The sequence below is a fragment of the Bifidobacterium longum subsp. longum JCM 1217 genome (assembly GCF_000196555.1).
In the GTDB taxonomy this organism is placed as follows: Bacteria; Actinomycetota; Actinomycetes; order Actinomycetales; family Bifidobacteriaceae; genus Bifidobacterium; species Bifidobacterium longum.
Genome location: NC_015067.1, coordinates 634,386 through 691,226 on the forward strand (window position 1 = coordinate 634,386; position 56,841 = coordinate 691,226).

The 56,841-nt window shown below is 59.8% G+C and carries 52 protein-coding genes, 1 tRNA gene, 1 pseudogene and 1 riboswitch (2 of these 55 running past the window's edge); of the genes and pseudogenes, 26 read left to right on the forward strand and 28 right to left on the reverse strand.

Annotated elements, in window-relative coordinates; genetic code table 11:
* The 8 genes from purM to BLLJ_RS02540 form a co-directional block, all read right to left on the reverse strand.
* On the reverse strand, positions 1-271 hold the 5' portion of the coding sequence (gene purM / locus BLLJ_RS02505) for a phosphoribosylformylglycinamidine cyclo-ligase (RefSeq protein ID WP_010081095.1). The gene continues 767 nt to the left of window position 1, outside the view; the window shows 271 of its 1,038 coding nt (coding positions 1-271); the start codon lies at positions 269-271; its stop codon lies beyond the left edge, outside the window.
* Positions 272-390: 119 nt separating this feature from the next.
* Positions 391-1,902, reverse strand: a complete 1,512-nt coding sequence (gene purF, locus BLLJ_RS02510) for an amidophosphoribosyltransferase (protein ID WP_007051228.1) — start codon at positions 1,900-1,902, stop codon at positions 391-393.
* Positions 1,903-2,305: 403 nt separating this feature from the next.
* Positions 2,306-3,091, reverse strand: coding sequence for an amino acid ABC transporter ATP-binding protein (locus BLLJ_RS02515; RefSeq protein ID WP_007051227.1), 786 nt, complete (start codon positions 3,089-3,091; stop codon positions 2,306-2,308).
* On the reverse strand, positions 3,088-3,975 hold the full coding sequence (locus tag BLLJ_RS02520; protein WP_007053659.1) for an amino acid ABC transporter permease: 888 nt from the start codon (positions 3,973-3,975) through the stop codon (positions 3,088-3,090). Before BLLJ_RS02520 ends, BLLJ_RS02515 begins: the two co-directional genes overlap by 4 nt.
* A gap of 109 nt (positions 3,976-4,084) precedes the next feature.
* Complete coding sequence (locus tag BLLJ_RS02525; protein WP_013582444.1) at positions 4,085-4,948, reverse strand: ABC transporter substrate-binding protein; 864 nt, start codon at positions 4,946-4,948, stop codon at positions 4,085-4,087.
* Between the two features lie 201 nt (positions 4,949-5,149).
* Positions 5,150-5,620 (reverse strand): cupin domain-containing protein, encoded by a 471-nt coding sequence (locus BLLJ_RS02530; protein WP_007051224.1) that lies wholly within the window; start codon positions 5,618-5,620, stop codon positions 5,150-5,152.
* Between the two features lie 69 nt (positions 5,621-5,689).
* On the reverse strand, positions 5,690-7,063 hold the full coding sequence (locus BLLJ_RS02535) for an amidohydrolase family protein (protein ID WP_007051223.1): 1,374 nt from the start codon (positions 7,061-7,063) through the stop codon (positions 5,690-5,692).
* A 39-nt stretch (positions 7,064-7,102) separates the two neighbouring features.
* On the reverse strand, positions 7,103-8,605 hold the full coding sequence (locus tag BLLJ_RS02540; protein ID WP_008783579.1) for an adenosylhomocysteinase: 1,503 nt from the start codon (positions 8,603-8,605) through the stop codon (positions 7,103-7,105).
* Between the two features lie 164 nt (positions 8,606-8,769).
* On the opposite strand from BLLJ_RS02540, the gene BLLJ_RS02545 reads away from it, so the two are divergent.
* Positions 8,770-10,359 carry a Y-family DNA polymerase gene (locus BLLJ_RS02545; protein ID WP_007057658.1) on the forward strand — a complete coding sequence of 530 codons (1,590 nt, stop codon included), beginning with the start codon at positions 8,770-8,772 and terminating at the stop codon, positions 10,357-10,359.
* Positions 10,356-10,574, forward strand: a complete 219-nt coding sequence (locus tag BLLJ_RS02550) for a hypothetical protein (protein ID WP_007051220.1) — start codon at positions 10,356-10,358, stop codon at positions 10,572-10,574. Before BLLJ_RS02545 ends, BLLJ_RS02550 begins: the two co-directional genes overlap by 4 nt.
* Positions 10,575-10,607: 33 nt before the next feature.
* On the opposite strand, the gene BLLJ_RS02555 is transcribed toward BLLJ_RS02550, so the two are convergent.
* Both BLLJ_RS02555 and BLLJ_RS02560 read right to left on the reverse strand, forming a co-directional pair.
* Positions 10,608-11,585, reverse strand: coding sequence for an aldo/keto reductase family protein (locus tag BLLJ_RS02555; protein WP_007051219.1), 978 nt, complete (start codon positions 11,583-11,585; stop codon positions 10,608-10,610).
* 107 nt (positions 11,586-11,692) lie between these two features.
* The gene (locus tag BLLJ_RS02560; protein WP_007051218.1) at positions 11,693-12,658 is read right to left on the reverse strand and encodes a LysR family transcriptional regulator; all 966 of its coding nucleotides are present in this window, start codon (positions 12,656-12,658) and stop codon (positions 11,693-11,695) included.
* Positions 12,659-12,876: 218 nt separating this feature from the next.
* Between BLLJ_RS02560 and BLLJ_RS02565 the strand changes: the two genes are divergently transcribed.
* Entirely contained in the window at positions 12,877-14,391 is a 1,515-nt protein-coding gene (locus BLLJ_RS02565; RefSeq protein ID WP_013582445.1) for a Na+/H+ antiporter NhaC family protein, read from the forward strand.
* Positions 14,392-14,404: 13 nt separating this feature from the next.
* Here the strand turns inward: BLLJ_RS02565 and BLLJ_RS02570 are convergent, their stop codons facing one another.
* The 6 genes from BLLJ_RS02570 to purT all read right to left on the reverse strand — a co-directional run bounded on the left by BLLJ_RS02570 (position 14,405) and on the right by purT (position 24,119).
* Positions 14,405-15,064 (reverse strand): DUF6320 domain-containing protein, encoded by a 660-nt coding sequence (locus tag BLLJ_RS02570; protein WP_007056333.1) that lies wholly within the window; start codon positions 15,062-15,064, stop codon positions 14,405-14,407.
* Positions 15,061-16,431, reverse strand: coding sequence for a hypothetical protein (locus tag BLLJ_RS02575; protein ID WP_007051212.1), 1,371 nt, complete (start codon positions 16,429-16,431; stop codon positions 15,061-15,063). Before BLLJ_RS02575 ends, BLLJ_RS02570 begins: the two co-directional genes overlap by 4 nt.
* Positions 16,404-17,702: an alpha/beta hydrolase gene (locus tag BLLJ_RS02580; protein WP_007051211.1), complete on the reverse strand. Its 1,299-nt coding sequence runs from the start codon at positions 17,700-17,702 to the stop codon at positions 16,404-16,406. Before BLLJ_RS02580 ends, BLLJ_RS02575 begins: the two co-directional genes overlap by 28 nt.
* A 137-nt stretch (positions 17,703-17,839) precedes the next feature.
* Positions 17,840-21,574, reverse strand: coding sequence for a phosphoribosylformylglycinamidine synthase (locus tag BLLJ_RS02585; RefSeq protein WP_013582446.1), 3,735 nt, complete (start codon positions 21,572-21,574; stop codon positions 17,840-17,842).
* Between the two features lie 62 nt (positions 21,575-21,636).
* Positions 21,637-22,389, reverse strand: a complete 753-nt coding sequence (gene purC, locus BLLJ_RS02590; protein ID WP_007051209.1) for a phosphoribosylaminoimidazolesuccinocarboxamide synthase — start codon at positions 22,387-22,389, stop codon at positions 21,637-21,639.
* 392 nt (positions 22,390-22,781) lie between these two features.
* On the reverse strand, positions 22,782-24,119 hold the full coding sequence (purT, locus tag BLLJ_RS02595) for a formate-dependent phosphoribosylglycinamide formyltransferase (protein ID WP_007053649.1): 1,338 nt from the start codon (positions 24,117-24,119) through the stop codon (positions 22,782-22,784).
* Between the two features lie 173 nt (positions 24,120-24,292).
* Between purT and BLLJ_RS02600 the strand changes: the two genes are divergently transcribed.
* On the forward strand, positions 24,293-25,453 hold the full coding sequence (locus BLLJ_RS02600) for a glycosyltransferase (RefSeq protein ID WP_007051205.1): 1,161 nt from the start codon (positions 24,293-24,295) through the stop codon (positions 25,451-25,453).
* A 146-nt stretch (positions 25,454-25,599) separates the two neighbouring features.
* Here BLLJ_RS02600 and BLLJ_RS02605 read toward each other — a convergent pair whose 3' ends face one another.
* Both BLLJ_RS02605 and BLLJ_RS02610 read right to left on the reverse strand, forming a co-directional pair.
* On the reverse strand, positions 25,600-26,625 hold the full coding sequence (locus BLLJ_RS02605) for a threonine aldolase family protein (RefSeq protein ID WP_007056348.1): 1,026 nt from the start codon (positions 26,623-26,625) through the stop codon (positions 25,600-25,602).
* A gap of 149 nt (positions 26,626-26,774) precedes the next feature.
* A tRNA-His gene (locus tag BLLJ_RS02610) sits at positions 26,775-26,850 on the reverse strand.
* Between the two features lie 336 nt (positions 26,851-27,186).
* On the opposite strand from BLLJ_RS02610, the gene BLLJ_RS02615 reads away from it, so the two are divergent.
* The 8 genes from BLLJ_RS02615 (at position 27,187) to BLLJ_RS02650 (ending at position 36,516) form a co-directional block, all read left to right on the forward strand.
* Positions 27,187-28,248, forward strand: a complete 1,062-nt coding sequence (locus BLLJ_RS02615; RefSeq protein ID WP_007056371.1) for a bile acid:sodium symporter family protein — start codon at positions 27,187-27,189, stop codon at positions 28,246-28,248.
* 765 nt (positions 28,249-29,013) lie between these two features.
* Positions 29,014-29,385 carry a 30S ribosomal protein S12 gene (rpsL, locus tag BLLJ_RS02620; protein WP_003813881.1) on the forward strand — a complete coding sequence of 124 codons (372 nt, stop codon included), beginning with the start codon at positions 29,014-29,016 and terminating at the stop codon, positions 29,383-29,385.
* A gap of 5 nt (positions 29,386-29,390) precedes the next feature.
* The gene (gene rpsG / locus BLLJ_RS02625) at positions 29,391-29,861 is read left to right on the forward strand and encodes a 30S ribosomal protein S7 (RefSeq protein WP_003828652.1); all 471 of its coding nucleotides are present in this window, start codon (positions 29,391-29,393) and stop codon (positions 29,859-29,861) included.
* A gap of 31 nt (positions 29,862-29,892) precedes the next feature.
* Positions 29,893-32,016, forward strand: coding sequence for an elongation factor G (fusA, locus tag BLLJ_RS02630; protein WP_003832662.1), 2,124 nt, complete (start codon positions 29,893-29,895; stop codon positions 32,014-32,016).
* A 172-nt stretch (positions 32,017-32,188) separates the two neighbouring features.
* Positions 32,189-33,388, forward strand: a complete 1,200-nt coding sequence (gene tuf, locus BLLJ_RS02635) for an elongation factor Tu (RefSeq protein ID WP_007051202.1) — start codon at positions 32,189-32,191, stop codon at positions 33,386-33,388.
* A 207-nt stretch (positions 33,389-33,595) separates the two neighbouring features.
* Positions 33,596-34,327, forward strand: a complete 732-nt coding sequence (locus BLLJ_RS02640; protein ID WP_007056866.1) for a DUF4391 domain-containing protein — start codon at positions 33,596-33,598, stop codon at positions 34,325-34,327.
* Positions 34,328-34,463: 136 nt separating this feature from the next.
* Entirely contained in the window at positions 34,464-35,282 is an 819-nt protein-coding gene (locus tag BLLJ_RS02645; RefSeq protein WP_007053644.1) for a LysR family transcriptional regulator, read from the forward strand.
* Positions 35,283-35,451: 169 nt separating this feature from the next.
* A complete protein-coding gene (locus BLLJ_RS02650; protein ID WP_007051199.1) occupies positions 35,452-36,516 on the forward strand; it encodes a YeiH family protein in 1,065 nt (354 codons plus the stop codon).
* Positions 36,517-36,572: 56 nt separating this feature from the next.
* Here BLLJ_RS02650 and BLLJ_RS02655 read toward each other — a convergent pair whose 3' ends face one another.
* The 3 genes from BLLJ_RS02655 to BLLJ_RS02665 form a co-directional block, all read right to left on the reverse strand.
* Positions 36,573-37,052, reverse strand: a complete 480-nt coding sequence (locus tag BLLJ_RS02655; protein WP_013582447.1) for a GtrA family protein — start codon at positions 37,050-37,052, stop codon at positions 36,573-36,575.
* Positions 37,053-37,132: 80 nt separating this feature from the next.
* The gene (locus tag BLLJ_RS02660) at positions 37,133-37,498 is read right to left on the reverse strand and encodes a fluoride efflux transporter FluC (RefSeq protein WP_007053642.1); all 366 of its coding nucleotides are present in this window, start codon (positions 37,496-37,498) and stop codon (positions 37,133-37,135) included.
* Positions 37,498-38,034: a fluoride efflux transporter FluC gene (locus BLLJ_RS02665; protein ID WP_007051196.1), complete on the reverse strand. Its 537-nt coding sequence runs from the start codon at positions 38,032-38,034 to the stop codon at positions 37,498-37,500. Before BLLJ_RS02665 ends, BLLJ_RS02660 begins: the two co-directional genes overlap by 1 nt.
* A gap of 62 nt (positions 38,035-38,096) precedes the next feature.
* Positions 38,097-38,166: riboswitch (Fluoride riboswitch) on the reverse strand.
* A 271-nt stretch (positions 38,167-38,437) separates the two neighbouring features.
* On the opposite strand from BLLJ_RS02665, the gene BLLJ_RS02670 reads away from it, so the two are divergent.
* Both BLLJ_RS02670 and BLLJ_RS02675 read left to right on the forward strand, forming a co-directional pair.
* On the forward strand, positions 38,438-39,481 hold the full coding sequence (locus tag BLLJ_RS02670; protein WP_007051194.1) for a zinc-dependent alcohol dehydrogenase family protein: 1,044 nt from the start codon (positions 38,438-38,440) through the stop codon (positions 39,479-39,481).
* A gap of 370 nt (positions 39,482-39,851) precedes the next feature.
* On the forward strand, positions 39,852-40,043 hold the full coding sequence (locus tag BLLJ_RS02675; protein ID WP_008782756.1) for a GntR family transcriptional regulator: 192 nt from the start codon (positions 39,852-39,854) through the stop codon (positions 40,041-40,043).
* A 20-nt stretch (positions 40,044-40,063) separates the two neighbouring features.
* Here BLLJ_RS02675 and BLLJ_RS02680 read toward each other — a convergent pair whose 3' ends face one another.
* From BLLJ_RS02680 to BLLJ_RS11245, 3 genes are all read right to left on the reverse strand, one after another.
* Positions 40,064-41,443, reverse strand: coding sequence for an ATP-binding protein (locus tag BLLJ_RS02680; RefSeq protein ID WP_007051192.1), 1,380 nt, complete (start codon positions 41,441-41,443; stop codon positions 40,064-40,066).
* A 263-nt stretch (positions 41,444-41,706) separates the two neighbouring features.
* Entirely contained in the window at positions 41,707-41,877 is a 171-nt protein-coding gene (locus BLLJ_RS02685; RefSeq protein WP_007051191.1) for a hypothetical protein, read from the reverse strand.
* 23 nt (positions 41,878-41,900) lie between these two features.
* The gene (locus BLLJ_RS11245; RefSeq protein WP_007056358.1) at positions 41,901-42,041 is read right to left on the reverse strand and encodes a hypothetical protein; all 141 of its coding nucleotides are present in this window, start codon (positions 42,039-42,041) and stop codon (positions 41,901-41,903) included.
* Between the two features lie 225 nt (positions 42,042-42,266).
* Here BLLJ_RS11245 and BLLJ_RS02690 point away from each other — a divergent pair, with 225 nt between their 5' ends.
* From BLLJ_RS02690 to BLLJ_RS02705, 4 genes are read left to right on the forward strand one after another with little or no spacing between them, the layout of a single operon-like run.
* Positions 42,267-42,644, forward strand: coding sequence for an ArsR/SmtB family transcription factor (locus BLLJ_RS02690; RefSeq protein WP_007056351.1), 378 nt, complete (start codon positions 42,267-42,269; stop codon positions 42,642-42,644).
* Positions 42,641-45,145, forward strand: a complete 2,505-nt coding sequence (locus tag BLLJ_RS02695; RefSeq protein ID WP_013582448.1) for an excinuclease ABC subunit UvrA — start codon at positions 42,641-42,643, stop codon at positions 45,143-45,145. The genes BLLJ_RS02690 and BLLJ_RS02695 overlap by 4 nt, the downstream gene beginning before the upstream one ends.
* 57 nt (positions 45,146-45,202) lie before the next feature.
* Positions 45,203-46,561 (forward strand): MATE family efflux transporter, encoded by a 1,359-nt coding sequence (locus BLLJ_RS02700; protein ID WP_013582449.1) that lies wholly within the window; start codon positions 45,203-45,205, stop codon positions 46,559-46,561.
* A gap of 16 nt (positions 46,562-46,577) precedes the next feature.
* Positions 46,578-47,261, forward strand: coding sequence for an endonuclease III domain-containing protein (locus BLLJ_RS02705; RefSeq protein WP_013582450.1), 684 nt, complete (start codon positions 46,578-46,580; stop codon positions 47,259-47,261).
* A 173-nt stretch (positions 47,262-47,434) separates the two neighbouring features.
* Here the strand turns inward: BLLJ_RS02705 and BLLJ_RS11250 are convergent, their stop codons facing one another.
* Positions 47,435-47,722, reverse strand: a complete 288-nt coding sequence (locus BLLJ_RS11250; protein WP_012471944.1) for a hypothetical protein — start codon at positions 47,720-47,722, stop codon at positions 47,435-47,437.
* Between the two features lie 27 nt (positions 47,723-47,749).
* Between BLLJ_RS11250 and BLLJ_RS02715 the strand changes: the two genes are divergently transcribed.
* On the forward strand, positions 47,750-48,424 hold the full coding sequence (locus BLLJ_RS02715; RefSeq protein WP_013582451.1) for a sugar O-acetyltransferase: 675 nt from the start codon (positions 47,750-47,752) through the stop codon (positions 48,422-48,424).
* Positions 48,425-48,433: 9 nt separating this feature from the next.
* On the opposite strand, the gene BLLJ_RS02720 is transcribed toward BLLJ_RS02715, so the two are convergent.
* Positions 48,434-48,697, reverse strand: coding sequence for a DapH/DapD/GlmU-related protein (locus BLLJ_RS02720; protein ID WP_007051184.1), 264 nt, complete (start codon positions 48,695-48,697; stop codon positions 48,434-48,436).
* Positions 48,698-48,861: 164 nt separating this feature from the next.
* Between BLLJ_RS02720 and BLLJ_RS02725 the strand changes: the two genes are divergently transcribed.
* From BLLJ_RS02725 to BLLJ_RS02760, 7 genes and pseudogenes are all read left to right on the forward strand, one after another.
* Positions 48,862-49,950 carry an AEC family transporter gene (locus tag BLLJ_RS02725; protein WP_013582452.1) on the forward strand — a complete coding sequence of 363 codons (1,089 nt, stop codon included), beginning with the start codon at positions 48,862-48,864 and terminating at the stop codon, positions 49,948-49,950.
* A gap of 86 nt (positions 49,951-50,036) precedes the next feature.
* On the forward strand, positions 50,037-50,558 hold the full coding sequence (locus BLLJ_RS02730; RefSeq protein WP_010080811.1) for a glycoside hydrolase family 2 TIM barrel-domain containing protein: 522 nt from the start codon (positions 50,037-50,039) through the stop codon (positions 50,556-50,558).
* Positions 50,559-50,910: 352 nt separating this feature from the next.
* Positions 50,911-52,161, forward strand: a complete 1,251-nt coding sequence (locus tag BLLJ_RS02735) for a site-specific integrase (RefSeq protein ID WP_230473298.1) — start codon at positions 50,911-50,913, stop codon at positions 52,159-52,161.
* Between the two features lie 40 nt (positions 52,162-52,201).
* Positions 52,202-53,307: pseudogene (locus BLLJ_RS10285) on the forward strand (IS30 family transposase).
* A 60-nt stretch (positions 53,308-53,367) separates the two neighbouring features.
* Entirely contained in the window at positions 53,368-54,237 is an 870-nt protein-coding gene (locus BLLJ_RS02750; protein WP_013582455.1) for a hypothetical protein, read from the forward strand.
* Between the two features lie 100 nt (positions 54,238-54,337).
* A complete protein-coding gene (locus BLLJ_RS02755; RefSeq protein WP_117754920.1) occupies positions 54,338-54,970 on the forward strand; it encodes a restriction endonuclease subunit S in 633 nt (210 codons plus the stop codon).
* Between the two features lie 135 nt (positions 54,971-55,105).
* Entirely contained in the window at positions 55,106-55,492 is a 387-nt protein-coding gene (locus BLLJ_RS02760; RefSeq protein ID WP_050792384.1) for a type IIL restriction-modification enzyme MmeI, read from the forward strand.
* A 73-nt stretch (positions 55,493-55,565) separates the two neighbouring features.
* Here BLLJ_RS02760 and BLLJ_RS02765 read toward each other — a convergent pair whose 3' ends face one another.
* Positions 55,566-56,435 (reverse strand): GIY-YIG nuclease family protein, encoded by an 870-nt coding sequence (locus BLLJ_RS02765; protein WP_013582459.1) that lies wholly within the window; start codon positions 56,433-56,435, stop codon positions 55,566-55,568.
* An 85-nt stretch (positions 56,436-56,520) separates the two neighbouring features.
* Positions 56,521-56,841 carry the 3' portion of a hypothetical protein gene (locus BLLJ_RS02770; protein WP_013582460.1) on the reverse strand. The gene runs 213 nt beyond the window's last position, so 321 of the gene's 534 nt are visible here — the last part of the coding sequence; its start codon lies beyond the right edge, outside the window — the gene reads right to left on this strand; the stop codon is at positions 56,521-56,523.

A 56,841-nucleotide genomic window follows, 5' to 3' on the forward strand; every position in this document is an offset into this window, starting at 1 on the left:
CGTTGACGCACATGGCCACGCAGTCGATGCCGATGGTGTCGTGCTTGTTGGCCAGCTTGGCGACCATGAGCTTGGTGCCCACGCCGTCGGTGCCGGAGATGAGAACCGGCTCCTTGTAGCCCAAGGAGGCCAGATCGAACAGGCCGCCGAAGCCGCCGATGCCGCCGACCACGCCGGGGCGGTTCGTGCGGGCCACGTGCGACTTGATGCGCTTGACGACTTCGTACCCGGCTTCGACGCTCACGCCGGCGTTCTCATATGCTTTTGGCATTTGGTTGGCCTTTCTACTTATTTTGGCTCCCCTCTGGAGGGGAGCTGTCGGCAAAGCCGACTGAGGGGAGGCAAGCGCCTCTGGTTCAAAGAATTGTTATTGAGCGGATTGGTGGTGAGCTATTCGGCGTCCGGCTGCACGGTGTTGTACTCGTTGCCGATGTACTTGCTCTTGTACAGCGCGAATTCAGGCAGACGCACACGGTCCTCGGGCGTGAGGGACTTCAGGAAGTCGGCCTCGTAGTCGTCGAGCGCAGTGGGGTAGTCGCCGTTGAAGTAGGCGACGCACAGGCCACCGTATGGGGCGTCGGCGTTCAGTCCGATGGATTCGACCAGACCGTCGAGCGAAAGGTAGGCCAAGGAATCCGCGCCGATGTATTCACGGATTTCCTCCACGCTCATCTTGGCTGCGATGAGTTCCTTGGTGGTGGAGATATCGATGCCATAGAAGCAGGGGTACTTCAGCGGCGGGGAGCTGATGCGCATATGCACTTCAGCGGCGCCGGCTTCCTTGAGCAGCTGCACGATGCGCTTGGACGTGGTGCCGCGCACGATGGAATCATCGATGACGATAACGCGCTTGCCTTTAACCACGCTGCGCACAGCAGAGAGCTTCATACGCACACCCTGCTCGCGCAGTTCTTGCGTGGGCTGAATGAAGGTGCGGGCCACATACTGGTTTTTGATTAGACCCATTTCGTTGGGCAGGCCTGCTGCTTCCGCATAGCCGGATGCGGCGGACAATGAGGAGTTCGGCACGCCGATAACCATATCGGCCTCCACCGGGGATTCGGCGGCGAGACGTGCGCCCATGCGCTTGCGGGCGGAGTGCACGTTGACGCCATAGATATCGGAATCCGGGCGGGCGAAGTAGATGTACTCCATCGAGCAGATGGCCAGCTGCGTGTTGTTGGTGTACTGCACGATCTTGTAGCCGTGATCGTTGACCACCACGATTTCACCCGGGCGAATGTTGCGCACCAGCTCGGCGCCGACGACATCCAGTGCGCAGGTTTCGGAGGCGAGCACGTAGGCGCCGTTCTTCATCTTGCCGAGGGAGAGCGGGCGGAAGCCGTTCGGGTCGAGTGCGCCGATCATGGCGTCTTCGGTCATCAGCAGGTAGGCGAAACCGCCATGCACCGTGTTGAGCGCTTCCTTGAGCTTGTCCATAAAGGTGCGCTGCATCGAACGGCGAATCAAGTGCATCAGCACTTCGGTGTCGGAGTTCGAATGGAAGATGGCGCCTTCGTCTTCAAGCTTGCGGCGCAGTGACGGGCAGTTCGTCAGGTTGCCGTTATGGCACAGAGCCACGTCGCCGTCATGGAAGCGGAAGATGAACGGCTGGATGTTGTCTGTGGTGCCCGAGCCGGCCGTTGCGTAACGCACGTGGCCGATGGCGCAATTGCCCTTCAGTCGTTCGATTTCGCGCTCATCGCCGAACACCTGGGTGAGCAGGCCGAGTCCGCGATGACCGATGAGATGACCGTTATCGTTGGAGACGATGCCGGCACCTTCCTGACCGCGATGCTGCAGCGCGTGCAGGCCAAAATAGGTGAGTCGTGAGGCGTCGGGGTGGCCCCATACGCCGAAGATGCCACATTCCTCGTGAATGTCTTCGAGTTCAGCCGACAAGCCAAAGCTCCTTTTTCAAACAGGGGATTAACTATCTATCAACCCTACCAATCGGCGGCTACATCGCGTGTTGTGGGGTGGTGGAACTTGTTGGGGTTTGCGGACGCGGTTTAAGCACCAGATCAGTCAAGTATGAATAGTGGCTTAGGATTTTGGCCTTTCGCTGTTTGTGGTGGGTGGTTGTGGTGTGGGGTGATGCCGACGGGTAGGTTGGAAGCATGGATACCTCTTACCTGTTCACCGCCGCATTACCTGGTGCTCCACTTTGTGCTCAAGCGTGATACCGAATTGTCGGTGTGACGTGATCGGTTGACTTTCGTCAACGCAATTTGAAAGGCTCCGACGGTATTATCCGTCGGAGCCTTTCGTCGTATGAATCCGGTGCTTGTTTTTCGGCTTCGTCTCAGTGCCTGAAATGGCTGAAGAACTCGATGGTCTCGGGATCCTGCGACTCGTCCATCACCTCAGCGGGTGTGCCGTTCTCGGCGATGACGCCGTGACGGAGCAGTACGATGCGGTCGGCCGCTTCGTGGGCGAAGCTCATTTCGTGCGTGGCCATGAGGATTGTGGTGCCTTGGGCCTTTAACTCGGCAACCATGTTGAGCACTTCGCCGACCAGCATCGGATCAAGAGCGGATGTGATCTCGTCAAGCAGCAGCAGTTCCGGGTCGGTCATCAGTGCGCGCGCAATCGCCACGCGCTGCTGCTGGCCGCCAGAGAGCTGATCGGGGTAGGCACTGGCTTTATCGCGCATGCCGATGCGTTCAAGCAGTTCCATAGCGCGGGTTTCGGCGCGATCCTTGCTCCAGTGGTGAACCTTGATTGCGGCAAGGGTCACGTTCCTGAGCACCGACATGTGGGGGAAGAGGTTGAACTGCTGGAACACCACGCCGATACGTGCGCGAATCTTGTCCTGGTCGGCACGCGGGTCGGTGATATCGGTATTGCCCAGCCAAATCTGGCCGTCATCGACCTGTTCAAGCAGGTTGACGCATTTCATCAATGTGGATTTGCCTGAACCGGAAGGCCCCAGCAAAGCCACCACCTCATGTTGGTGAATGTCAAAGGAAATGCCACGCAGCACCTGCGTGTTTCCAAAGGATTTGCGCACGTCATCAAGACGCAGCACCGTCTTGTTGCTCACGGGGGAGTCACTCGCCTCGGTGGTGATATTGGTCATTTCGCTCATACCGTTCCTCCGCTGAGTTCGCGCTTACGCAGACGTTCCGTGTACCAGTCGTTCAGCAGGATGAACGGCACGCTCATCAGGATGAACAGCAGGCTGGCGACCACATACGGCGTGAAGTTGTAGGTGCTGGCCACGTCGATCTGTGCGGCGCGCACGGCATCCACCGCACCCAGCACGGAAATCAGGCCGACGTCCTTTTGCATGGAGATGAAGTCATTCATCAGTGCGGGCGCCACTTTGCGCAATGCCTGAGGAATGACGATCAGTCGGGTCGTCTGGCCGGAGGTCAGGCCCAACGAGCGGGCCGAGGCTCGCTGAGAAGGATGTACGTCGTTAAAACCGGCACGCAGCACCTCGGAGACGTAGGCGCTGTATCCCATTACCACTGCAATGGTGCCGAGTACCGAGGGATCGATACGGCCGAACAAGCCTAGGCCGGGAATGCCGAAACCGATTAGATACAGCACGACGATAATAGGCACGCCGCGCATCACAGTCGTGTAGATCAATGCCAGGATACGCAGCGGGAACAGAATAGGGGAGCGGCTGGTGCGTACCAGCGCGATCAGCGTGCTCAGAATCGCCACGCCGACCACTGCGACGAGCAGAACGCGGATGTTGAGCCATAGGCCGTCAAGCACATGGGGAAACGATTTGACGAAGTATTCGCCGGAGAAGAAGGTCTCCTTGACTCGTGGCCAGCCGGGGGAGAGCTTCAAGCCGATGACGATGACCACCACGAACACAATGGTGCTGATCAGACTGGTAATCGTCGATTGAATTTGCTGATGAACACGATATTGGCGTCGTTCGAGCTCGACCTGACTTACCTCGTGTCCGTCAGGGGCATTGTGCTGCCTGGTTTCGGTTGGTGCTGCGGTCATGTGATGAATGTCGCTCGCTTCCTGAATGCCGGGATGGCCGGGTGCCACAGGAAAATTCCCGCAGCGCCCGGCCAAGGTGTTGTGACCTTATGATGTAAGCCTACTTCACTTACTTCTTCAGTTCGGTCAGGTCGGTGGTGTACTCGGCCAGCCACTTGTCCTGAAGCTTCTTGATGGTGCCGTCGGCGTTCAGGTCATCCACTGCCTTGGTCACGGCTGCAGTCAGCTTGGAATCCTTCGGCAGCACGATGCCCATGCCGCTCTTGTCTTCGGAGTCAGGCAGACGGCCGAGCACCTTGGCGTCCTTGACCTGCTCGGACTGCACCATGTACACGCATTCCACGGTGCTGGTGACCAGTGCGTCGATCTGACCGGCGTCAAGTGCCTGAGCCAGTGCGGCATCATCATTGAACGTCTGGATGTCGTCCTTGATGTTCGCCTTGGCGTAGTCGTAGGCAAGGGTGCCGACCATGACGCCCACGGTCGCATCCTTCAGATCGGATACCTTGGTGGCGTTGGCGAACTTGCTGTCTTTCTTGACCACGACGGACTGGCTGTCGTTGTAGTAGCTGGACGAGAAGTCAACGGCCTTCTTGCGCTCGTCGGTGATGCCGAACTGCTGGATGTTGAAATCCCAGTCCTTGGCGCCGGGAGCGATGGCGGTGTCGAATGCGGTGCGGGTCCACACCACGTCGCTCTTCTTGAAACCGAGCTTGTCGGCCACTGCGTAGGCGACGGCCGCCTCGTAGCCCTCACCGCTTTCCGGCTTGTCGTTCATAACCCACGGCTCGTAGGCCGGCTGTCCGGTGGCGATGGTCAGCTTGCCCGGCTTGTACGTCTGCTGGGTGATGTCGTCCGAATCGGCGGAATTGGATGCGGTGGACTGGCCGGAACCGCAGGCTGCGGTGAACGACAGAGCCAGGATGCTGGCGGTGGCCGCAATGGTACGGACGATGTGTCGCTTATTGAACATGGGTTTCCTCTCCTCAAGTGTTCGTCATGCACACGGTTCAAACCGTGCTTGATGCATTCGCGCCAATTGTATGGCTATTGGGTTACAAAACATCGATATTTTCGGATGCTGGCTATCGCCATTGCTTATGGCCGACTAGAGCCGCGCAATCTGGCGCGTAAGCGGACGGATATCTCATATTGGCGCAGAGCGAAATGGCGTTCACTGTTCGAGTGTGAAGCCGTCGAATACGAATCCCGGACTGACCACACAGGAGACCAGCGCATCGCCCTGGCCTGGCACTGTGCGCTGCCAGACGCCAGCCGGTACGACCGCATGTCCCGATACGGTTACGTCGGCCTGATCGGTGGTGATGCCGGAACCCAAGGTGATTACGGTTCGCTTGGATTCGTCGGATTCCGGAGTCTCGTCGCTGCCGCCGAGCTCCAGTTTGACCGATGCCGGGCCATGCCACAGCCAGACCTCATCCGCATCGACCTTATGCCAGGCGCTGGCATCTCCCTCGGGCAGCAGGAAGTAAATCAGTGACGATAGCGGTCGGCTTGAGGCCTCATCCGTGTGCGGGGATTGCCAGTCACGCGTGTACCAGCCGCCTTCGGGGTGGGTTTCCAGTCCAAGGCGTTCCACTATGGACCGGGCGTATGGACTCATGTCTTGCAAAGCGACGCTCATAATGAGATCTCCTGTTCTTGGCGGGTTTGCTGGTTTTTGGCTTCTTGATATCAGGTCAGGTCAGCGGTGTCACCAGGCGTTGTTGTAGGCTTCGCGCCCGGATATCACCGTGGCTCGGTTCGTGCCTGCGCCGTGCCTCACCAGTGTTTCCAGCGTTTCTTCGATGCCGGCCGGAGATGATGTGTCGACGGGGATGTCGAAGAACGCGAAATCAGCCAATGCGCCCGCGTTGATTTGTCCAATGCGGTTGCGGCCCACGTGCATGCCCATGGAGGCGGCGCCGCCCAGCGTCATCATACGAATCAGGCGATGTGTCAGATCGTCGCTGGCATAGCCTTGTTCGCGGGCCAGGTCGTAAAGCATCGACACGTCATCAAGCAGATCGAGGGTCGGCGTGCTGGAGAGCGAATCGGTGCCCACGCTTACCAGATTGCCTTCCTCGAGGTATTCGCGCACCGGTGCATCTTTGCCGGTGTTGGTAATGCGATTCGATCGGGGGCACAAGGCCACGCCCACGCCGCGCTGACGTAGAATACGCCGATCCTCGCCATTGGCCCACACGCCGTGTGCAATGTGCACATCCGGTCCAAGCGAGCCAAGCTGATCGACGAACTGGATGGCGGAGGCACCTTTGCCCACTTCCTTGAGCTGCCGGTAGCTTTCCCAATCGTGGTCACTCCAGTCGGCCGCCGAATAAGTGGTGAGCACCGGCGGATAAGTGCCGGCCTCGAGCGGGGTCTCCGCCAGATGGATATGCAGTCGCATGTTCAGCTGACGAGCAATGTCTGGAAGATCAACGAACGGTTCGGACTCCAGCGTATACGGAGCATGCGGGCTGATGCCGAGGTTTGGCAGCTGCTCCTCGTTCATCCGGCGCAACTGCCGGATGAGCTCAGTGCGGCCCTTTTCCATCCATTCGGCGTTGTGCCAGCCCATTACCTCCCAATAAGCGATGCCGTGCATGCCCTGCGAAGCCAGCGCGCCGGCGGCGTCCAAATCGGTGACGATGTCTGCGGCGGCCGTCGTTCCCGATTCGACCATCTGGCGAGCGCCGTCCTCGGCCCACTGCTTCCATGGCTGGGTCTTCTGCGCCTCGGCGTACACCTCGTTGAATGCCAGTTCCCAGGCGCGGAACCGATCGTAGGTGCCTTGCCCGACCTGCACCATGCCGCTGTACTGCAGATGAGTGTGCGCGTTGATCAATCCGGGGGTGAGCACCCCATCCCAATGCCGTTCATGGATGGTGCCGTGAGCCGTCATTTCCTGCTTCAGCGCCTTCAGCACCCAGCGGCGTTTACCTACATGAACCACGCGGTCGCCATGTATGGCAACTGCGCCATCGATGATGACGGGGCCCGTCACGGGGATGATGAGTTTGGCGGAATACAGTGTCACATCATCGATAAGCTCGGTATCGACGGTCGGCCAGGTGTTGTCGGTCATATTCTCCTCGCTGCGTTGTGTTCGGTGCCGTGTCTATGGCTATCGGTCGGCGTTCTCTCGGTCGTTTTCCGCGAATCTGGTCAGTCGCCAATTGTAGCCGTTGTCCTCCACGGCATGGCTGGCTCGGTATCCGCGCGCCTTGAGCGCGCTGGCGGCGATGCGCTGGTCGGTCGCTGCGTCAAGTCTGATAAGCGTGTGATCCAGTGTGCCTCGATGTTCCAGAAGATATGCGACGGCGCTGGCCTGTACGGCGAAGCTCAGATCCATGATCTCGATTGGATTGCCGCCTCCCACCGTGTAGTTCACGCCATCGCCGTCGGCGATTAGCGTGAGCGTTGGTCCGTCGGGAACATTGAGTTGCACGGTGTCCCTGTTGACCTGTGGGGTGAAGTCGCTTACCTCGTCCAAGGCGATTTCGTTGGCGATGCCGCCGATCACTGCGAGCGCCGCGCCCTCGTGCATTGCGCGCATGTGCTCAAGTGTGACCGTATGTCTCACGCCAGTGGCGGACACCACCATATCCGCGCAAGGGAGTGCCTCGTCAATGTCTTGTGCGGCGAAGCCGTCGAACACCGCTTTGAGTGAAGCCACTGGATCGATATCGCAGATGGTGACTTCGGCGCCAAGCGCGCGAATGCGCCGTGCGAAGCCTTGGCCGACCGGGCCGTAGCCGATGACGGTGACGTTCTTACCGTCGAATGCATGCTCGCCGAGAATGCGCTGCATGGTGGTCACGCATGTCTCCCCAGTGCCGTGGGCGTTGTCGAATCCGGTTTTCAGCACACTGTCGTTAACGGCTACGACCGGGTAGGTGAGGGCTCCCGCTTCCTGCATCTGCTGGAACGCGCGTACGCCGCTGGTCGTTTCCTCGGCCACTCCAATGAGGTTCGCCGTGAGTTCGGGGCGTTCGAGCGAAGCGAGACGGGCGAAGCTGGCACCATCGTCGATGATGATGTCCGGCTGTATTTCGTCCAGCAGGTGCAGGGCCGCCTCGTGCGCCTGTTCCGCGGTCCAGTCTCGGCTGGATTCGACCGTGATTCCTTCCCGGCGCAGCTGTTCCGCCACTCGGGGATCCGTGGAATCCGGGCCGCAATATACGCCGACGATTGCGCCGGCGGCCTTAAGCTTGCGCAGCAGAATCGCGGTTTTTGGCTCCAGTATCAGACAGACGGCAATACGAATGCCTGAGAAATCGACGCGAGTGGTGAGGCTATCCATGGTGTCGCGTAATACCGGCATGTGCTGTTCCGCGTACTCCATTGCCTCCAGTCCGCTTGCCTTGCGCATATCGGTGATGGAATCGATGCTTTGTGTGCCGTCGCATAGGAATTCCTCGTTGTGCTCGTCGGTCATCGTGGCATCTTCGACGGTCATGCCCCATTGCTGGGCCTGAGACTTGATTTCGGCATGCTTCTGTGGCTCCGGAATCGCGAGTCGGGCTCCTGCCAGTGATCGATTCGTCTTCTGGGATCGGGCTGCCGCCCACGCTGCAAAATCGCTGTCTGCTGTAATGCTTTTCTTCATATTCCCCATGGTACGCATGCATGCCGCTGCTCCGCCGCTGCGCGTGTGGCGTGGGTGAAGAGCGTGCTTGGGCGCGTTGCGTGCGTCGACTTCGGCAGCTTCGAACAGGCATGTTGCATCGAACAAATGTTCGACTGTGTTGATATGCTGGTCGGGCCAGCGGTGGTAAGGAGGTGATGGCGATGGGCAGCGGAACGGTATCGACGCAACGCGAGCATACCTATATTGCCATTGATCTCAAGTCCTTCTATGCCTCGGTGGAGTGCGTGGCTCGTGGGCTCGACCCGTTGACCACGCATCTGGTGGTGGCCGATGAAACCCGCACCGATAAGACAATATGTTTGGCGGTCTCACCCTCGCTGAAGAACTATGGCATTCCTGGCCGTGCGCGGCTGTTTGAGGTAAAACAGCGCCTGAATGGAGTCAACATCGAGCGCGCGGTCCATGCTCCCGGCGGCCGATTAATCGGGGAGTCCTGCGATGCGTGCGACCTGGAACGCTCGCCGGGGCTCAAAGCCTCGATGGTCATCGCCAAGCCGCGCATGGCGCACTATCTGGAAATCAGCGGGCAAATATATGGCATCTACCTCAAATACGCCGCACCCGAGCACATCCATGTCTACTCGATTGACGAGGTGTTCATCGACGCCACGCCATATCTGCGCTCGCTGGGTATGGGGCCGCATGCGATGGCGCGAACCATCGTGCGCGAAATCCTCACCAAAACCGGCATCACCGCCACTGCCGGCATCGGCTCCAACATGTATCTGGCCAAAGTCGCCATGGATATCGTCGCCAAGCACATGCCCGCCGACAAGGACGGCGTGCGCGTGGCCGAACTGAATGAAATGTCATATCGTCGGCTGCTTTGGGATCATCGTCCGCTCACCGATTTTTGGCGGGTTGGGCGCGGCTATGCCAAGAAGCTCGAGCATGCCGGACTGATGACCATGGGCGATATCGCCCGATGCTCGGTGGGTCGTGCTTCGGATTACTACAACGAAGACCTGCTGTATCGCATGTTCGGTGTCAATGCCGAACTGCTCATCGACCATGCGTGGGGCTGGGAGCCGTGCGAAATCGCGGATATCCGATCCTATGAGCCAGGTGCGCACAGCATTAGCAGTGGGCAGGTGCTCACCGGCCCCGCCGACTATGCCACGGCCCGGCTGATCACCAAGGAGATGGCTGATGCGCTGGCCCTCGATCTGGTCGATAAAAGCGTGCTGACGAACCGACTGACGCTCGCCGTCGGCTATGACATCGGCAGTCTTGATTCGTCAAAGCTCGATTCGTGCGCTGATTATGCGATGAAACGTGCCGCTGAGCGGGCGGCGAAAAGCTATCAAGGGCCGGTGACCATCGACCGATTTGGGCGCAAGGTGCCCAAGAGCGCGGTCGGGTCGATTGGTTTGGGTGATTTCACCTCGTCGTCGGCACGTATTCGTGAGGCTATGACGATGTTGTACGAGCGCATTGTGGATTCACGCTTGCTTGTGAGGCGGTTGACCGTCATCGCCGATGATGTGGCCACTCCGGAGGAGCTGGCCGCCGGCAAACGCTATGAACAGCTCGACTTGTTCGGTGATGACGGGGCCCAATCGTATGGATCCGATTCCACCAGCGAAAAAGATGGAGAGCATGATATCCAGCGTGCGCTGCTGGATGTGAAACGTAAATTCGGCCGCAACGCCGTCATCAAAGCCATGGACATGGAAGACGGTGCCACCGGTCAGGACCGCAACCGTCAGATCGGAGGCCATCGCGCATGACCCTGCAAGAGACCCGTGCGTACGACGACATCATCAACCTGCCACACCATCAGTCGCGCAAGCATCCGCACATGTCCCGCCACCAGCGGGCCGCGCAGTTCATGCCGTTCGCGGCCCTGACCGGCTACAACCAAGTCATCGAGCAAACAGCAAAAAACGCCGAAACCGCCATCGCTCAGGCCGAAGCCCAAGGCGATACCGATTTCGGCGCTTGACAATCGCTCTCGTTGGAGGAAGTCTCAGATTCGTCAGCCTACGTGACGTTCGAAGCGGTGGAAGCCGGTGATCTTGTCGATTTCGGCCATCGCGTCAGCCGGAATCACAAAGCCCGCGGCCTTCATGTTGTTCTCCAGTTGGCTGGGCTTGGAGGCGCCGGCGATCACACAGCTGATCTCCGGGTGCTGCAGGATCCATGCCATGGAAAGCACCGGCAGGTTCGTGCCGAGCTCGTCGGCCACCTTGCGCAGCTGCTCGACCTTGTCGAGGTTCTCATCGGTCAGCAGATCGTTGATCTGGTGGTCGGACTGCCAGGTGGCGCGCGAGCCGGCCGGCAGCGGCTGGCCCTTGCGGTACTTGCCGGTCAGCAGACCCTGCGCGAGCGGGGAGAACGTGGTGATGCCGATGCCGAGCTTGCGGCAGGTGCCCATGATCTCATGCTCGATGTAACGGTCGTTTAGGTTGTACTGCGGCTGAACCACGGTGATCGGGTACAGGTTGTAGCGGTCGATGATGCGCTGGGCCTCTTCAAGGCGAGCCGAACCCCACTCCTCGGAAACGCCATAGTACAGCACCTTGCCTTGGGCGACCAGGTCGCTCATCGCGCGCAAGGTCTCGGTAAGGTCGGTGGTCTCGTCAAAACGGTGGCAGAAGTACATGTCCAGATAATCGGTCTGCATGTTCTTCAGCGTCTGGTCGATGCTCTCGAAAATGTGCTTGCGGGACAGGCCGCGGTCGTTCACGCCTTCGCCGGTGGGGAAGTAGACCTTGCTGGAAATGACCAGTTCCTTACGCGGGTACTGCTTCAGCGTCTTGCCGAGGAAGCGTTCGGCCGCGCCGCCAGAATAGGCGTCCGCGCAGTCGAAGAAGTTGACGCCGGAATCGTAGGCGAGCTTCACGGTCTCCTTGGCCACGTCCTCAGCCGCCGTGCCCTTGAGATCCGTGACCCAGCTGCCCAGTGCGACCTCGCTGATCTTCAGTCCCGACTTGCCAACGCTGCGATACTTCATGTGTGCTCCTTGATAATCAATCGTCACCGTCGTCTCTTCATGGCCGGCCGTGAACGCTAACAATTCTTATTGAAACAGTTCAACCCCACTTGAACGCAAGTTGGCGGCTATTGCGACACGCCGGTGGTGACTTCGCGGGCGCAACGAATGAAATCATCAATGACGCTCCACCGATACGATGTGGCCGGAACGCCGAACTGAATGGCATATGCGGTATCCGGGCCGCAATCCAGCACGCGCAAAGTACGCAACCGTTCGCCGTCAAGCAGCGCTGGCAGGAACCGCTCCGGGCATAGGCAGGCACCCATGCCGTAATGGCACAGTTCCAGCAGAGTCAGTACGTTATCCGAACGGGCTGTGACTTTCGGCTCAAAACCGGCACGGCGGAACAGCAGATCGGCAATGCGTCCGTCAATATCTTGTGGGCTGCCTAGGAGAAACGGGCAATGCTCCAGTGAGGAAAGGTCACCTGCGGCAATGGCGCGCTCGTCCGGCGCGGTTCTGACGGCATCGACTTGGCCATTCGCCGCGCCACCGGTAGCGGCCAAATCCATCCACAGTGATTGTGCGAGGACCAGCACCATGCGCTCGTTATAGAAATCCATAAGTTCGATGCCGGCCGGTTTCCCGGCGAAGTCCGCCACCGCCAGATCAAGATCGCCGTTCGCCAGCCATTGTTGAATCTGATCGTTGCGGCCCTCAATGAGTTCAACGATGATATTCGGGCAGTCACGTTGCATCGCCTTCACAATCGGCGGCATGATCGCCCGGCTACGCGTGTAGGCAACACCCACGCGCAGCACGCCGGCCTGATCGCCGGCGATGTCGCGCATTTCTTGGCCAAGTGCATCGCGATCGCGGCGGAATCGCTGCGCATATCGCGCGAACACCGTGCCGGCATAGGTCAATTCGAGCGGCACATGGCGTACGAAAAGCGTGCATCCGAGCTCCCGCTCTAGGGCGGCGATGTTCGCACTCAGCGTCTGCTGCGTGATCCCCAACCGTTTCGCCGCCTTGCTGAAGCTATGTTCCGAGGCCACGGCGGCGAAGTATTCGATGCTGAGAAAGTTCATGGCGATACTCCCGTGTGTATGGCGTTTGCGTGGTGTGTGTATGACGTGTCGTGGCGCGAATCAATGCCACAGTATTAAACCTGTAATAGATATCAGTTTAGTCTGTATTTCTCCTGTTATCTTAGGTCATGGCTCGTGCGAATAGCGTTGATGTTTGCGACTGCGGGTCATGAGATGGAATCTGAGATGAGGCTGTAGCCGGAAGAGGAGAGGATCGCATGCTGGAAGCGGGCACGATGTTGCTGTTCTGTGCGGTGCTGTTTGCCAGCGTCGCCCTCGGCTGGTCGATTATTCCCGCGCTGTTCGTTGGTGTGCTGCTGTTCATGGGGTATGGGCTGGTTCGCCGGTGCTCGTTGCGCGCGATGGCGAGCCGTGCGGCCGGCAGCGTACGGTCCGCGGGGACCGTGGTGGTGGCCTTCGTGCTCATCGGCGTACTGACCTCGCTGTGGCGGGCCAGCGGGACCATCGCCTTCATCGTGGCCCATTCGACCGCGGTGATTCACGCCGCCACGGTGATTCCGCTGTCGTTTCTACTGTGCTCGGCGATGTCGGTGCTGGTCGGGTCGTCGTTCGCCAGTGCGGCGACTATGGGCACCATCTGCATGTCGTTGGGATTGTCGATGCAGGCGAACCCGGTGATGCTCGGTGGCGCGATTCTTGCGGGCGTCTATGTGGGCGATCGTTGTTCGCCGGTTTCCACCAGTGCCTTGCTGGTCAAACAGCTTACGCATACGAACCTGTTCAATACTATTGTCCGCATGCTGCGCACGGGTGCGGTGCCGTTTGTGCTGAGTTGTGTGGTATACGTTGCGGCTGCGGTGGTGGAGTGGCTGTGCGCGAGCGGTGGTTCCGGATTTGGTGCGGCTAGTGCGGCTGCTACGGCTGGCTCGGCTGGCTCGGCTAGAGCGGCTGTTTCAACCAACGCAAGCAGCATAACCGATATCGGCGGATTGTTCTCATCGGCCTTCGATTTGCATTGGCTTACCCTAGTTCCAGCATTACTGGTCATCGTGTTGGCGTTGCTGCGTGTGGATGTTCGGCTGCTTATGCTCGCCAGCATTGCCGCCTCGGTCGCGGTATGCGTGGGCGTGCAGCACATGGAATGGGCAGAACTGTTGCGGCTGCTTATTTTCGGTTACCATGCGCAAAATCCGCAGGTGGCCGCACTCCTGGACGGCGGCGGCATCCTCTCCATGCTCACTGTGATGGCCACTGTCTGTATCTCCTCCGCCTACGCCGGCATTTTTGCCGAGACGCGGATGCTTGCTCGGCTGCAGCAGGTCATCGAGATGCTCGGTCATCGCATCGGCGCATGTGGTGCCACCATGATTACCGCGACTTGCGCGGCGGCGCTCGCCTGCAACCAGACCCTCACCATCATGCTCACTCACCAGTTGTGCGGTGGGCTGTACGGCGACGACGAATCCGAACGCTCCGCACAAGCTATCGATTTGGAAGACAGTGCCGTGGTGATCGCTCCGCTGATTCCTTGGTCGATCGCCGGTGCCGTGCCGCTTGCCACCATCAACGCGCCCACACTCAGCCTGGCCGCCGCGACCTTCCTCTACCTGCTGCCGCTCTCGCGGATGCTCGCCTCGGCTGTACGCCGCCGCTCGGGATTTCGGACTCGGCATCGATCCCAAAATCAAAACCCGGGACTCGCCATCCCACACCGGCCCAAACCCATGCTCCACATGTTCGCTCATGGTTTCCATCCTAAGTCGGGCGATTGAGCGCACGAGGCAATCAGGCCGAGAACTGTTTGCCGAATTCCGAGAAGAGCTGACGGCGGGCGAAGACGAGCAGGCCGAGCAGCACCAGCAGGGAGACCAGCCCGCTGACCATCACCAGTACATCCCACGGAGCCCAGCCGAGCGGAATGAACGTCAGAGGCATCAGACCAGCGACGATGTCGAACGCCAGATACTTGGCGTACTCGTCAATGGCCTTGGCCCGCAGCACGATAAGCAGCACCACGTCAAAGACCAGCGAAACCAGACACGTGATCGGTATGACGAACATGGTGACGACATGATTCATCGTCGCCACAAACCAGACCAGCGCAATCGCCAGCATGATATAGAAATATCGAAACATGAGGCGAAGCGGCCGCGGCACGTGCAGAATCGCACTATTGATGAACAGCACGCTGATGATCAGCGCGGCCGCCGATGCACTGGCAATCGGTATCGGCCACGAAAACAGATAGCTGAAGAAGCCATGCAGCAGCAAAATCGCGCCGGTTACAAACGTGATGATTTCCACCGCCAAACGCCTCGGACGCAGATAGATCTGCTGCGCGGGGAATGCGGCGGGGGAGGCCTCGCCGCGCAATTCGTTCTGGCAGAGCGGGCAACGGGCCATATCGCCGGTGAAATCGACGGTGCAGGCATCGCAATGCTTCATGCCGACGCTCCTTTCTCCACATGCACGCCAGCGATGTTCATACGGCCGCTGATGCCCTGCGCGGCGAGAATCCGACACAGGTTCTTGATGACGTTCAGATCATGGTAGATGGTGGAGATGCCGATGCTCAGGTCGTCGCCGAACGAGCAGACCGTGAAATTCAGGCTGGCCGGTGTGGTGAGGAAGCTCACCGAACGTACATGGCGCGCGAGTCGTTCGTCCAAGGTGACTCGGCCAAGGTTCGAGACGGTGGTCGTGGTCTCGCGGTCGGCGATGAACCGGGCCAGCTCCAGCACCCAGTCCTTGGCAGGGGAGGGCGCAAGACGCAGCACCGGATTCTTTTCCAGCGCAATCATGCGGTTCATATGCGATTCGACGCGCTCGCGACTGGTGGCATGGCCGAGCTGCTCCTGCACATGGCGGGCGATGTCGGCCAACGGCTCATCGGTCAGCAATCCACCCATACCGTTGCCGTGCGCGGTGCGGGCGGCGGACTGCTGGCCGTCGCCGGCTGCGTCTGGGCTTGTTGCGGAAGTTTTCGCGGAGTCCTCATCGGCTTCGATTTCGGCCGGCGTGTACGCCACGTAAGTCATGCCGTAGAAGTTGCGCACGGTCTCCGACCTGAAGAAGGCGCGCAAGTCGACCGGAATATCCACGCGAATCGCGCGATTGCGGGCGCGCGAGGGCATGACGTCGCGAATCGCGCACAGTATCGCGGCGATGAGGTAGGAGGTGAGACTCACTCCGCACTGATGCGCTGCACCAAGCACCTTGCTGGCGCTGACGTGGTATTCCATGAACGTAGGCGCGGCCCGGTCGATGGGGCCGGCCAGCCGGTAGATCTTCGTGCCTGGCGCAGCGCCGGCCTTGTCTTTCTCGTAGTATTTGTCGAAGCTGTTTTCGGCTTTGTCGCTATCCGAACCGTCGTAATCCGAAGGCACGCCCGGCACGTCGTATCGCTCGGCGATGTAGGCGTGCAGCAGCGACTTGAACAGGTTGATGGCGCCGCGACCGTCCGAAATGATGTGCGAGACCTCGAGATTGACACGATTGCGGAAATAGCTTACGCGGAACAGCATGCTTTTGGGCCCGTAATGCAGTCGCGAGCATATCGGCAGATGTTCCGGCTCCACCAGCGGCCGGCCGTCTGACTGTTCGAGGTAATGCCAGAACATGCCGTTGAGCAGGTGCACGTTGAAGCTCGGGAACTGGGCGATGGCATGGTCGAGCGCGTGCTGCAGGATGTCCGGATCGATGCCGTCCGCCAGCTCGGCCGAATAGCGGAACACGGTCTGCGAGGAGCGGCCAGCCTGGGAGGAGTAGAACTTGCCGATGTTGTCTAGTCGGTACCAAGTACGTCTTGCCACGCGTCGCCTCCCTCCGGTGCGTTGGCGGTGGTGCCGGTGCCGGGAGCTGGTTCCAGCGGTGTGCCGTCGAGGAAATGCTCGATGATTCGGTAGGTGGTGGCCACCAGTCCCACGGCCGACGTATTGAGCAGGTAGCCGTGGATGCCATCGTGAATTCGGTAACAGGAGACGTTGTCGTTCACCAATTGCAGGCGACGGGCGTACGCTTCGTCCTCGTCTCTGAGCGGGCAGTATTCGGCGGACAACACCAGCGTGCGCGGCTGATTGCTCAGGTCGTGCGCGGTGAGCGGCGCGAAATACGGATTGGTCAGATCGGCCACGGACGAACGGTACATGTCGATGTAGTCGGCCATGTCCTGTGCGGTGAGGATGTAGTCGGTGCCGTTGGTCCGCACCGATTCGAACGGGCTGGTCTCGGGATTGTAATCGTTGCCGACTACCGGGTAAAGCAGCATCTGCGTGCGCGGCATGAACTCGCCGCGGTCGCGGGCCATGAGTGAGACGGCGGCCGCAAGATTGCCGCCCGCGCTGTCGCCAAACAGCACGATGCTGTCGGGATCCGGTGCTGGGATTGTCGCAGATATATCGCCCCCGCCGGCGGGGGCTGTCGGCGCAGCCGACTGGGGGTGATCAACATCAACAGAACCACCCACCCCAGAAATCGGCAATTCCCCAGCAAACAGCTGCCGGGCTACCTCATAGCAATCCTCAACAGCAGTAGGGAAGCGGTATTCAGGAGCCAGCCGGTACTCGACTGAGATCACACGGCGTTGCAGACGTACGGCCATATGCGCGCAAGCCTGCGTGTACAGGTTGATGCCGCCTGTGGTCCAACCGCCACCGTGGAAAAACAGGATCGTGCCACGCGGCGTGACTGAGGGAAGTTCCGTGTTGGCATTGCCGGAAATACCGTCGGCGTTGCCGCTCGACGTGCTTTCCTTGATGAGTATTTTGGGTAGGACTTTGGGTAATACGGCGGGCAGAATCGCGGATATTGCCGAGGCCACGGGCGTGCCATTGGCGGAAGATTCCTCCAGGGCTTCGGGCAGGGGCGCTCCATAGGCGACCAGCGGCGTGAACACTCGCAATGGTACGGCATATCCATCCGCCATAGGCGCGAAGGCGTCCTCGACACGGCATTTCGGATTGTCGGGTGCCTGCTTGGCGATAAGCTCTTCCGCCACGCGCTGCAATTTGTACGACTTGCCCGCGTTGGGCTTGATGTAGCTGGCGGCCTTCATCGCGGCGAACAATGCCTCGTTGATCGGCATGACGACAGGTCCTTTCAGCGGCGGATTCGGTAGTGCGAACACCCCAACCTTAGCCCATGACCGGCATGAACAAAAAAGGGAAGGAACCCGAGAGTTCCTTCCCTGTGTGCCGTATCAGACGCGATACGCGCCGATTATCAGGCGGTGAAGTATTCCACGCCGGCCTCGAAGATCGGCTGGTACTTGTTGCCGGGCACGTTGACGTACAGGCCGTTGCCGGAACGCTCCGAGTGACCCATCTTGCCAAACACGCGGCCGTCCGGGCTGGTGATGCCCTCGATGGCGAGCAGCGAGCCGTTCGGGTTCACATCCAGGTCCATGCCGGGGGTGCCGGTCTCGTCCACGTACTGCGTGGCGATCTGGCCGTTGGCCCTGAGCTGGGCGAGCACCTCGTCGGAGGCCACGAAGCGGCCCTCGCCGTGGGAGATGGCCACGGTGTGAATGTCGCCGACCGAAGTCTTGGACAGCCACGGGGAGAGGTCGGAGGCCACGCGCGTGCGGACCAGTCGGCTCTGGTGGCGGCCGATGGTGTTGAAGGTCAGCGTCGGGCAGGCGTCGGTCATCGGCACGATGTCGCCGTACGGCACCAGACCCAGCTTGACGAGCGCCTGGAAGCCGTTGCAGATGCCGAGCATCAGACCATCGCGGTTCTTCAGCAGGTCACGCACGGCCTCGGTGACGGCCGGCGCACGGAAGAACGCGGTGATGAACTTGGCGGAACCGTCCGGCTCGTCGCCGCCGGAGAAGCCGCCTGGGATCATCACGATCTGGCTCTTGTTGATCTCGTCGACCAACGCCTGCGTGGATTCGGCGACGGCGGCCGGCGTCAGGTTGTTGACGATCAGTGTGGTCACATCGGCGCCGGCACGCTCGAAGGCGGCGGCGGAATCGTACTCGCAGTTGTTGCCCGGGAACACCGGGATCACCACATGCGGCTTGGCCACGGAAGAGCCGACGTACACGGTCTTCTTCGGCGCGTGGAAGTCGATGGTCTCGACGGTCGCGCCCTTGTCCTCGCCCTTGGAACGGTACGGGAACACGGATTCGATGCCGGACTCCCAAGCTTCCTGCACAGCGTCCAGGTCCAGCGTCTCGCCGGCGGCCTTGAACACGTACTCGGAGGTGGTGGTGCCGATTTCGCCGATCTCGACCAAATTGGAGACGGCCGGAAGCTTGGCATCGTCCGCCAGCTCGACGATGAACGAACCGTATGCCGGGGTGAACAGGTCGTCCACGGCGATGCTGTTGTTCAGGGTCACGCCGATGCGGTTGCCGAGCGTCATCTTGAACAGGGCTTCGGCGGTGGCGCCATAGCCCGGCGTAGAGACGGCCAGGGCATCGTGGAAGTCGGTGAGCTCCTCGATCACGGAGAACACCTCAAGCAGCGCATCCTTGTCCGGGGTCAGACCGTCGGCCAGGTAGCGCGGCGCGATGCGTACGATACGGTGATCGGCGTCCTTGAATTCAGGGGAGGTGGCGCGCTTCATGTTGCCCACGGCCACGGCGAAGGAGATCAGCGTCGGCGGCACGTCGAGATCCTCGAACGAACCGGACATGGAGTCCTTGCCGCCGATGGCGCCGGCGCCCAGGTCCACCTGGGCCATCAGCGCGCCGAGTACGGCGGCCGCCGGCTTGCCCCAGCGTTCCGGCTCGTCGCGCAGCTTCTCGAAGTACTCCTGGAAGCTCAGGTAGGCCTTCTCATGCTCGAAGCCGGCCGCGACCAGCTTGGCCAGCGACTCGACCACGGACAGGTAGGCGCCGGTGAACTGGTTCTTGGACATGATGTACGGGTTGAAGCCCCACGCCATCGCCGAAGCGGTGGTGGTCTCGCCGAACACCGGCAGCTTGGCGACCATGGCCATGTTCGGGGTGAGCTGACGCTTGCCGCCGAACGGCATGAGCACGGTGCCCGCGCCGATGGTGGAGTCGAAGCGCTCCGAAAGGCCCTTGTTGGAGGCCACGTTGATGTCGGTGACCAGCTTGTTCATGCGTTCGGCCAGCGTGCCCTCGCCCCACGGGGTCTCGTAGGACTGCTGTTCCTCGACATGCACGGTCTGGTGCTTGGAAGCGCCGTTGGAGGCCAGGAACTCACGGGACAGATTCACGATCTTGTCGCCGTTCCAGGTCATCACCATGCGCGGGTCCTCGGTCACGGTGGCAATCACCGTGGCTTCGAGGTTCTCTTCGCGGGCGTAGGCCAGGAACTCGTCCACGTCCTCGGCGGCCACGTCCACGGCCATGCGCTCCTGGGATTCGGAGATGGCCAGCTCGGTGCCGTCCAGGCCCTCGTATTTCTTGGGCACGGTGTTGAGGTCCACGAACAGGCCGTCGGCCAACTCGCCGACCGCCACGGACACGCCACCCGCGCCGAAGTCGTTGCAGCGCTTGATCAGACGGCAGGCATCGCCGCGGCGGAACAGACGCTGCAGCTTGCGCTCCACCGGAGCGTTACCCTTCTGCACTTCGGCGCCGTCGAGTTCGAGCGATTCCACGTTATGCGCCTTGGACGAACCGGTGGCACCGCCGATGCCGTCACGGCCGGTGCGGCCGCCCAGCAGGATGATTTTGTCGCCAGGGGCCGGGGTTTCGCGGCGCACATGGTCGGCCGGGGTGGCGGCCACGACCGCACCCACCTCCATGCGCTTGGCCACGTAGCCGGGGTGGTAGATCTCGTCGACCTGACCGGTGGCCAGACCGATCTGGTTGCCGTAGGAGCTGTAGCCGGCGGCGGCGGTGGTCACGAGCTTGCGCTGGGGGAGCTTGCCTTCCAGCGTCTCGGAGACCGGCACGGTCGGGTCCGCGGCGCCGGTGACGCGCATCGCCTGATACACGTAGGAGCGGCCGGACAGAGGATCGCGGATGCAGCCGCCGATGCAGGTGGCCGCGCCACCGAACGGTTCGATTTCGGTGGGGTGGTTGTGGGTCTCGTTCTTGAACAGGAACAGCCAGTCCTCGTCGTGGCCGTTCACGTCAACCTTGACCTTGACGGTGCAGGCGTTGATTTCCTCGGACTCGTCAAGGCCGGTCAGGACACCGTTCTTCTTGAGCCACTTGGCGCCGATGGTGCCCATGTCCATGAGGCAGACGGGCTTGGCGTCACGGCCGAGCTCGTGGCGCATCGCCAGGTAACGCTCGAAGGCGGCCTTGACGGTGGCGTCATCGATGGTCACTTCGTCCAGCTCGGTGCCGAACGTGGTGTGACGGCAGTGGTCGGACCAGTAGGTGTCGATCACCTTGATTTCGGTGATGGTGGGCTCGCGGCTCTCCTCGCTGAAGTACTTCTGGCAGAATTCGAGGTCGGCCAGATCCATGGCCAGACCGCGCTCGTCGATGAACTTCTGGCCGGCTTCGGCGTCCATCTCGTTGAAACCGGCGATGGTCTCGACCTTGCCGGGCACCGGCACCTGGGTCTTCAGGGTTTCCTTGGTCTCCAGGCTGGCCTCGCGGGCCTCGACCGGGTTGATCGCGTAATGCTTGATGGTGTCCACGTCGGCGTCGGTCAGGTCGCCTTCCAGCGCGTACAGCTTGGCGGAGCGGACGGTCGGGCGCTCGCCCTGGGAGATGAGCTGGATGCATTCGGCGGCGGAGTCGGCGCGCTGGTCGAACTGGCCGGGCAGGAACTCGGTGGCGAAGACCTTGGCGCCGGCGAAGTCGGGCAGGTCGTAGGCCACATTGTCCACCTGAGGCTCGCTGAACACGGTGGGCACGGTCTGGTCGAACAGCTCCTGGGAGATGCCTTCGACGTCATAGCGGTTCACGATGCGCAGGGCCTTGAGGCCGGTCAGTCCGAGGATCGTGCGCAGTTCGCCCGCAAGCTGCTGGGCTTCGACATCAAAGCCGGGCTTCTTTTCCACGTACACGCGAAAAACCATGGAAATCCTTTCTTGAAATTAAAGACAATTGGCTCCCCTCGAGAGGGGAGCCAGATAATGCATTACTCGGCGACTTCGATGCCTTCGGACTTGGCGAGTTCGGCGAGGCGCTCCTCGATCTCTTCGTAGGCCGGGATGATGCTGCCGAGACCACGGCGGAACAGGTCCTTGTCAAGGTGCTCGACCTTGCCGGAGTGGTCCTTCTGGTCCCACAGACGGCAGGAATCCGGGGTGATCTCGTCGGCCAACAGCAGCGTGCCGTCGGTGGCGCGGCCCATTTCGATCTTGAAGTCGACCAGCTTGACGTCGATCTTGGCGAAGATCTCGATCAGGGCCTCGTTAATCTTGCGGGCCAGCGGGGCGATCTCGGCGAGATCCTCGCGAGTGCATACGCCGAGGGCCACCAGGTCATCGTCGTTGACGAACGGATCGTGCAGATCATCGTTCTTCAGGAAGTACTCAAGTACCGGCTCCTTGAGCGGCAGGCCTTCCTCCACGCCCAGACGGGAGCAGAAGTGGCCGGCGGCCACGTTGCGCAGCACGATCTCCAACGGGAACATGTTCACCTTGCGCACCAGCTGGCCGGTGTCGTCCACTCGCTTGATAAGGTGGCTGTCGATGCCGCGCTTCTTGAGCAGGTCGAAGATGATGGTGGTGATGAGGTTGTTCAGACGGCCCTTGCCGGTGAAGTCTTCCTTCTTTTCACCATCGCCAGCGGTGGCGGTGTTCTTGTATTCGACCCACAGAACCTCGGGATCGTCGGTTGCGTACAGTTGCTTGGCCTTGCCCTCGTAGAGCTTTTCCAGCTTCTCCATGACTCACCTTTCAGGAGTGGAATTTCTGGGTGAACTAACGGTAAAAGGGTACCAATCGAGGGCTACAACAACACTCAGCATGACGCTACGATGCGGCCGGCGCATCATACGTCGCTGCATCGAACGGCCATACGCTGTTGGGATGGCGGAGGCGGCCGTCATTGGCCAGTACGATCAGCTCGTCTCCGGTCGTGTAGCCTTCCGGCATGAAGGTATCTGCAGAAGCGCGTGTGAATACTCAGATGTTCGTCAATAGACGAAACATGACTCTTCGGCCATATACACACGATAATGGGAGTGACGAAATGGTACAAGGAGGTTCGTCATGATCGTTCATCCACGACCCGGACGGCAATAATATTGAGGCCATGCTGAGCTGATCAGGCCGTGGACTACTCCACGGTAATCGTCAACGCATCGGCCACGAGGCCGGCCTTGGCACGGGCGTCGGCTTCGGACTCGCCGACGGCCAGTGCCACGGCCATGCGGCGGTGGCCATGCACTTCGGGCTTGGCAAAAATGCGCAGGTCCGTGCCGGGTTCGGCCAGAGCAGCGGCCACATCGGTGAACTCGACCTCACCGTCGCCGGCCACCACAATCGCATGGCTTGCCGCCACCGAGCCGGCCGGAATCGTGAGCGACACATGCTCGGGGGTGATCGGCAGGCCGAGAATCGCGCGGGCGTGCAGCGCGAACTCGCTCAGACGCTGGGAGGCCATTGTCACCATACCGGTATCGTGCGGACGGGGGGAGACCTCGTTGAACAGAATCGAGCCGTCGGTGAGCACGAACAGTTCCACGCCGAATACGCCCCAACCGGTTTCGCCGGCCGCCTGAGCCTTGGCCACCAAGCCTTCAACGGCGGTACGTGCGATGTCGCGCGCCCGCTCGGCCTCACCATCGGGTTCGGTAGCCGGCTGCCAGGACTCGCGGTAATCGCCGGACTCCTGACGTTGGCCGATCGGCGCGCACGTCACAATGCCGGCGGACGAAGAAACAGTCAGTACCGTCAGCTCACGCTCCAGCGGAGCAAGCGCCTCAACGATCACGCGCGACACATCGCCCTCATCGGCGGCGCGGCGGCCCTCCTGCGCTTCGGTCCAAGCGGCATCGATGGCGTCGGCGGAACGCACCACCGACTGGCCGTGACCAGACGAGCTCATCACCGGCTTGACCACGCACGGATAGCCGACTTCCGAAGCTCCGGCGCGCAGCTCTTCCAGCGAGCCGGCAAAACGATACGGTGTAGTCGGCAAGCCCAATTCTTCGTGGGCCAGTACGCGCAGGCGCTCGCGGTCCATGCAAATCGCGGCGATTTCGGCGCTCGGCACCACCTGGGCGCCCGCGGCCGCAGTACCGGCCAGCACATCGGTGGCGATGGCCTCTACCTCGGGCACGATGATGTCCGGCTTGATTTCATCGAACAATGCCTGCAATTCGGCGGCATTCGCCATATCCAACGCGCGATATTCATGCGCCACCTGCTGGGCCGGAGCGCCGGCATACGAGTCAGCGGCGCACACCCACGCGCCCAGTCGCATGAGCTCGATGGCCACTTCCTTGCCCAGCTCACCAGCGCCCAAAAACAGCACGCGGGTGGGGTGCTTGCCCAGCGGTGTGCCCAGCGGGCGGTTGGCTGCGCGAGTTGCGGGGGAGACGGCGGAAGTCTCGGCGGGAATTGCGGGAGAGGAGGTGGAAGTCACGGCAGTATTTACGGCGTTCTCAGTCATACCCACATTCTGCCATGCCGCGATGATTTCGCCTATGCGGGGCTCGGATTCGGCGACGTGCGCTGCGGAGCGCGTGATTCAATATTGGGCAAAATGCGGCAGCCCATACCATTTCATACGCGTTCAGGCAGCGCGGCCGACGCCATTGCAGCGCGGTGGTTTAGGATGAGGCAATGCGCGAAAACGGGATTGAAGAGAGCATTGATCGTCCGCTGACTATCGCTCTTGTGGTCGATACGGTGGGCAATCAGGGCAACGGCACCTCCAATTCGGCCTTGCAATGGGCTGCAGAATTGGAGCGGCAAGGCCATCATGTGAGGCTTGTCGGTATAGGGGCGCCCGAATATCCGGCGCGCGTGAATAGGGTGCCGCTCGTCTCGTGGGTGGCCGCCAAGCAGCTCATGCAATTCGCCGAACCCAGCGACACGTTGTTCCGCACCGCCTTTCAAGGCGTGGATGTGGTGCATATCTATATGCCGTTCAAATTCGGCCGTCGTGCCGCTAAAGTCGCCCACCAAATGGGCATTCCCGTGACTGCCGGATTCCACCTGCAGCCGGAGAACGTGCTGTATTCGGCCGGCCCTCTACGTCGCATTCCCGGTATTTCCAGCTTCCTGTACTGGCTGTTCAAGCACTGGCTGTACAAGCACATTGACCACATCCATGTGCCCACCGAAATGACCGCGAGCCTGTTGCGCGCGCACGGGTATAAAGCCAAGTTGCACGTGATTTCCAATGGTTATTCACCGGTGTATTCGCCGAAGAAGCCGGCCGATCCGGATGCCTCGGCTCCCGTGCCGTTCCGCGTCATCGCTTCCGGCCGACTGGCTAGCGAGAAAGATCAGATTACGCTGATCAAGGCGGTGTCGATGTCCCGGCACGCCGGCGATATTCAGCTGGTGATCGCCGGTACTGGGCCGCTCAAGCAGTATCTCAAGTTCCGCGCCGGGCGTTTGCTGGCGCGCAAGGCCGATATCGGATTCCACAAGCACGCCGATATGCCCGATTTGTTGCGTTCGGGCGATTTGTTCGTGCATTGTTCGATTGCCGACATCGAATCGGTGAGCGTGATCGAGGCGATGGCGTGCGGATTGGTGCCGGTGATCGCCGCGTCCGAACTGTCGGCGGCCAGCCAGTTCGCGCTGATCGACGAGTCGTTGTTCCCCGTGCGGGACGCGGCCCTGCTGGCCCGACGCATCGATTGGTGGATCGCACATCAGGCCGAGCGCGCCGAATGGGGCGAAAAATACGCCGAATACACCAAGGCGCATTATTCCGTGGAAGCCTCGGTCCACAAGTTCGTGGATATGGAACGCAAGGCGATAGGGGAGTAGGAGCCTTCTCGTTTGCGGAGAGGTCTTTCCCTCAGTCCGCCTGCGGCGGCCAGCTCCCTCATCAGAGGGATCTACGAAAAAACCTCCCTCTGATGAGGGAGGTGGCATCGCGAAGCGATGACGGAGGGAGAGATTAGCGAAGGGTTTTACAACAACTCAATAAGTTGATCGACCTCTTCAGGCGTGGTGGCCCAGCTGGTGCAGATGCGCATCACGGTGTGCGTGTCGTCGGCCTTTTCGGTAAAGCCGAGCTTGATCTCGCGCTCCAGACGGTCGATGGTCGGCTGATCCATCGTCACGAAAATCTGGTTGGTGGGCGCTTCGAAAGTGAGCGTGTAGCCCTTGGCGCGCAGGGCCTCGCGAATACGATCGGCCGCCTCATTGGCGTTGCGGGCGATCTTGAAATACAGGTTGTCGGTGAACAAAGCGTCAAACTGCGCGCCCAGCACAAAGCCCTTGGCCAGCAAGGCACCGTGCTGCTTGATGAGGGTCAAGAAGTGCTTCGGCGTGTTGTGCTTGGTAAACACCACGGCCTCGCCGAACAGGGCACCCACCTTGGTACCGCCGATGTAGAACACGTCGGCGATGGTCGCCAGATCCGCGAGCGTCATGTCTGAACCGGTGGCGGTCAGCGCGTAGCCGAGTCGCGCGCCATCCACGAACAGCGGCATGTCGTACTTGTGCGCCACATCGGCGATGGCCTGCAACTCGGCCTTGGAGTAGATGGTGCCATATTCGGTGCTTTGCGAGACGTACACGGAGCCCGGGAACACCATGTGCTCGTAGTTGCCGTCCGCATAGAAGGTCTTGCAGAACTCGTCCAGTTCGGTCGGGTCCATTTTGCCGTTGTGCTGGGGAATCGTGAGCACCTTGTGCCCGGAGAACTCGATGGCGCCGGCCTCGTGCACGTTCGGATGGCCGGAGGCGACCGCGACCACGCCTGCATACGCCGGGGTGATGGTGTCGATGACGACCTGGTTGGTCTGCGTGCCGCCGACGAGGAACCACACATCCGCGTCCGGCTGGCCGCAGGCCTCGCGGATCTTGGCCTTGGCCTGATCGCTCAGTTCGTCGGACCCGTAGCCCGAATACAGATGGTTGTTGGCTTCAGCCACGGCTTCAAGCACCGCGGGATGGGCGGCGCGGGAGTAATCGTTCTCAAAAGACAGCATGACGGACCTTTTGTCCTTATGTTCGGTGAATTGGATATGCCCTGAGTGTACAACGCGGTGGTTCCCGGCATGCCTATTTGGCCTATAACCCAGGAGCGGGGAATTCAGGGAGAAAAAACAAAACCCTTCCGCGAACGGAAGGGTTTTACTGGGGTGGCCAACGCGGCTCGAACGCGCGACCTTCTGAACCACAATCAGATGCTCTACCAACTGAGCTATGGCCACCATAGTGCCGTATTCAGCAAGCTGAATTCGCGCAACAGGTGAATACTATACACAACTTTGCGGATGTGTGCTCATCGGTGTGTCGCGATGGAATCAAGTGGTCGGTTTCATTCTTGGGGCCAGGCTGCGGGCTGTCTCAGATGGCGGGATGTGGATGAGTGGGTCTTGTGCGGCGATTGATGAAAAGTCAAGGCACACGACGGTGTGATGGTACGACCGGGGATTGCAGAAATGATTACGTGAGTGTTCGCAATGTGAGCATTATGTTTCATATCAACCGCGACCCGCCTAGTTTCATGCGATGTTACCTACACCAAACAAGGGAAGAGAAACACCATGGAAAAGGTTAAAGCCTTTGCAGATTGGCTGACCAAGTGGTTTACGGTCATCGTCATCGTCTGGGCCGTCTTCAACTACTTCGTGCCGGCCGCCAGCTTGTGGGGCAAGGCGTACACCGGCTACATGCTGGGCATCGTGCTGTTCGGCATGGGCCTGACCCTGACGCTGGACGACTTCAAGCGCATCCTGACCCAGCCGCTGATGGTCATCGTCGGCACCGTAGCTCACTTCATCATCATGCCGCTCATCGCCGTGGCCCTGTGCGCGATCTTCCACCTGTCCGGCCCGCTGGCCGTGGGCGTGATTCTCGTCGGCTGCTGCCCGTCTGGCACCTCCTCCAACGTGATGAGCTACCTGTCCCGTGGTGACGTGGCCCTCGATGTCTCCATCGGCATCCTCTCCACCCTGTGCGCCCCGTTCATGATTCCGCTGCTGATGCAGCTGCTCGCTTCTCAGTACGTGTCCGTGCCGACTCAGTCCCTGTTCCTCAACGCCGTCAAGGTGGTGCTCTTCCCGATCGCCCTCGGTGTGATCTGCCACATGATCTTCGGCAAGAAGATCGAGAAGGTTACGGTCGCCCTGCCTATCGTTTCTCAGGTGGCTATTCTGCTTATCATCGGCGTGGTCGTTGCCGCCAACGGTCCGAAGCTGTTCGTGGCCAGCTCCCTGGTGGCCATCCCGGTGGTCATCCTGCACAACCTGTGCGGCTACTCGCTGGGCTTCGGCTTCTCCAAGCTGATGTACAAGATCTACCCGAAGGGCTTCCGCTACGCACAGCAGAAGGCCATCACCTTCGAAGTCGGCATGCAGGACTCCGCTCTGGGCGCAACCCTGGCCCTGACCTCCTTCGCAACCAACCCACTCGCTGCCGTGCCGTCCACCTTCTTCTCCGTGTGGCACAACATCTCCGGCTCTATCCTGTCCAGCTGGTGGCGCAACCACGATGACAAGCACGAGATCCACTGGGATTCCGACAATGGCGAGAAGGGCTCTGCCAAGAGCACCGTTTCAGCGGCCCACCCGTTCGACGCCGATAAGGCCGCCAAGGTCGCTGCCTGAAATCCTGAAATGGTGAGAAAGGTCGGGTAAGGCACGACTCCAGTCAGTCGGTCATCCACCTTTCCTACCTCGCATAACATAGCCGCTCCCGCTTACTCCCGATTGAGGTATCGGGCGTTTCGCGAGGGCGGTTTTGCTATAATTGGTAATGCAGAAAGCGGCAAGGTAATACGGCAAAGAGGCCGGGTCGCTAGAGGTTCCCATCGGATATGGAAGAGCACGAGGATGTGCTGGAAACAGATAACACAGAAGCGGATGTGGTGAAAAGAAACATAATGTAACCTCCTTGGCGGTGCCCCCGTGTGACATAGTCTCCGCGGGGGCACCTGCTGTGTGGCGTTCCCTTTTTGCGACGCATTCCCGGGAATATTGCGTTGGGAGAATAGTTGGGTGTGTGTTTTGCGACGCATTGGAATATTGCGTTGGGAGGAGAGGAAAAGTACGGGGGCGCAGGAGGTCCCCAAACCAGTGAGTTGTGGCTCGGCGCGTCGTTGTCCGGAGGAATCGTAATATAGATATTCGTGTGTGCCAACAGCACGCCTTATGTAACAGGCGAGCATGCTGGGATATCCTTCAAACCGCTGATCGCACGCAGTAATGCGCCGACGGGAGGGGCGAAGGCCATCGGGCCGGTGGACTGGGCTATCTTTTCCGATTCGTCGGGTGCCGCCAACAGGCGGATACCAAGCGAGTGTGCTGAAAAGTGTGGGTGCAGTGCGGCGGTCACACAAAAGCAAGAGAAACCACTGAATCGGAGAATTCAAGTTGCCTACTATTGAACAGCTCGTCCGTAAGGGACGTCAGGCAAAGCCGAAGAAGTCCAAGACTTTGGCCCTGAAGGGCAGCCCGCTGCGTCGCGGCGTGTGCACCCGTGTCTACACCACCACCCCGAAGAAGCCGAACTCGGCTCTGCGTAAGGTCGCTCGTGTGCGCCTGTCCTCGGGCATCGAAGTCACCGCCTACATTCCGGGCGAAGGCCACAATCTGCAGGAGCACTCCATCGTGCTCGTGCGCGGCGGCCGTGTGAAGGATCTCCCGGGTGTGCGTTACCACATCGTGCGTGGCGCGCTCGATACCCAGGGTGTCAAGGACCGTAAGCAGGGTCGTTCCCTGTATGGAGCAAAGAAGGCGAAGTAAGAGATATGTCACGTAAGGGACCTTCCAAGAAGCACGTCGTGCTGCCCGATCCGATCTACGGTTCCACCGTGGTGGCGCAGCTCATCAACAAGATTCTGCTTGACGGCAAGAAGTCGATCGCCGAAGACATCGTCTACTCCGCGCTCGATATGGTCAAGGAGAAGTCCGACCAGGAGCCGGTGGCTGTGCTCAAGCGCGCCCTGGACAACATCCGTCCGTCCCTCGAGGTTCGCTCCCGCCGTGTCGGTGGCGCCACCTACCAGGTGCCGGTCGAGGTCAAGCCGAACCGCGCCAACACCCTGTCGCTGCGCTGGCTGACCGACTTCTCCCGCGCCCGTCGTGAGAAGACCATGGCTGAGCGTCTCGCCAATGAGATCCTGGATGCCTCCAACGGCCTCGGTGCTTCTGTCAAGCGCCGCGAGGATACTCATAAGATGGCAGAGGCTAACAAGGCCTTCGCTCATTACCGCTGGTAATCACTCGCCCTGAGTAAAACTAAGGAAAAAGATGGCTGAAGAGATTTCGGACCTCCACGACGTCCGCAATATCGGCATCATGGCCCACATTGATGCCGGCAAGACCACCACTACCGAGCGTATTCTGTTCTACACCGGTAAGAACTACAAGATCGGCGAGACCCACGACGGCGCCTCCACCATGGACTTCATGGCGCAGGAGCAGGAACGTGGTATCACCATCCAGTCCGCTGCTACCACCTGCTTCTGGAGCCGTCAGTCCCACGACACCAAGGACAAGTTCCAGATCAACATCATCGATACCCCTGGCCACGTGGACTTCACGGCCGAGGTGGAGCGCTCCCTGCGTGTGCTCGATGGTGCCGTTGCCGTGTTCGACGGCAAGGAAGGCGTGGAGCCTCAGTCCGAGACCGTGTGGCGTCAGGCTGACAAGTACGGCGTTCCGCGTATCTGCTTCATCAACAAGATGGACAAGCTGGGCGCGAACTTCTACTACTCCGTCGACACCATCAAGGAGAAGCTGGGCGCTACTCCGATCGTGATGCAGTTGCCGATCGGTTCCGAGAACGACTTCACTGGCGTTGTCGACCTGGTTGAGATGCAGGCTTACGTGTGGAACGGCACCGAGGAGCTCGGCGCCAAGTACGACACCACTGAGATCCCGGACGACCTCAAGGACAAGGCTCAGGAGTACCACGAGAAGCTCGTGGAAGCCGCTGCCGAAGCCGACGACGACCTCATGAACAAGTTCTTCGAGGACGGCGACCTGTCCAAGGAAGACATCCGCGCTGGCGTGCGTAAGCTCACCATCGCCAAGGAAGCCTTCCCGATCTTCTGCGGTTCCGCCTTCAAGGACAAGGGCGTTCAGCCGATGCTGGACGGCGTTGTCGATTACCTGCCGTCTCCTGAAGACGTGCCGGCCATCAAGGGCTACAAGCCTGGCGATGAGTCCGTCGAGATCGACCGTCACCCGGTCAAGTCCGATCCGTTCGCGGCTCTGGTCTTCAAGATCTCCACCCACCCGTTCTACGGCAAGCTCGTGTTCGTGCGCGTCTACTCCGGCTCCGTTGTGCCGGGCGACTCCGTGCTCGACTCCACCCGCGAGAAGAAGGAACGTATCGGCAAGATCTTCCAGATGCACGCCGATAAGGAAAACCCGATGGACCGCGCTGACGCCGGTAACATCTACACCTTCGTGGGCCTGAAGAACGTGACCACCGGTGACACCCTGTGCGCCATCGACGATCCGATCACCCTCGACTCCATGACCTTCCCGGATCCTGTGATCCAGGTGGCCGTCGAACCGAAGACCAAGGCCGACCAGGAGAAGATGGGCATCGCCCTGTCCAAGCTGGCCGAAGAGGATCCGACCTTCCAGGTCACGACCGACGAAGAGTCCGGCCAGACCCTGATCGCCGGCATGGGCGAGCTCCAGCTCGACATCATCGTCGACCGTATGCGCCGCGAGTTCAAGGTTGAGTGCAACCAGGGCAAGCCGCAGGTCGCCTACCGCGAGACCATCCGCAAGGCCGTCATGGACCAGGGCTACACCCACAAGAAGCAGACCGGTGGTTCCGGCCAGTTCGCAAAGGTCCTGATGAACTTCGAGCCGCTCGACACCACCGAGGGCAAGACCTTCGAGTTCGAGAATAAGGTCACCGGCGGCCACATCTCCGCCGAATTCATCGGCCCCATCGAGGCCGGTGTCAAGGAGGCCATGGAGTCCGGTGTTCTCGCCGGCTTCCCGGTCGTGGGCGTCAAGGCCACCGTCACTGACGGCCAGATGCACCCGGTCGATTCCTCCGAAATGGCCTTCAAGCTCGCAGGTTCCATGTGCTTCAAGGAAGCTGCCCCGAAGGCCAAGCCGGTCATTCTCGAACCGATCATGAAGGTCGAAGTCCGTACGCCGGAAGAGTACATGGGCGAAGTCATCGGCGATCTGAACCAGCGCCGTGGCAACATCCAGTCCATGACCGACGGTGTCGGCGTCAAGGTCATCGACGCCAAGGTCCCGCTGTCCGAGATGTTCGGCTACATCGGCGACCTGCGTTCCAAGACCCAGGGTCGTGCCATGTTCACCATGGAGATGGACTCCTACGACGAGGTGCCGAAGAGCGTCTCCGAGGAGATCATCAAGGCCCAGCGCGGCGAGTGACACGCGCCACTGCATGAAGTAGCCAGTGTCTTCAGTCAGCGGTAATATCGTATACCGCTGACTGGGTTCTGGCTCTTCAAAGTGGCACATAACCCAGAAACCCAGTAGAATAAGCGAGTTCCTGTGCGAAAGGGTGCAGGAAACTCACGAGACGTCCAGGAGGACAAAAGTAATGGCAAAGGAAAAGTACGAGCGTACTAAGCCGCACGTTAACATCGGTACCATCGGCCACGTCGACCACGGTAAGACTACCCTGACTGCCGCCATCTCCAAGGTGCTGCACGAGGAGTTCCCGGATGTCAACCCGGAGTACGACTTCAACCAGATCGATTCCGCTCCGGAAGAGGCCGCCCGCGGTATCACCATCAACATCGCCCACATCGAGTACCAGACCGAGAAGCGTCACTACGCTCACGTCGACTGCCCGGGCCACGCCGACTTCGTGAAGAACATGATTACCGGTGCTGCCCAGATGGATGGCGCTATCCTCGTTGTGGCCGCCACCGACGGCCCGATGGCCCAGACTCGCGAGCACGTGCTGCTCGCCCGTCAGGTTGGCGTTCCGAAGATCCTCGTCGCCCTGAACAAGTGCGACATGGTCGACGATGAAGAGCTCATCGAGCTCGTCGAAGAAGAGGTCCGCGACCTCCTCGACGAGAACGGCTTCGACCGTGACTGCCCGGTCATCCACACCTCCGCTTACGGTGCTCTGCACGACGACGCTCCGGACCACGAGAAGTGGGTCCAGTCCGTTAAGGACCTCATGGACGCTGTCGACGACTACATCCCGACCCCGGTTCACGACCTGGACAAGCCGTTCCTGATGCCGATCGAGGACGTCTTCACCATCTCCGGCCGTGGTACCGTTGTCACCGGTCGTGTCGAGCGTGGCCAGCTGGCCGTCAACACCCCGGTCGAGATCGTTGGTATCCGTCCGACCCAGCAGACCACCGTCACCTCCATCGAGACCTTCCACAAGACCATGGACGCCTGCGAGGCTGGCGACAACACCGGTCTGCTTCTGCGTGGTCTCGGCCGTGACGATGTCGAGCGTGGCCAGGTTGTGGCCAAGCCGGGCTCCGTCACCCCGCACACCAAGTTCGAGGGCGAAGTCTACGTGCTGACCAAGGACGAAGGCGGCCGTCACTCGCCGTTCTTCTCCAACTACCGTCCGCAGTTCTACTTCCGCACCACCGACGTCACCGGCGTCATCGAGCTGCCGGAAGGCGTCGAGATGGTTCAGCCGGGCGACCACGCTACCTTCACCGTTGAGCTGATTCAGCCCATCGCTATGGAGGAAGGCCTGACCTTCGCTGTGCGTGAAGGTGGCCACACCGTCGGCTCCGGTCGTGTGACCAAGATCCTCGCCTGATTTTCATCAGACAAGAATCTTCGCTTGAACTAGCGTTATAGGAAATCCCCTTCGAGGAAACTCGGAGGGGATTTTCTATAACCGCAGCAGGATATGGATATGTACCACGACTTCCGGCCTGGATGCGCTAGTGTTGCTTTTCAATAGATAAACGGACTGCTGCACTGCGAGGATATGACACTGATGGCAGGCCGGGAAAGAAGGTCGATGATGACTGGTGCACAGGCCGCTCACTGTGGTTCTGTATCCGCAATTTCGCTGGGACTGCCCGTTTCCACGGCGATTCCCGAAGCCAAAGGCACACTGCCGAAAGCCTTGTTCGTAGGCAAAGCGCCGATTTCCGGCAAACTCAAGCAGCGATTGGTGAACGAGATCGAATCCATCACCATGCTGGCGTTGGCCCGGTCGGCCAACACGGGGCTTGCGGACGGCAAACTGATCCCGGAAGTGCTGGTCATCGGACTGAAGCTTACGGCCAAAGCCACCGGCATACCGAACGAAGTCATCGACCTGATCGCCGGACAGCGCAAATCGGGCATCGTGTTCGTGTGCGTACGCGACGTGCCGTTCGAGGGCAGCACGCGTGAGGAATGCGCGTTCGCCGTGCGCCGCGCCATACCGGGGCGTGCCGGGCACACGCCGATCTATCAGGTATATGCCGGCGACTGGCAGCCGGCGGGGGAGGCCCAGCTGGAGCTGGCCGGCTCTACTATTGATGAGCTGTGGGCATCGCTGTGCTCACAGACCATTTTGGGTACGCCGGAGGTCGAGAATCTGGATGCGCGCATCATTCGCCATACTGAAATTGCTCGGCTCGAATCCGAAGTGGACAAGCTCACTCGTGACCATCAGCGCGTCAAGAACCCGGCCCAGCGCAACGAGATCTATGCCAAACTCCACAAGGCCAAGGCGCAGCTCGCAAAACTGCGCGAGGCATAGTGATGTGAAAGCCATTGGGCTTCCGCTGGCGGGAGCTGGCTCGCGAAGCGAGACTGAGGGTGGTCCAGGTCCGTGGCCTAGGGCTACGCCCAAGCTAATTGAAATATTCGTGCATCATACAGCGTACAGTTAAACCATGTTCCCTCTGCTCGAAACCCTGGTCGCCGTATACGAGGTGGGTCAGTTCACGCTGGCCGCCGATGAGCTGAAGGTATCGCAGTCGACGGTGTCGTCGCGTATCGCCCAATTGGAGCAGATGGTCGGCGCGCCGCTGTTCGTGCGCAATGCGAAAAGTGACGTGACGCCCACACAGGCCGGGCGGATGCTGTACCAGACTGCCATCGGCATCGACGGATTATGGCGGGATACGCGTGAGCAGATCGCCCGCGTGCAGGAGGCGCGTGAGCCGCTGGCCGTGTCGTTCTCGCACACGACCGCGGCGATTCTGCTGCCGAAGGCGTTGCCGGTGATGGCTCGGGACATGGACGGTTTCGACTTCGCTGTACACGTGATGAACTCGGATGCGATTCTCGAACAGGCCAGCATGAAGGCCGTGCAGCTCGGCGTGGTGGAAAAGCCGATCGTGAACGATTCGGTGGACCGCGTCACCCTGTGCGAGGACCGGCTGGTGTTGGCGGGGGAGCCTGACGGCGTGTGGATGGTGCGCGAACACGGTTCCGGCGTGCGGTATTACACGGATCTGTATTTCAAGACCGCTCAGGTTGTGCCTGCACGCACGATGGAAGTGTCCAGTAATGCGGCGATTGTGGCGGCGCTGTCCGCCGGGTTCGGGCAGTCGTTGATTTCGGAAGCCGCCGTGCCGGCGGGCGTGCCGGTGCAGCGGGAGCTTGGCGATGAGTTTGTGCGGCGGTTCTATGCGCTGGTGCCGAGATCCGGTCTGACGCACGATCAGCGGGAGTTGGCGGAGACGATTATTGCTGCGCTGCGCGGGTAGTCAGATAGTCGACTGAGGGGAGGTTGCGAACGTTGTTTCTCTCCCTCCGTCCGCCTGCGGCGGCCACCTCTCTCATCAGAGGGAGATCAATTAGGTATCGACAAAATCGATGATATGTATTGGTTGCAATGATTTGACCGATGTAAACGCTTGAGCTTCAATAGACATCATGAGAGAGTTCTGTACAAAATGGTGGAAGCGCATTGCCACCGTTGACATGCTGTTCATTGGTGTTCTGACTCTGCTGGCCTCGCTGTTCGCCTCCTGGCTCAAGCAGTTCCCCGGATTCAGCCTGTTCGGCGCGCTCATCATCGCGCTGCTCATCGGTATGATCATCCAGTTCCCGATCCGCAGTGCCTACGTCGGTTCCAATGATGGCCGCAAGGCAGGCGTCAAGGACGCCGCTGGCCTGATTTCCAACAAGCTGCTGCGCCTCGGCATCATCCTGCTCGGTTTCAAGCTCAACCTCGCCGTGCTGTTCACGCAGGGCATCAAGTGTCTGCCGATCGCCGCTGTGGTCGTTACGCTGACCATCATCGTGTGCTATGCCATCGCCCGCAAACTCGGTGTCGACCCGATGCTCGCCATCCTGACCGCCGGTGGCACCGGCATCTGCGGTGCGGCCGCCGTCATGGGCCTGGCCGGTTCCATCAAGGTGCCTGAGGACAAGCAGGACGAGAAGGACAACGACGTGACCATGGCCGTGGCCATCGTAGCCATTATGGGTACTGTGTTCGCGTTGCTGGAGATCGCGCTCGGCCCGCTGACCGGCATGACCAAGGACCAGCTGGGCATCACCGCCGGTGCTTCCCTGCACGAAATCGCCCACGCGGTCGCGGGCGGCGACGCGTTCGGCGCGGTGGACATCGCCACCATCATGAAGCTTTCCCGCGTGCTCATGCTTGTGTTCGCGGCCATCATCATCGCCATCTGGTGGGAGAAGAAGCATTCCGAGGTTCAGAGCACCGGCAAGAAGACCGTGGCCTTCCCGTGGTTCATGCTCGGCTTCATCGGCGCTTCGATTATCGGCACCTTCGTACCGTTCGTCACCTCCATCACCCCGCAGCTCGTGGACTTTGCGTACATCGTGCTCGGCATGGCCATGGCCGCGCTCGGCATCAACGTGAACTTCAAGGCCATCGCTTCCAAGGGCAAGAAGCCGATGCTCGCCAGCTTCCTGACATCGATTCTGCTCATGTGCTTCGCTGCAGGTGTTGCGATGCTGTTCTTCTGATAAGCGCTCCAAATACAAATAGGCGAAGGCGAACGACAGTGAGCAATTGGAATGTGTCACCTAAAAATCACGTACTTGCACAACGGATAACCCCAGCCGAACTGGCAGGCCATCGCAATGAACTTCACCACATATGGACTCAGCCCGGTCGCACCCGGCATCCAGCCGATCAGCAGCGTGCTGAACGTGAAGTTCCAGATCCACAGCAGCACGAACAGCGCCACGGAACGGGTGAAGTTGCTGGACGATTTGAATGTCACGTTGCGGTTCATCACGAAGTTGTAGGTCGCCGAACACACCACGGCGATGCCGTTGGCGATCTGTGAGGGTACGCCGATCAAGTGCAGAATGGCGAACGTCGCATACTCCACAATGGTCTGCGTGGCGGAAACACCCACATACTTGCCCAGCACGGCGAGTCCATTTTGCTTCGGGGTTGCCGTGCCCACGGTATTTTCCGCAGTATTCGTTGTGGTCGAGGTATTTGCGGCGCCCACACCTTGATTCGGCTTCACATCCGCTCCATTGTTCGCCATGCCCATATACCTCCCGGATGTACCTGTGACGTTCGACCTCGCAATGATACCGCTGACCGCGTCGGGAATCGGCGTGGCGGTCAGACGAGAAAACCGCAGGCCGCAGCAACGACCGGCACACCCAGCGACAGCACCAGATAGGCCGCTGCGGTGGGGTAGCGGTGTTTGCGGAAGAGCGTCACCATTTCGTTGATTGCGGTCGAGAACGTGGAGAAGCCGCCGAGGAAACCGGTGGCCAGCACTAGCCGCCATGGTTCATCAAGTGTCCCGCCGAGTGCCAGCGCCGCGACCAAACCGGCTAGGAATCCGGCGATGAGATTGATGGTGAACGTGGAAAGTGGGAATGCGCGCTGCCAGTACGTTTTGATGGTCACGTCAAGCAGATAGCGGCAGGAGGCGCCTACGCCGCCGCACAGGCAGACCAAGATTGGTAGGAATACGGTCATCACGCCTTACCTCCCTTGCTGGTCGTAGCGGCATTCGTATCAGCGGACGCTTCGGCGGATACGTTCGAGGAGCCGGCCAGATGCGTTCCTGCCCACACGCCGGCAGACGCACAAACCAGACCCAGCGCGAACGTCACCAGTAGATAGGCAATGCCGGCCGCCACCTGACCGTCGCGGATTGCGGTAAAACCTTCCAGCGCGAGTGTCGACATCGTAGACAAACCACCGCATACGCCCATGCCGAGTCCGCGACTGGCAAGTTCTTTGGAACGTGCGCCGAACCGGGAAGCGCCGGCCAAGTAAGCGGTCAACCCTGCATAGCAGAAGCAAGCCAGCATGTTGGCCACAAACGTGCCGGTATGGAAGCTGCCAGCCGCGGGAATCTGTGCGAACGCATAGCGGATAGCGGTGCCGATCGCACCGCCGCAGAAGACGACCAACACAATATCAAGATGAATATCGGGGAGCTTGCGCGCCGGGGGAGTGGTCGTGTGCGTAATCGGCCGGGCACCTGCGGATGGGGATTGCGAATCCATAATAGCCTTTCCTGAAACCGCTGAATCCTGCTGAAGACACAACGATTTCATGCAATATCAAATCGTGTGTAGGAACTATCAGCAGTGTGCGGTTCGAAACGAGTTCAGGCGGGTTCCATCGCCGGTTCCTTAGCCTACTCGTGGCGGCGACAACAAACGGCAGCAGTATCTCGGATATTGGCCTATCGCGGTGGATTTCGGCAAGAGACTTCTGCAATGCCGATGAACTTGGTTGCCGTGAGGCGATAAAGCACGTAGATGAATTGCTTGGTTGCTTCCATACCTCGTGGGTATGGCTCAACATGGTTTATGGCTATTGGCTAATACAGATCGATTGTCGTTTAATGGAACATGAGGATAACGGGCCCTAATCGCTCGGTGCCGGAAACAAGGAGTTGTGAATATGTCTGAAACCATGAAAGCCGCGATTTTCGTTGAGCCTGGCAAGATGACCGTGGAAGAAGTGCCAAAGGCGGCACTTCAGCAGGATGATGACATCGTGATTCGCATGGTGCGCACCTGTGTATGCGGCTCTGATTTGTGGTTCTTCCGTGGGCTGAGCGGACAGGCCGCACACAGTCAGGTGGGCCACGAAGCCATTGGCGTGGTCGAGGAGACTGGCGCGGCGGTCGAATCCGTTAAGCCAGGTGATTTCGTGGTCGTGCCATTCCCGTACAGCTGCGGCAAGTGCCCGGTATGCAAGGCCGGCTTCGAATCCGTGTGCCCGCACGGGGGCTACTTCTCCGCTTGTCAGGCCGAATACCTGCGTGTGCCCGAGGCGGACGGCACCGTGGTCAAGGTGCCCGGTTCACCGGAAGATTATTCCGATGAACAGCTCGCATCGCTGCTGACCATTTCCGATGTGATGTCCACCGGTTATCACGCGGCGGTTTCTGCCGAGGTCAAGCCCGGTGACACAGCCGTGGTCATGGGCGATGGTGCAGTCGGCCTGTGCGGTGTGATTGCCGCCAAGATGCGTGGTGCCACGCGCATTATTGCCATGAGCCGTCACGAGGATCGCGCGGCGCTCGCCCGCGAATTCGGTGCGACTGATATCGTGCCCGAGCGTGGCCAAGAGGCTATTGACAAGGTGCTGGAGATGACCGGTGGCTATGGTGCGGACGCGGTGCTCGAATGCGTGGGCTCCAAGCAGTCCTTCGACACGGCGATTGGCCTGATTCGCCGCGGTGGCGTGATTGGTCGTGTGGGTCTGCCGCACGACGTGGAGATCAGCGCCGAAGGCACGTTCTACGGCAACATCGGCATCAAGGGCGGCCCGGCTCCCGTGCGCCACTACGATATTGACGGTGGTCTGCTGGATGCGGTGCTTAAAGGCGAGATTAACCCTGGCCGCGTGTTCACCGCCGAATATGACCTCGACCATATTCAGGACGCTTATGAGGCCATGGACCAGCGCAAAGTTATTAAGGCGTTGATCCGGTTCTAATCGCGTGGTGTGACGGGGTTTACCGCAGTGGTATTTAACGCCCGTATGTATGCGTCCCCTTTGTAGGGCCGCATACATACGGACGTTGTGATGTGTCTGACGCGGTTTACGCTGAACGATTGTGGTGACGCAAACCGGTCACCTGTTACTCGGCGAGCAGTGCCTTGTACTGTGCAGCGGACTGGGCGAGGGCCTCGTCGGTGATGCCGAAAGCGCCGCACGTGGCGAACGGCTTGAGTCAGGTCGCGCCGATGTATAAGCCGTGCCCTCGATCGGAATAAGCAGCTGCTCGATGGGGTAGTGGCCGGGGTGCCGGTCTGGTAGGCCGATTCCGGCGAACCGGTGGACACTGCGCATCGCGTCGGGAACCGTGGCCAAGGCGTACACCGAACTCGCCGACTGCGGCATCATCGACACCGGTGCCGGCCGCGCGGCGCGTGTAAAACGGGTCAAGCCGATTCCCGAACCGCTGGTGCGCGCGGCCAAGACCTATGCCGACGAGGCCCGCCGGCTTGGCGCGAGCCTCGATGACGCCTTCAACGCCCTGTGCGCGCAGTGGTAAAGCGCGCACCGATGCGAAGCCTACACGGGGTGCACCGTCAGCGAAAAGTCGCCGATGGTGCTGACGGTCGAGGGTGAGGCCAGATTGCAGACATCTCGCAAGCAGTACGTGGCATACAGCGGAAGATAGGTTGTTCCGCCGTCCTGCGCAATATTGGAGCGGGACAGCACCACGCCCTGCGAGATGCGATATTCGGCATTGGCCAATACGGCGTCGATGGCGGCGTGCGTGCGGTAGCTGCGCCCCGACTTGACCTCGAACGGCATCACAGAATCGGCGTTCGTGTCAGCGATGAAATCGACTTCACCATGTTTCTTTGCCATGTAGTAATACAGCGGAATGCCTTGCGCCGTCAGCTCCTGAGCAATCACGTTCTCGTAGATGGCACCCAGATTCGGTGAGGAATCATCAAGGTATGCGGCTTGCGCGGTCGGTTGCGGGTATCGTGCCATGAGCATACCGGTATCAGACTGGTACAGTTTGAACTTCGGTGATTGCGCCGTGCGTTTCAATGGTGTTTTCGGCTCGGTGACGCAGTTGGTTTTCAATGCCACACCCGCATCGACAAGCCAAAGAAAATCCTTCTGATTGCGGTCGTACCGAGCACCGGGGCTGATGGAGGAGACGGCGAATCTGCCGTTACCGTCAATCAGCTGAGTGGGGAGCTGGTCGAAGATCTCCTGCACCTGCAATGCGCGATTGCCTGCGTACTGCGAAATATCGTGGCGATATTGCCGGTTCAACTCGTTCTGTACCGCGCGCACAGCCGCCAAATCACCCTTGGTGTCCAGAAAACGTTGCACGACTTCCGGCATGCCGCCGACTACCAGATAGGTGCGGAAGTTCGTCATCATTGCATCGTGAATGTACCGGTCGATTGGCGTGACCGACCGGCAGGATTCTCGGATGTTTTCAAGTGTCGACTTCTGTACGCCGATGGCCCAACAGAATTCCTCAAAATCCATGGGACGCATGGTTTTTTCGATGACCGAGCCAACGGGGTAGGAGCGTACGCCCTTGAACTCAGTGCCGAGCATGGAACCGGAGAACACATAATCGAAACGGCCATCGGCCACCAGAAACTTGACCATGGTCATCACATCCGGTGCCTCTTGCACCTCGTCGATGAAAATCAACGTATCACCGGGAATGAGCGTTGAAGGTGAGAACAAGGTAAGGCGGCTGATGAACTCCTGCACGTCGTTCGCCGATGCGAGCGCTCGGGCCGCCTGCTTGTTCTCGTACAGGTTGATTTCAAGGTAATGGGCGTATTCGTGCTTGGCGAACTCGCGTACCGCGTAGCTCTTGCCGATCTGGCGAGCGCCGGTCAGCAGCAGTGCTTTGCCGGTACCGCTCCGCTTCCATTCCAGCAGATCGTCCGAGATTTTGCGCTCAAGCATGGCAGCTCCTTTCCGAATCCCTTATGAGGGTAGCATTTTCTGCCTTGTATGTGCAAAATGCCGCATTTCAAAATGGGGCTTTGGTGCAAAATGCCGCATTTTAAAGTAGGGTTTTGGTGCAAAATGCCGTGTAAATGGTGAATTGGACGTGCTTGTAAGGGGAGCTGGATGATCGTGCGGCTGGATGACCTTGTAACTAAATGATTGAACGATTGCGCGGCCGTCGTTTGCGTGGCCGCAAAGTTGTGTGGGCTGTTCGCGAATTATGCGCGGTCGGCCGTCATGTGCCTGCGCTTGGGGTGCTCGATAAGTAGCGCTCGCTTCTTGGCGTCCTCGGCGGTCGAAGCCGGTACGCCGTCGGAGGAGGCGTCGATGATGCGCTGCAGGTAGCCGTATAGGGTGTGCAGCTCGTCGTCATTCAGACAGTCCAGCATAGAGGGGCCTGATCAAAACCAGTTCACGAGGTCCTTTTTGCTTTAATCCCCGCTGAGAGCGCGTAGCGCCGGAGGATGATCGGATGCCGCGACGCCGAATCAAGATTCAGCCGCTCGCCGACCAGCCCGACCAGCAAGGAACCGGATTCGCGCATCGGCGGCATGCGCGCTGCTATTCGCGCTGAAACAGCATGGCATGGGTGCGCTGACACCGCGCCGGCGCAAAGGCCATCAGTGAAACTGGGGAATCGGATTGCAGGTGGCGGACGGTGCCCAAGACGAAAGATTCTCGTCCGGCGTTCAGCCGCTGTCGTTGGCCGTGATGATACTGGAGACCATGAAACTCAGGCGGCGGCAGCCAAGGGCGAAGTCGAGAAAGAGGTGACGGCGTGACACTTGAACAGAGGTCAGATAGCGCGGCGGCAGGCCACGAGGCATGTGACCAGCCGATCAGGAGCCTGGAAATCCTCAACCAATGCGTTCCGCTGTTCGAGACGCTGAAGGATCCGAACCGGCAGCAGTTGCTGGTGCAATTGGTGTGCCATGGGCCGCAGACGGTGGGGGAGCTGGCCGAATCGTCGGCACTGTCCCGCACGGCCGTGTCCCATCACATCAAACTGCTGGAACAAGCCGGATTCATCGAAATCAGCAAAGACGCCACCCGCCGCATTTGCTCGGTGCGTGCGGATCGATGGCTGCCGCTGCTCGATGAACTGTCTTCCGCCCTGAAAGCCGACCTTGCGGCGGCGGAGCAGTGCCGAGCATGAGCGACGATCAACGGCCGCAGGCGATTGAGGTGCGCGGTGCGCGCGTGCATAACCTCAAGAACATCGACATCGACATTCCGCTGGGCGAACTGGTGGGCGTGGCCGGCGTCTCCGGTTCGGGCAAAAGCTCTCTGGCGCTCGGCGTGCTGTATGCGGAAGGTTCGCGGCGCTACTTGGAAGCGCTGTCCACGTACACGCGCCGTCGACTGACTCAAGCCAGCCGCGCCCAGGTGGACGAAGTGCTGCATGTGCCGGCCGCGCTGGCCCTGCACCAGCGGCCCACTGTGCCCGGCATCCGTTCGACGTTCGGCACGATGACCGAATTGCTCAACAGCCTGCGACTCCTGTTTTCCCGCGTCGCCTCGCACGTGTGCCCGCATTGCGGGGCGCGCAATGAACCGACGCTGAACGTGGCGGCCGGCCTGCCCATCACCTGTGCTGGCTGCGGCAAGGAATTCCACGCGCCCGGCGCCGAATTGCTCGCCTTCAACTCGGCCGGCGCCTGCCCGACCTGCTCCGGCACCGGCATCGTGCGCGAAGTAAACCGCGCGGCCCTGGTCCCGGACGAGTCGAAAAGCATCGACGACGGCGCGGTGCTGCCATGGGGTTCGCTCATGTGGGACCTCATGAAACAGGTGTGCGGCGCGATGGGCGTGCGCACCAACGTGCCGTTCAACGAACTCACACCCGAAGAACGCGACATCGTATTCAACGGGCCGGCCGTCAAAAAGCATATTCTTTACAAGCCGAAGAAAGGCGACGATTTCGCCGAACTCGACTTCACCTACTTCAACGCCGTGTACACGGTGGAGAACGCGCTCGCCAAAGCCAAGGACGAGAAGGGCCTGAAGCGTGTGGTCCGGTTCCTCAAGGAAGGCCCATGCGCCGACTGCGGCGGCACACGACTGAGCGTCGCCGCCCGGGCCCCGCATGTGCGCGGGCTGAACTTGGCCGAAGCCGGCGCGATGACCTTGGACGCGGCGGCGGATTGGGTGCGCGGAGTGCCGGAATCCCTGCCCGCCGACATGCGGCCGATGGCCGCCAACATCTGCGAATCGTTCTTGGATGTGGCCCGACGGCTGCTCGATCTGGGCCTCGGCTATCTGGCGCTTGACCGCGCCGGCGCCACGCTTTCGACCGGCGAACGCCAGCGTGTGCAGCTCGCCCGGGCCGTGCGCAACCGCACCATCGGCGTGCTGTATGTGCTCGACGAGCCATCCATCGGTCTTCATCCCTCGAACGTGGACGGGCTGCTCGGCGTGATGCACGACTTGGTGGCGGACGGCAATTCCGTGGTGGTCGTGGACCATGATGTGCGTGTACTCAAAGCGTGTGACCATCTTATCGAAATGGGGCCGGTTGCCGGTGCCGAAGGCGGGCATGTGATCGCGCAAGGCACGGTCGGCGAGGTGGCGGCGAACCCCAGTAGTCGCATTGCGCCGTTCCTATCCGACCAGGTGAGTGCGCGTATACGTGAGCGTGTGGCCGAATCGCAAGTGTTCAGCCTTGGCCACATCCGCATGACAACCAGTCAGCTGCATACGGTCAAACCGTTGGACGTTGATATCCCGCGCGGCCGGCTCGTGGCGGTGACCGGCGTCTCCGGCTCCGGCAAAACCACGATGGTACTCGAATCGCTGATTCCCGCACTCAAAGCGCAGGCGGCGGGGGAGCTGTTGCCGGAACACGTGCGCGAGCTTGAGACCGAGGGCATCCGTCGTGCGAATCTCATCGATGCCACGCCGATCGGCGCGAACGTGCGTTCTACCGTGGCCACTTATGCCGATATTCACGACGAATTGCGGCGCGCCTTTGCCCGATGTGAGGCGGCTAAGACGGGCGGCTGGAAGGCCGGCGATTTCTCATACAATACCGGCCGACTGCGTTGCCCTACGTGCGACGGCACCGGTTCGATCTCGCTCGACGTGCAGTTCCTGCCGGATGTGACCATCGAATGCCCGGATTGCTGCGGCTCCCGGTACGCGCCCGAAGCTGATGCGATTCGGCGTGCGGTTAAGGGAGAATCTCGCCTTTCGTTGAGTTTGCCCCAACTCATGGCAATGAGTGTGGACCAGGCTCTGGCCGTGACCAGCGACCTCAAGAAGGTTCACGCACGTCTGACCATCCTGCACGATCTGGGTCTCGGCTACCTGACGCTCGGCGAACCGACCCCGGCGCTTTCGGGCGGCGAAGCCCAGCGGCTGAAACTCGCCAGCGAAATGGGCAAGGCCCAGTTGAACGCGGTATTCGTGTTCGACGAGCCGACCATCGGCCTCCATCCGCTCGACGTTCGCGTGCTGCTGGGCGTGTTCGACCGGCTCGTGGTGAGCGGCGCGACCGTCGTGGTCATCGAACATGACCTCGACGTGATCGCCAATGCGGATTGGATTATCGATATGGGTCCGGGCGGCGGCGAAAGCGGCGGACGCATCGTCGCCACCGGAACGCCGGAACAGGTCGCGGCCAATCCGAACAGCATCACCGGGCGGTATCTGCGCTGACTTGTATGGCGGTCACGCGCCTTTGCATAGGACCCTGCGCGAGTAGGATAGCCGTCCATGGTGCAGATTCATGGCATTAGACGCGCAAGCGCGGACGCGAAATATCGGCAGATGACCGGGCAGCCGGTCAAACCGCTGATCCTCAAACTATGCCTGCCGGCCGTCATTTCCAATCTGGTGACTACTGCATACAACCTGACTGATACCTTTTTCATCGGCCAGCTCGGCACCGCGCAGTCCGGTGCTATCGGCATCGCGTTCTCCATCATGACCGTGATGCAGGCGCTCGGCTTCTTCTTCGGCAACGGCGCGGGCAACTCGATGAGCCGCGAACTCGGCAAGCAGAACAATGATCGCGCCTCCCGACTACTGGCCGTGGGCTTTGCGGGCGCGGTGATCTCCGGTCTGGTGATTGCCACAATCGGACTGCTGACCCTGCGGCCACTTGTCGTCATGCTGGGCTCGACCTCGACGATTGCCCCATACGCCGTGCAATATCTGACGCCGTTGCTGGTCGCCGCACCCTGCGTGTGCGGTTCGTTCGCACTCAACGGATTGTTGAGATACCAAGGTCAATCGGCGTTCGGCATGATTGGTCTGGTGTCCGGCGCGCTGTTGAATTTCCTGCTTGCGCCATTGTTCATTTTCGTGGCCGGTCTGGGGATTTTCGGTGCCGGCCTCGCCACCGCCATCTGCCAGACGGTGAGCTTCACGATTCTGACCACGATGAGCCGCAAATTCGGCGTGATGAAACTGTCCCTGCGCAATTGCAGGCCGGATGTGCTGCTCATGCGCGAAGTGGCCGGCGGTGGCCTGCCCTCGCTGATCCGCCAAGGCGCCGGTTCGATTTCCGTGACCTGCGTGAACATTGCCGCCAATCCGTTCGGCGATGCGGCCATCGCCGGCATGGCCATTGTGATGCGCATTATGTTGGGCGCCAACTCGGTGATCGTCGGCCTCGGCCAAGGTTTCCAACCGGTGTGCGGCTACAACTACGGTGCCGGCCTGTTCGCGCGCGTCAAAGAAGGGTACTGGTTCTGCGTGCGGCTCGCCACCTGCGTGCTCGTGGTGTTGGCGGTGTTGCTGTGGGTGTTCGCACCGCAACTGGTCGAGATCTTCCGCTCCGACCCGGCCGTGGTGGCGGTGGGCGTGGCCGCGCTGCACATCCAATGCTGCACGGTGATTCTCAACGGCTTCAACATGATGGGCAATATGATGACCCAGACCATGGGCCGCACCGGCATCGCCTCATTCCTGGCCCTGTGCCGACAAGGTCTGTTTTTGGCACCGATCGTACTGATTCTGCCGATGATGTTCGGCGTGCTCGGCGTGGAAATGGCGCAATCGGTGTCCGACGTGCTGACATTCCTAGTCACTATCCCGTTCATGCGGCGAATCCTGCATGAATTGCGGTGAATGGTAGATGGCAACTATGAATAATCGAAGTGCAAAGCGGGTGCCGGGCGTTCCTTCTCCCGCGTATATCGAATCGCTGTACCGCACCATGGCTGCCGCCCTTGGCCCGACCGGATGGTGGCCGGCTGAAACCACATTCGAGATTATGGTGGGCGCGGTGCTGACGCAGAATACGGCGTGGGGCAATGTGAATCGTTCGCTTGCGGCGTTGAACGCGGAGGGTGTGCTCGAACCCCATAAGCTGGCGATTATGGGGCCAGCGCATCTGCAGGAACTTATTCGCCCGTCCGGCTTTTATGTCAACAAATCCAAGACGGTACAGTCACTGAGCCGATGGTATGTGGAGCGTTGCGGAGCCTCGCCTGAGGGCGCGGCAGATATTCCCGACGCCGAATTGCGGACCGAATTGCTCGGATTATTCGGTATCGGGGGCGAAACGGCCGACGACCTGATGCTATATGTGTTTTCGCGCCGCACATTCGTGGCCGATACTTATGCTCGCCGACTATTCGCCTTCCTTGGATTTGATGTGCCAACCGGCTATCTGGCATTCCACAAGGCCTATTCGCCCGTGGTGCTGGATGCGAGCCTCAGCGTCAAGGATTTGCAGGAATTCCATGGGCTTATTGACGAGTTCGGCAAGGCCTACCGCGACGACGCGGCCAAAAGCGAGTCCTTTTTGGGTGGATGGAGGGCTTGACTGCACGGCGAATCGTTCTCAATAAGAAAAGTGTGAGGCCCGCACGGTGCCAATCGCACATCTGAATCCAAGAAATGGCTGTTTGATGCTATTCCCGCGAATGCGCGATTGAGTGATATTGTGCGTTTGCCTCACACTTTTCTTATTGAGAATGATTCGCTGCGATATGCCGCTTACTTGACAACCTTAAAACCGCTGGTCCATGGGGTCTGATTGGTGACGCCTTCAGCCGCTGCTGCTGCGGCCTTGTCCGGGTTGCGGTCGATGACCTGCACGGTGGCGCCAGCCTTGACGGTGATGCCTGTGACGCCGGCAATCCGCTCTCCACCGAGCAGATCGACGACCCCTATCGCCGTGGCATCATCGCCGTGCATGACGCCGAGATTGCCGCCGAACTTGACTGGCTGCGCTCGATGCTGGGTGTCGAAAACGAGTCTGTGACAGAATAGTTCGACCGACACAATCGCCAAAACGCCGAACAGGAGCCAATGATGACCGAAGACAAGCCGATCGCCAAGCCGATTATCGATGATGCGACGCGCGAGAAAATGGCGCTTATGTTCTCTGGCGAGGTCTACCTGCCGGATGATGTGGACGGCTTTTTTGATCTGCAGGGCGCCCAGCGTGATCTCCAGCTCGAACTCAACGCCACGCCGCTGACCAACCCGAAGCGCCGTACCGAACTCATGCAGGCGTTCTTCGGCGCGGCGGGGGAGGGTCTGTACCTCGAATGCCCGGTGTATGCGAACTGGGGCTGCAATACTTATTGGGGCGAGCGCTGTTACGCCAACTTCAACCTGACGCTGGTGGACGATGGTGAGATCTTCATCGGATCCCACACCATGATCGGCCCCAACGTCACGCTTGTAGCCACCGGCCATCCCGTGCGTCCGGACCTGCGCTATCAGGGTGCCCAGTATTCGTTGCCAGTCCACATCGGCGAGAACGTCTGGATCGGCGCGAATGTCACCGTGCTGCCCGGGGGCACCATCGGGGACAACGCGGTCATTGGCGCCAACTCGCTGGTCACCAAGGACATCCCCGCCAACACGGTCGCCTATGGCAGCCCGTGCAAGGTAATTCGCGAAATCAACGAACGCGACGACGTCTACTACTGGCGCGACCGCCAATTCAGTGAGCGTTTTAAGCTCAAAGAGCAGTAGCGCGAAAGCTCACTCCCACACGTCGAGCTTGCGATTTTTGTAGAAATACTCGCGGTCCTTGTCGCCGATTTCACGCACGACCTCGCAGGGCGCGCCGTAGGTGACGGAGTTGGCGGGGATGGAATGTGTCACGACCGAACCGGCGCCAATCACGCAATTGTCGCCGATGGTCACTCCCGGCAGAATCGACACGTTCGCGCCGACCCACACGTTGCGCCCGCTGATCACCGGAATGCAATACGTGTAATGGTGCTCGCGCAGCACCGGCAACACGGGGTGGCCGGCGGCGCATTAGCACGGGGAACGGTTGAACGAGAAGTGGATTGGCATGTGGTGGTATCGAACATACTGATGCGTGTGCCGCCGAGCCTGTCCAGATGGCTGCCTATATGAACCAGTGACAGAAAAGCACGGGAACGCGAGCGAGAGGAGTGTGCATGGGGCAGTTCGGCGTCATGATTGGCCAGTTAGTCGGATTTCTGATCATGCTGATGGTCGGGTATGGATGTGTGAGGCTTCGATTCTACGGTCAGACGGCGTTGGACGGCATGTGCTCGTTGCTGCTCAACGTGCTCATCCCCGTGCTTGTGTTTTCGAACGCCGTCGATGGTGCGGACCGCGCGCAGCTTGCCGCTAACTGGGGCGTGATGCTGCTGACCGCCGTGATGTACGCGCTGCTCATCCTGGTGTTCTGGCTGGTCGCCAAACTGTTGCGGCTCAAAGGTTCGCGTAGCCATGTATTTCAGGCGTCGCTTATTTTCGGCAACGCCGGATTCATCGGCATTCCGTTGATTATGGCACTTTGGCCGCAGAACGGCGCGATTTACGTGGCGCTGATGTCGATCATCGACCAAACGCTGCTCTGGACGTACGGCGTATGGCTGTGCGAGCCGGTCGACGAAACGACTGGCGGCAACGCGATTGGCGCGCGAGGTGCGGTCGTGAACGGTTCGGTGAACGGCGCCGGTTCGGTGGGCAATGCTGGTTCGGCGAGCAATGCCGCAAACGGTGGTTCTCCGGCCATCGTCCGCCCCTCGCCAGGCACCCGCGTCCTCGGCCTGCTTAAACGATTCGTCAATCCCGCCTTCGTCGGCGTGATGCTCGCCCTGATTCTGATTCTGCTCGGCGTCAAGGTGCCGGACATCATCCTGAAGCCGCTGCACACCATCGGCAATATGGCCACGCCGATGTCGCTAATCTACTTGGGCGGCCTGTTCGCGCTGACCAAGTGGTGGGGCGTCCTCAAACGCTACGAACTCTATGCTGGCCTAGTCGCCAAGATGATCGCATTCCCGCTCGCCTTCTACGCGCTACTGACCGCGCTGACCGGCGCATTGCCGCAACTGCCGATCACCCATGACATGGTGCTGATGATCACGGTCATCGCCGGACTGCCGACCATGACCACCATCGCCATGTTCACCGGTCGCAAGAACAACATGCCCGAGTATGCGGTCGGCTTCGTGCTCGTAAGCACGCTGTTCTCGCTGGCCTCCCTGACGATTGTGTCGGCAGTTGTGTTCTGAATTGTCCCCTTCGACGAAAAGAATGCCGGGGCCTCCGGCGCTTGGAATTTCATCGACGCCGCCAACGACTCCAATCCGAGGCGGCCGTGCCGTATTTCAAGGAGATATTCGATTACGCGCGCACGCTCGATCCGCAGCATCGCCCGCTGACCTACACCAATCTGCTGATGGCCGCCGGAGGCAAAGACAAGTGCCATCAGTTCGCGGATGTCATCTGCCTGAACCGGTATTACGGCTGGTATGTGCAAGATGGGTATCAGCTCATCGGAGCCAAGAAGGCCTTCATCAACGAGATGAACCAATGGATGAACACCGAACCCAACAAGCCGTTTCTGTTCACCGAATACGGTGCGGACACCGATGCCGGTGTGCACAAGCTGCCGAGCATGCAATGGAGTGAAGAGTACCAATGCGAGTACCTCACCATGCAACACGAAGTGTTCGACATGTTCGAGGCAGTGGTGGGCGAGCAGGTATGGAACCTCTGCGACTTCCAAACCGGTGAAGGTATCATGCGCGTCGACGGCAACAAGAAGGACGTCTTCACTCGCGACCGTCAGCCCAAAGCCGCCGCCTATGTACTCAAGGAGCGTTGGGAGACTAAGTAGCGGCCCGCCCCTGGAATATTCCAGGAGCAACACACATCGCATAACACACAACGCAACATACAAAAAAGAACCTCGTGAAACGAATTTCACGAGGTTCTTTCTAGTTACGCTGAATGACTCCCATTAGACTCCCACGAGGGAAGAGCAATGGGAATTCCAACGTGGCTAAGCTCTCAAACTCAGATGTGGAATCTGATTTCTATGGTTTGAGGCAATTATTGATATAATGCAGAAAATGGCTTGATAATGCCAATTATGTGGTGTATCGAAGGTGGGTATAGACGGCTTTAGATTTCTTTAGATTGCCATTGTTGGCTACCCTTTTGGCTACCCTATGGAATATCCTGGTCGTATGGCACGAAGAACACACGGAAGCGGCAGCGTTTACCCGGAACGCACCGGAGGGTTTCGGGCGACGTGCGAGTTGCCTCCGGATCCGGCGACGGGGAAGCGGCGGCGTCTGGTGGCGCGTGGACGCACCAAGGCCATAGCGTTGAAACGTTTGAAGGACAAGAAGCTGGAGTATGAGCGCTCCGGTCGTATGCCGAGCCAGACGACTCCATATTTGAAAGATTGGCTGGATAGGTGGTTGGATGAGATTGTCAAACCTCGTCTGCGTCCTTCGACGTTGGCGACATACAGAAGCACCGTCGAGGCGTTGATCAAGCCCGCGATAGGGGGCGTTCGGTTGGGCAGGCTGGAGCCGAAGCATTTTCGGTTGATGGAAGAGTACATCACCAAAGGCGATGACACATGCGATCCGCCGAGGAAGCCGCGAAGCAGCGCAACGGCGGGCAGTGCATGGCGGACGTTGCACAAGGCGCTCGACGATGCCGTGAAGGAGGGGATCATTGAGTCGAACCCGAGCGACCGTGCCGAAGCTCCGCGGGTTGTTTATACGGAGCGTAAGATTTTGACGCCGGTGCAGGCGGGGCAACTCATTAATGCCGAGAACGATGTCATGTGGCATCTGATGTGGCGGCTCGCCTATGAGACGGGCATGAGGCAGGGGGAGCGTCTTGGTTTGACGAACTCCGAGATCCAGCTGATCGACAACGCGGTATGCATCGTGGTCGAATGGCAGCTGAAGGTCTACAACAACGTGAAGGGCGTGCGGGACATTCCCAGTTCACTCGGCGCTCGACATGTGACGGGCAAGGCTTATCTGGTGCCTCCCAAGACGAATGCCGGAAGACGTGTGATCCCATTGCCCGAATCGCTAGCGGTTGAGTTGGGGCGGTACATCAAAGGTACCGGGCGAACAAATTCGGACGATCTGGTTTTCGTTCAGGCGGATGGAACGCCGCTGAACCGTATGATTGAGACCCGGGCGTGGAAGAAGGCGCTGAATCGAGTCGGACTGCCGGATGATTATGTGCCGCATTCCGCCCGGCACACGGCGGCGACGGCGATGGCCCAGTTGGGCATGAGCGACAAGGTGCGTGAATCCATCATGGGACATAGCGATATAAGCGTCACCAACCGCGTGTACACACATGTCGGTACGGCCGACGCATCCAAAGCCATCAACGGAGTCGAAACGCTGCTGGCGTTGGAACCCGCGAATCCGCGGGTTCTAGATAGAAGTGCAACACCTGCCTAGGGTTGGAAGTGTCTAGGTTCCAGCTGGAGGTGTTGCACTCGTGGGTACATGTTATTCGCACCTGTCCCCGGACGAGCGGATCAGGATCGAGAGGCTGCATTGCGAGCAGGGTCTGAGCGTCAGGGAAACGGCCAGGCTGGTCGGCCGGGACAAGGCCACCGTCAGCCGCGAGCTGAAACGGGGACTGTGGTTCGCGTCCAACGAGAACGAATCGTACCGCCCGTACCGGCCGCGGCGGCTGAAGACCGGCCCGTGGACGTCCATGCCGTTCTGCTCCGCCCTCGCGGCGCAGCGGAGGGCCGACCTGAGGCGCCACGGGTCCCGCAAACCGCGGCGCATGGACTCGGACCGGCTGCGCTCGTGGGTGATGGACGCGCTGCGCCGTGGATGGAGCCCCGGGCTGATCGAGGGCAGGCCGAAGCTGGAGTACCCCGGCGACCCCGTGATGCGGGTCAGCCACGAATGCCTCCACCAATGGATCCACGCCAAACCCCAGCGCGACCTGGACCTGCGCCAATACCTGCCGCGGGGCAGGAAGCGCCGCGCCAGACGGAAGGGACGCAAGGTCAGGGGGCCGCGCATCCCCATGCGCGTGGACATCGGCCAACGGCCCAGGGCTGTGGACTCGCGCGGGCAGTTCGGCCACCGGGAGTCCGACACCGTGATAGGCGCGGCCCCTCGCGCGTGTGCATCGACACGCAGGTCGAACGCAAAAGCCGCAGACCGTTCGCCCGCCTGATCCCCGACAAGAGCGCCATGGCCACCGCGCGCGCCGAATACGAGATCTACAGGGACCTGCCGCCCCGGGCGCGCATCGACCGGACCTGGGACAACGGCAGCGAGGCCTCCTGCCACCAGCTGGTCGACGAGGCCCTGGGCATGCCCGCCTACTTCGCCGACCCCTACTCCAGCTGGCAGCGCGGAAGCAACGAGAACAGGAACGGCAGGATCCGCCGCTACCTGCCCAAGAAAACCCCGTTCGACGACCTGACCCAGGCCGAGCTCGACGACATCGTCAAGGAGACCGACGACACCCCCATGAAACAGCTCGAATACAAAACACCCAACGAGGCATGGGACGAGGAGATAACCCGACTACAATCGCAAAACACCAACCCAAGCACAAGCGTTGCACTTACAAGTTGAATCCGGGTTTGACGAACCGTGTTTTCATGTAGGATAATTCCATGGGAGGTGGCATCGGCGATGGGGTTGGTGGATAAGGTGAGACGGCTGTTGGGGCGTGATTGGGAGATCGCCAACACGCGGCTTATGGAGGAACAATATTCGGCGTGCGACACGCTGCTTGCCGCGACGACGACGGATTATGCGGATGGGGCCCGCGCCCTTGCCCGCAAGTACGGACAGGATGGGCACGGGTATATGGAAGCGCATGGCGTCATCCTCCGTTCCGATCCCGATGACGAGGGGAACGCGGGCACCGTCCTCGTCGAGGGAAACCGCATCGGTCGGATTCCCCGCTATGTGGCCAGGCAGCTTGAATTCGGGCCTTCCGGCGAGGAGCCCGTCGTCATACGCATGTTCACCGAACGGACGGCCAGGGGATTGCGCTGCGAGGCGTGGTACTGGTTCGGCCGTTCCGAACCACGCTGGTTCTATTCTCGGGACCATCGCCCTCCCATGACGCCCGAAGCCAAAGCCGAGGCCGCGCAACGGGACACGGAGCGTATGGTGGAGGAAGCTCTCGAAGAAGGCGGGCCACGCGCAGATTCCTTCCGGCTGGGCATGGTTGATGGGACGCATTACCTGGAGACGGTCGAGCCGATCAAACAGCTCAAACGCGAAGACCGCCTCGAAGAGGCGCTTGACTTGTGCATGACAGCCATCCAAGGAGCCGAGAACGAGGCGCGGGCCGAAGGACATCAACCCGCTCCCTGGTATACGGAACAGGCCGCCATCATCCTCCGCAAACTCAAACGCCCCGATGAGGAGAAAGCCATCATCCAGCGCTGGATTGACGCCTGCCCAGAAGGATACATCAAAGCCAATCCCGACGAAACGCTTGTCGTCCGCCTCCGCCGCATACGGGAAAAGGAAAACGCCAAAAGATCCTAATGCCGAGAAGACGCGCCTGTCATATGCGTGCCGTGCTGCCGGCGTCGTGCATATGACAGACTCCCGCGGATCACGCAACCATTCTCACGCCCGGCTTTAGCTGGCGTTCAGTGCTAGCGAATCGTCCGATTGGAATACCGCTTCTCTACTCGACATCGCAAGCTATAAGAACGGACTTGCCATGCAGCGGTTCAGGTCTGTAGAAGATGATCCCGGCCTCCCCGTACTAAAGATTCGTGAGCTTAGCCAGGGCTATTGCGGCAGTGACGCCGAGCGATGCCGCAGCGACATTGACGAGTCGGTCACCATCCATGATGGAGACCTCGTGTTCTCCTGGTCTGGAACTCTTCTTCTCGACTTCTGGTCTGGAGGCAATGCTGGGTTGAACCAGCACCTCTTTAAGGTTACATCCGATGCTTATCCAAGCTGGTTCTATTACATGTGGACCAAGAAACACATGCGCCGCTTCATCATGCTGGCGAAGGACCGCGCAACCACCATGGGCCATATCAAGCGCAGTGCATTGCAGGAATCCAAGGTGCTCATACCCCCAGCAGACGTGATGGCTGAACTATCCGCAAAAATGCAGCCCATAGTGGACGAAATAATCGGCTTGAAGGTTCAATCTCGTAAGCTAGGCGAGCTTAGGGATGCGTTGCTTCCGAAGCTTATGTCAGGTGAAATTGACATCTCACAAGTCGAGTTACCTACAAAGTCAAATGAGATTGGTTAATTGGCATGAACATTGCAAAACTTTACAAGAAAGGTTCACACATGGATATCAGGACCCTAATGAAGAGGCAATACAACGTCGAGCTTCGGATAGAAAGAGATGGCGAAAGCCATATTGAGCATGGCGTAGTGGGTGATGGAATTATCTCTATGCCAGTTGATGCTGATATCCAGGAGCGTGACAAGATATTTCGTCAAAACAGTTGCGGGACGAATCAAAAGTGATTACCGTTACTCGCCGTATGTCTATAACTCTTTCGTGTTCCCCTCGAACAATCTAGAGAGTATTAAAGAAGCCGCATTAGCGGTTGTTAAATCTCGTGCGATATACACCGGCAAAAACCTTGCCGATATGTATGCAATAAAGAACAGATTCTTTTACCCGGAACTTATGCAAGCTCACCGAGAACTTGACGAACAAGTGATGGCGGGATACGGGCTACGTAGCGACAGCAATGAAGGACAGATTGTCGATATGTTGTTCGACTTGTATTTGCGGGTGACTGGCAAACGCGGTTATTAGCCGGTATGGTCACCGATATGTTAGGACGGCAGGAGTGACTGTTGTTGTTCCTGCCGCCTTTCTTATGTGGCTCTCAGTTGTCGTTCATGCCGAATTCAATTGTCCGAAGCACGCCCTTCCAGTAGGATTCCCGGTCAAGCACTGTATCACGGGACGCCTTCTTGTCGAATATTTCCAGAATCGAATATGAGAAGTTTCGGATGATGTGCTCTGCCCCGTACTGGTTCTTCAACTCGATCATCTCCTTGTTGCCGCCGGTCGGGTCGGAGAGGTTCGCGTAGGATGACCATCGTGTCCATAGGCCATCGGCGTCACTGGATGCGCTCCCCACGTATAGCCGTCCTGTGCTCCGGTCTGTAATCACATATACCGCCTTTACGCTGGATAGAGCGTCATGCCATTCCGGTTCGTTGTGGTTGATGATGTCCTGTAACTCGCCGTGCGTGAGACACACGTGATCGTATCCGTTGAATGCTCCGAGCTTCGTCCGTGGCGAGATCTCATACACTTCAGGATCCAGTTGCGCCTGTATATTCGCGTATTTGCGTAGATACAAATCACGCCCAATGGGTTTGTTGAGACGAATTACAAGTCTTTTCCGATATTCGGAATACTCATCCATTAGAGTTAGCTCATATCCATATATGTTCCATTGTCCCGGGGCTGCATCTCGTACATGGTATAGACCGCCAAAGATGAAGTACTCTGGCCCATATCGATAGTATTGGGCGAACGCGAACAAGTACTTCCTGCCTCCCATATTGCCGTTTGGTTGCTTGGTTTTCCAGGCGTTCATGATCAGCCAATCCGGGTCGTCATGTAGCAATAGATTCCATGCTGGTCGTGACCGGTCGTTCGGGTTCATGTTGAACTTAATCTTTGCCTGATCTGGTTTGTCGAAGTGGAACAGATCAGTGAGTTTTATTGGCATTTGCTCTGTCATTTTCATCTCCTAAGGTAACGTTTGAACTTTTCGTTTGTTGCAGAGTGCGCTACCGCGCCAGTTATAAAAGAAAACGTGAGTCTCTCTACCTGAGTATTTCGTAAATGAATCCGTCGTGTAGCTTGACGGCGATCTTGTCGTAGCGGGAGTCATCGGGGTGCTCTTCCATCGCATCGTGGGCGGCGCACAGTCGTTGGATGTCGCCACCGATCAGGTTCCGTTTGCTGAAGAGGTCACTGGCGTGCTTATGCATTGCCTTGGCGACGCTGTTCTTGCTGTCTCCTTGGTGGATTGCCCATGCGGCGACTACCGCCAGTTCATGGTCGAGGGCTTTCTTGAGTTCCGATATCAGCAGCACTTGGGCGACGTGATGGCATAGTCCGTTGTCGTACTCCGGAGACAGGGG

What these genes read in the sequence shown, in the direction of transcription:
- BLLJ_RS02645 (WP_007053644.1), top strand. Translation starts at nt 34,464, where the DNA reads ATGTTCCCTCTGCTCGAAACCCTGGTCGCCGTATACGAGGTGGGTCAG.
- BLLJ_RS02685 (WP_007051191.1), bottom strand. Translation starts at nt 41,877, where the DNA reads ATGCTGGACTGTCTGAATGACGACGAGCTGCACACCCTATACGGCTAC.
- BLLJ_RS02640 (WP_007056866.1), top strand. Translation starts at nt 33,596, where the DNA reads ATGATGACTGGTGCACAGGCCGCTCACTGTGGTTCTGTATCCGCAATT.
- BLLJ_RS02605 (WP_007056348.1), bottom strand. Translation starts at nt 26,625, where the DNA reads ATGCTGTCTTTTGAGAACGATTACTCCCGCGCCGCCCATCCCGCGGTG.
- BLLJ_RS02735 (WP_230473298.1), top strand. Translation starts at nt 50,911, where the DNA reads ATGGCACGAAGAACACACGGAAGCGGCAGCGTTTACCCGGAACGCACC.
- BLLJ_RS02520 (WP_007053659.1), bottom strand. Translation starts at nt 3,975, where the DNA reads ATGACCGCAGCACCAACCGAAACCAGGCAGCACAATGCCCCTGACGGA.
- BLLJ_RS02715 (WP_013582451.1), top strand. Translation starts at nt 47,750, where the DNA reads ATGATGACCGAAGACAAGCCGATCGCCAAGCCGATTATCGATGATGCG.
- BLLJ_RS02765 (WP_013582459.1), bottom strand. Translation starts at nt 56,435, where the DNA reads ATGACAGAGCAAATGCCAATAAAACTCACTGATCTGTTCCACTTCGAC.
- rpsG (WP_003828652.1), top strand. Translation starts at nt 29,391, where the DNA reads ATGTCACGTAAGGGACCTTCCAAGAAGCACGTCGTGCTGCCCGATCCG.
- BLLJ_RS02600 (WP_007051205.1), top strand. Translation starts at nt 24,293, where the DNA reads ATGCGCGAAAACGGGATTGAAGAGAGCATTGATCGTCCGCTGACTATC.
- BLLJ_RS02750 (WP_013582455.1), top strand. Translation starts at nt 53,368, where the DNA reads ATGGGGTTGGTGGATAAGGTGAGACGGCTGTTGGGGCGTGATTGGGAG.
- BLLJ_RS02680 (WP_007051192.1), bottom strand. Translation starts at nt 41,443, where the DNA reads ATGCTTGAGCGCAAAATCTCGGACGATCTGCTGGAATGGAAGCGGAGC.
- BLLJ_RS02560 (WP_007051218.1), bottom strand. Translation starts at nt 12,658, where the DNA reads ATGAACTTTCTCAGCATCGAATACTTCGCCGCCGTGGCCTCGGAACAT.
- BLLJ_RS02700 (WP_013582449.1), top strand. Translation starts at nt 45,203, where the DNA reads ATGGTGCAGATTCATGGCATTAGACGCGCAAGCGCGGACGCGAAATAT.
- BLLJ_RS11245 (WP_007056358.1), bottom strand. Translation starts at nt 42,041, where the DNA reads ATGCCGCCGATGCGCGAATCCGGTTCCTTGCTGGTCGGGCTGGTCGGC.
- BLLJ_RS02570 (WP_007056333.1), bottom strand. Translation starts at nt 15,064, where the DNA reads ATGAAGCATTGCGATGCCTGCACCGTCGATTTCACCGGCGATATGGCC.
- BLLJ_RS02525 (WP_013582444.1), bottom strand. Translation starts at nt 4,948, where the DNA reads ATGTTCAATAAGCGACACATCGTCCGTACCATTGCGGCCACCGCCAGC.
- BLLJ_RS02585 (WP_013582446.1), bottom strand. Translation starts at nt 21,574, where the DNA reads ATGGTTTTTCGCGTGTACGTGGAAAAGAAGCCCGGCTTTGATGTCGAA.
- BLLJ_RS02515 (WP_007051227.1), bottom strand. Translation starts at nt 3,091, where the DNA reads ATGAGCGAAATGACCAATATCACCACCGAGGCGAGTGACTCCCCCGTG.
- BLLJ_RS02655 (WP_013582447.1), bottom strand. Translation starts at nt 37,052, where the DNA reads ATGGCGAACAATGGAGCGGATGTGAAGCCGAATCAAGGTGTGGGCGCC.
- tuf (WP_007051202.1), top strand. Translation starts at nt 32,189, where the DNA reads ATGGCAAAGGAAAAGTACGAGCGTACTAAGCCGCACGTTAACATCGGT.
- BLLJ_RS02580 (WP_007051211.1), bottom strand. Translation starts at nt 17,702, where the DNA reads ATGCCGATCAACGAGGCATTGTTCGCCGCGATGAAGGCCGCCAGCTAC.
- fusA (WP_003832662.1), top strand. Translation starts at nt 29,893, where the DNA reads ATGGCTGAAGAGATTTCGGACCTCCACGACGTCCGCAATATCGGCATC.
- BLLJ_RS02670 (WP_007051194.1), top strand. Translation starts at nt 38,438, where the DNA reads ATGTCTGAAACCATGAAAGCCGCGATTTTCGTTGAGCCTGGCAAGATG.
- BLLJ_RS02760 (WP_050792384.1), top strand. Translation starts at nt 55,106, where the DNA reads ATGGAATTATCTCTATGCCAGTTGATGCTGATATCCAGGAGCGTGACA.
- BLLJ_RS02650 (WP_007051199.1), top strand. Translation starts at nt 35,452, where the DNA reads ATGAGAGAGTTCTGTACAAAATGGTGGAAGCGCATTGCCACCGTTGAC.
- BLLJ_RS02540 (WP_008783579.1), bottom strand. Translation starts at nt 8,605, where the DNA reads ATGCGTACCATGGGGAATATGAAGAAAAGCATTACAGCAGACAGCGAT.
- BLLJ_RS02550 (WP_007051220.1), top strand. Translation starts at nt 10,356, where the DNA reads ATGACCCTGCAAGAGACCCGTGCGTACGACGACATCATCAACCTGCCA.
- BLLJ_RS02545 (WP_007057658.1), top strand. Translation starts at nt 8,770, where the DNA reads ATGGGCAGCGGAACGGTATCGACGCAACGCGAGCATACCTATATTGCC.
- BLLJ_RS02705 (WP_013582450.1), top strand. Translation starts at nt 46,578, where the DNA reads ATGAATAATCGAAGTGCAAAGCGGGTGCCGGGCGTTCCTTCTCCCGCG.
- BLLJ_RS02615 (WP_007056371.1), top strand. Translation starts at nt 27,187, where the DNA reads ATGGAAAAGGTTAAAGCCTTTGCAGATTGGCTGACCAAGTGGTTTACG.
- BLLJ_RS02660 (WP_007053642.1), bottom strand. Translation starts at nt 37,498, where the DNA reads ATGACCGTATTCCTACCAATCTTGGTCTGCCTGTGCGGCGGCGTAGGC.
- BLLJ_RS02665 (WP_007051196.1), bottom strand. Translation starts at nt 38,034, where the DNA reads ATGGATTCGCAATCCCCATCCGCAGGTGCCCGGCCGATTACGCACACG.
- BLLJ_RS02535 (WP_007051223.1), bottom strand. Translation starts at nt 7,063, where the DNA reads ATGACCGACAACACCTGGCCGACCGTCGATACCGAGCTTATCGATGAT.
- BLLJ_RS02530 (WP_007051224.1), bottom strand. Translation starts at nt 5,620, where the DNA reads ATGAGCGTCGCTTTGCAAGACATGAGTCCATACGCCCGGTCCATAGTG.
- BLLJ_RS02565 (WP_013582445.1), top strand. Translation starts at nt 12,877, where the DNA reads ATGCTGGAAGCGGGCACGATGTTGCTGTTCTGTGCGGTGCTGTTTGCC.
- BLLJ_RS02555 (WP_007051219.1), bottom strand. Translation starts at nt 11,585, where the DNA reads ATGAAGTATCGCAGCGTTGGCAAGTCGGGACTGAAGATCAGCGAGGTC.
- BLLJ_RS02695 (WP_013582448.1), top strand. Translation starts at nt 42,641, where the DNA reads ATGAGCGACGATCAACGGCCGCAGGCGATTGAGGTGCGCGGTGCGCGC.
- purT (WP_007053649.1), bottom strand. Translation starts at nt 24,119, where the DNA reads ATGACTGAGAACGCCGTAAATACTGCCGTGACTTCCACCTCCTCTCCC.
- BLLJ_RS02725 (WP_013582452.1), top strand. Translation starts at nt 48,862, where the DNA reads ATGGGGCAGTTCGGCGTCATGATTGGCCAGTTAGTCGGATTTCTGATC.
- purC (WP_007051209.1), bottom strand. Translation starts at nt 22,389, where the DNA reads ATGGAGAAGCTGGAAAAGCTCTACGAGGGCAAGGCCAAGCAACTGTAC.